The sequence below is a fragment of the Pseudoalteromonas sp. S2721 genome, assembly GCF_005887425.1.
GTDB lineage: Bacteria > Pseudomonadota > Gammaproteobacteria > Enterobacterales > Alteromonadaceae > Pseudoalteromonas > Pseudoalteromonas simplex.
On sequence record NZ_PNCZ01000009.1, the window covers coordinates 57672 to 115342 of the forward strand.

The 57671-nt window shown below is 40.4% G+C and carries 51 protein-coding genes (2 of these 51 cut by a window edge); 31 read left to right on the plus strand and 20 right to left on the minus strand.

Annotated elements, in window-relative coordinates:
- On the plus strand, nt 1-586 hold the 3' portion of the coding sequence (locus CWC02_RS03990; RefSeq protein WP_138616531.1) for a TlpA family protein disulfide reductase. It extends 281 nt beyond the left edge of the window; 586 of the gene's 867 nt are visible here — the last part of the coding sequence; the start codon falls outside the window, past its left edge; the stop codon is at nt 584-586.
- Nucleotides 587-664: 78 nt separating this feature from the next.
- Complete coding sequence (locus tag CWC02_RS03995; RefSeq protein ID WP_138616533.1) at nt 665-1945, plus strand: flavohemoglobin expression-modulating QEGLA motif protein; 1281 nt, start codon at nt 665-667, stop codon at nt 1943-1945.
- Nucleotides 1946-2035: 90 nt separating this feature from the next.
- On the opposite strand, the gene CWC02_RS04000 is transcribed toward CWC02_RS03995, so the two are convergent.
- The 6 genes from CWC02_RS04000 to CWC02_RS04025 all read right to left on the minus strand — a co-directional run bounded on the left by CWC02_RS04000 (nt 2036) and on the right by CWC02_RS04025 (nt 8979).
- Nucleotides 2036-3253, minus strand: a complete 1218-nt coding sequence (locus CWC02_RS04000) for a type III PLP-dependent enzyme (RefSeq protein ID WP_138616535.1) — start codon at nt 3251-3253, stop codon at nt 2036-2038.
- 259 nt (nt 3254-3512) lie between these two features.
- A complete protein-coding gene (locus CWC02_RS04005) occupies nt 3513-4340 on the minus strand; it encodes a hypothetical protein (protein ID WP_138616537.1) in 828 nt (275 codons plus the stop codon).
- Nucleotides 4341-4357: 17 nt separating this feature from the next.
- Complete coding sequence (locus CWC02_RS04010; protein WP_138616539.1) at nt 4358-5161, minus strand: DUF1338 domain-containing protein; 804 nt, start codon at nt 5159-5161, stop codon at nt 4358-4360.
- A gap of 40 nt (nt 5162-5201) precedes the next feature.
- On the minus strand, nt 5202-6674 hold the full coding sequence (gene astD, locus CWC02_RS04015; RefSeq protein ID WP_138616541.1) for a succinylglutamate-semialdehyde dehydrogenase: 1473 nt from the start codon (nt 6672-6674) through the stop codon (nt 5202-5204).
- A gap of 18 nt (nt 6675-6692) precedes the next feature.
- The gene (astA, locus tag CWC02_RS04020) at nt 6693-7727 is read right to left on the minus strand and encodes an arginine N-succinyltransferase (RefSeq protein WP_062565696.1); all 1035 of its coding nucleotides are present in this window, start codon (nt 7725-7727) and stop codon (nt 6693-6695) included.
- A gap of 46 nt (nt 7728-7773) precedes the next feature.
- Nucleotides 7774-8979: an aspartate aminotransferase family protein gene (locus CWC02_RS04025; RefSeq protein ID WP_138616543.1), complete on the minus strand. Its 1206-nt coding sequence runs from the start codon at nt 8977-8979 to the stop codon at nt 7774-7776.
- A 204-nt stretch (nt 8980-9183) separates the two neighbouring features.
- Between CWC02_RS04025 and CWC02_RS04030 the strand changes: the two genes are divergently transcribed.
- Nucleotides 9184-9612 (plus strand): Lrp/AsnC family transcriptional regulator, encoded by a 429-nt coding sequence (locus tag CWC02_RS04030; protein ID WP_054554593.1) that lies wholly within the window; start codon nt 9184-9186, stop codon nt 9610-9612.
- 28 nt (nt 9613-9640) lie between these two features.
- Here CWC02_RS04030 and CWC02_RS04035 read toward each other — a convergent pair whose 3' ends face one another.
- Nucleotides 9641-10567: a hypothetical protein gene (locus CWC02_RS04035; RefSeq protein WP_138616545.1), complete on the minus strand. Its 927-nt coding sequence runs from the start codon at nt 10565-10567 to the stop codon at nt 9641-9643.
- A 48-nt stretch (nt 10568-10615) separates the two neighbouring features.
- The gene (locus tag CWC02_RS04040; protein WP_138616547.1) at nt 10616-12529 is read right to left on the minus strand and encodes a putative bifunctional diguanylate cyclase/phosphodiesterase; all 1914 of its coding nucleotides are present in this window, start codon (nt 12527-12529) and stop codon (nt 10616-10618) included.
- A gap of 939 nt (nt 12530-13468) precedes the next feature.
- On the opposite strand from CWC02_RS04040, the gene CWC02_RS04045 reads away from it, so the two are divergent.
- The 11 genes from CWC02_RS04045 (at nt 13469) to rluF (ending at nt 30094) form a co-directional block, all read left to right on the plus strand.
- A complete protein-coding gene (locus tag CWC02_RS04045; protein ID WP_054551968.1) occupies nt 13469-13768 on the plus strand; it encodes an isoamylase early set domain-containing protein in 300 nt (99 codons plus the stop codon).
- Between the two features lie 8 nt (nt 13769-13776).
- On the plus strand, nt 13777-15753 hold the full coding sequence (gene malQ / locus CWC02_RS04050; RefSeq protein WP_138616549.1) for a 4-alpha-glucanotransferase: 1977 nt from the start codon (nt 13777-13779) through the stop codon (nt 15751-15753).
- Nucleotides 15753-17990, plus strand: coding sequence for a 1,4-alpha-glucan branching protein GlgB (gene glgB, locus CWC02_RS04055; RefSeq protein ID WP_138616551.1), 2238 nt, complete (start codon nt 15753-15755; stop codon nt 17988-17990). Before malQ ends, glgB begins: the two co-directional genes overlap by 1 nt.
- Nucleotides 17980-20037, plus strand: a complete 2058-nt coding sequence (gene glgX, locus CWC02_RS04060) for a glycogen debranching protein GlgX (RefSeq protein ID WP_138616553.1) — start codon at nt 17980-17982, stop codon at nt 20035-20037. Before glgB ends, glgX begins: the two co-directional genes overlap by 11 nt.
- Complete coding sequence (locus tag CWC02_RS04065) at nt 20030-22552, plus strand: glycogen/starch/alpha-glucan phosphorylase (RefSeq protein WP_138616555.1); 2523 nt, start codon at nt 20030-20032, stop codon at nt 22550-22552. Before glgX ends, CWC02_RS04065 begins: the two co-directional genes overlap by 8 nt.
- 18 nt (nt 22553-22570) lie before the next feature.
- Complete coding sequence (gene glgC / locus CWC02_RS04070) at nt 22571-23872, plus strand: glucose-1-phosphate adenylyltransferase (protein ID WP_138616557.1); 1302 nt, start codon at nt 22571-22573, stop codon at nt 23870-23872.
- 123 nt (nt 23873-23995) lie between these two features.
- Nucleotides 23996-25534 carry a glycogen synthase gene (locus CWC02_RS04075; protein WP_138616559.1) on the plus strand — a complete coding sequence of 513 codons (1539 nt, stop codon included), beginning with the start codon at nt 23996-23998 and terminating at the stop codon, nt 25532-25534.
- 91 nt (nt 25535-25625) lie between these two features.
- Complete coding sequence (locus tag CWC02_RS04080; protein ID WP_138616561.1) at nt 25626-26840, plus strand: EAL and HDOD domain-containing protein; 1215 nt, start codon at nt 25626-25628, stop codon at nt 26838-26840.
- 7 nt (nt 26841-26847) lie between these two features.
- Complete coding sequence (locus CWC02_RS04085) at nt 26848-27930, plus strand: DUF418 domain-containing protein (RefSeq protein ID WP_138616563.1); 1083 nt, start codon at nt 26848-26850, stop codon at nt 27928-27930.
- A gap of 38 nt (nt 27931-27968) precedes the next feature.
- A complete protein-coding gene (locus CWC02_RS04090; protein ID WP_138616565.1) occupies nt 27969-29060 on the plus strand; it encodes an ABC transporter substrate-binding protein in 1092 nt (363 codons plus the stop codon).
- Nucleotides 29061-29149: 89 nt separating this feature from the next.
- Complete coding sequence (gene rluF, locus CWC02_RS04095) at nt 29150-30094, plus strand: 23S rRNA pseudouridine(2604) synthase RluF (RefSeq protein ID WP_058584133.1); 945 nt, start codon at nt 29150-29152, stop codon at nt 30092-30094.
- A gap of 180 nt (nt 30095-30274) precedes the next feature.
- Here rluF and CWC02_RS04100 read toward each other — a convergent pair whose 3' ends face one another.
- The 3 genes from CWC02_RS04100 to CWC02_RS04110 all read right to left on the minus strand — a co-directional run bounded on the left by CWC02_RS04100 (nt 30275) and on the right by CWC02_RS04110 (nt 35525).
- Nucleotides 30275-30715, minus strand: coding sequence for a hypothetical protein (locus tag CWC02_RS04100; RefSeq protein WP_138616567.1), 441 nt, complete (start codon nt 30713-30715; stop codon nt 30275-30277).
- A 653-nt stretch (nt 30716-31368) separates the two neighbouring features.
- The gene (locus CWC02_RS04105; protein WP_138616569.1) at nt 31369-34440 is read right to left on the minus strand and encodes an efflux RND transporter permease subunit; all 3072 of its coding nucleotides are present in this window, start codon (nt 34438-34440) and stop codon (nt 31369-31371) included.
- The gene (locus tag CWC02_RS04110; protein WP_138616572.1) at nt 34440-35525 is read right to left on the minus strand and encodes an efflux RND transporter periplasmic adaptor subunit; all 1086 of its coding nucleotides are present in this window, start codon (nt 35523-35525) and stop codon (nt 34440-34442) included. The genes CWC02_RS04105 and CWC02_RS04110 overlap by 1 nt, the downstream gene beginning before the upstream one ends.
- Before the next feature lie 117 nt (nt 35526-35642).
- Between CWC02_RS04110 and CWC02_RS04115 the strand changes: the two genes are divergently transcribed.
- Together CWC02_RS04115 and CWC02_RS04120 are read left to right on the plus strand one after the other, a co-directional pair.
- Nucleotides 35643-36554 (plus strand): LysR family transcriptional regulator, encoded by a 912-nt coding sequence (locus CWC02_RS04115; RefSeq protein WP_138616574.1) that lies wholly within the window; start codon nt 35643-35645, stop codon nt 36552-36554.
- Nucleotides 36538-36846 (plus strand): MGMT family protein, encoded by a 309-nt coding sequence (locus tag CWC02_RS04120; protein WP_249364077.1) that lies wholly within the window; start codon nt 36538-36540, stop codon nt 36844-36846. The genes CWC02_RS04115 and CWC02_RS04120 overlap by 17 nt, the downstream gene beginning before the upstream one ends.
- On the opposite strand, the gene trhA is transcribed toward CWC02_RS04120, so the two are convergent.
- On the minus strand, nt 36843-37472 hold the full coding sequence (trhA, locus tag CWC02_RS04125) for a PAQR family membrane homeostasis protein TrhA (protein WP_138616578.1): 630 nt from the start codon (nt 37470-37472) through the stop codon (nt 36843-36845). The genes CWC02_RS04120 and trhA overlap by 4 nt on opposite strands.
- A gap of 258 nt (nt 37473-37730) precedes the next feature.
- Here trhA and CWC02_RS04130 point away from each other — a divergent pair, with 258 nt between their 5' ends.
- From CWC02_RS04130 to CWC02_RS04200, 15 genes are all read left to right on the plus strand, one after another.
- Nucleotides 37731-38009, plus strand: a complete 279-nt coding sequence (locus CWC02_RS04130; RefSeq protein ID WP_138616580.1) for a hypothetical protein — start codon at nt 37731-37733, stop codon at nt 38007-38009.
- Nucleotides 38010-38229: 220 nt separating this feature from the next.
- The gene (locus CWC02_RS04135) at nt 38230-38808 is read left to right on the plus strand and encodes an LON peptidase substrate-binding domain-containing protein (protein ID WP_138616582.1); all 579 of its coding nucleotides are present in this window, start codon (nt 38230-38232) and stop codon (nt 38806-38808) included.
- A 62-nt stretch (nt 38809-38870) separates the two neighbouring features.
- Nucleotides 38871-39494 carry a sigma-70 family RNA polymerase sigma factor gene (locus CWC02_RS04140; RefSeq protein ID WP_054551986.1) on the plus strand — a complete coding sequence of 208 codons (624 nt, stop codon included), beginning with the start codon at nt 38871-38873 and terminating at the stop codon, nt 39492-39494.
- The gene (locus tag CWC02_RS04145) at nt 39487-40137 is read left to right on the plus strand and encodes a ChrR family anti-sigma-E factor (RefSeq protein ID WP_138616584.1); all 651 of its coding nucleotides are present in this window, start codon (nt 39487-39489) and stop codon (nt 40135-40137) included. Before CWC02_RS04140 ends, CWC02_RS04145 begins: the two co-directional genes overlap by 8 nt.
- A gap of 10 nt (nt 40138-40147) precedes the next feature.
- Nucleotides 40148-41101, plus strand: coding sequence for a YbgA family protein (locus CWC02_RS04150; RefSeq protein ID WP_138616586.1), 954 nt, complete (start codon nt 40148-40150; stop codon nt 41099-41101).
- Nucleotides 41101-42492 (plus strand): deoxyribodipyrimidine photo-lyase, encoded by a 1392-nt coding sequence (gene phrB, locus CWC02_RS04155; protein WP_138616588.1) that lies wholly within the window; start codon nt 41101-41103, stop codon nt 42490-42492. The genes CWC02_RS04150 and phrB overlap by 1 nt, the downstream gene beginning before the upstream one ends.
- 1 nt (nt 42493) lies before the next feature.
- Nucleotides 42494-42940: a nuclear transport factor 2 family protein gene (locus CWC02_RS04160; RefSeq protein WP_138616590.1), complete on the plus strand. Its 447-nt coding sequence runs from the start codon at nt 42494-42496 to the stop codon at nt 42938-42940.
- Nucleotides 42940-43650 carry an SDR family NAD(P)-dependent oxidoreductase gene (locus CWC02_RS04165; RefSeq protein WP_138616592.1) on the plus strand — a complete coding sequence of 237 codons (711 nt, stop codon included), beginning with the start codon at nt 42940-42942 and terminating at the stop codon, nt 43648-43650. The genes CWC02_RS04160 and CWC02_RS04165 overlap by 1 nt, the downstream gene beginning before the upstream one ends.
- Nucleotides 43647-44903 carry an NAD(P)/FAD-dependent oxidoreductase gene (locus tag CWC02_RS04170; RefSeq protein ID WP_054551992.1) on the plus strand — a complete coding sequence of 419 codons (1257 nt, stop codon included), beginning with the start codon at nt 43647-43649 and terminating at the stop codon, nt 44901-44903. The genes CWC02_RS04165 and CWC02_RS04170 overlap by 4 nt, the downstream gene beginning before the upstream one ends.
- Nucleotides 44896-45627 carry a DUF1365 domain-containing protein gene (locus CWC02_RS04175; RefSeq protein ID WP_138616594.1) on the plus strand — a complete coding sequence of 244 codons (732 nt, stop codon included), beginning with the start codon at nt 44896-44898 and terminating at the stop codon, nt 45625-45627. The genes CWC02_RS04170 and CWC02_RS04175 overlap by 8 nt, the downstream gene beginning before the upstream one ends.
- 22 nt (nt 45628-45649) lie before the next feature.
- On the plus strand, nt 45650-46912 hold the full coding sequence (locus CWC02_RS04180; protein ID WP_138616596.1) for an SAM-dependent methyltransferase: 1263 nt from the start codon (nt 45650-45652) through the stop codon (nt 46910-46912).
- On the plus strand, nt 46890-47384 hold the full coding sequence (locus CWC02_RS04185; RefSeq protein WP_138599482.1) for a DUF2878 family protein: 495 nt from the start codon (nt 46890-46892) through the stop codon (nt 47382-47384). Before CWC02_RS04180 ends, CWC02_RS04185 begins: the two co-directional genes overlap by 23 nt.
- Before the next feature lie 55 nt (nt 47385-47439).
- Nucleotides 47440-47937, plus strand: coding sequence for a chalcone isomerase family protein (locus CWC02_RS04190; protein WP_138616598.1), 498 nt, complete (start codon nt 47440-47442; stop codon nt 47935-47937).
- The gene (locus CWC02_RS04195) at nt 47930-48463 is read left to right on the plus strand and encodes a DUF3833 domain-containing protein (RefSeq protein ID WP_054562353.1); all 534 of its coding nucleotides are present in this window, start codon (nt 47930-47932) and stop codon (nt 48461-48463) included. The genes CWC02_RS04190 and CWC02_RS04195 overlap by 8 nt, the downstream gene beginning before the upstream one ends.
- Before the next feature lie 204 nt (nt 48464-48667).
- Nucleotides 48668-48943, plus strand: a complete 276-nt coding sequence (locus tag CWC02_RS04200; protein ID WP_004586404.1) for an HU family DNA-binding protein — start codon at nt 48668-48670, stop codon at nt 48941-48943.
- A gap of 82 nt (nt 48944-49025) precedes the next feature.
- Here CWC02_RS04200 and ilvN read toward each other — a convergent pair whose 3' ends face one another.
- The 8 genes from ilvN to ppnN all read right to left on the minus strand — a co-directional run.
- Nucleotides 49026-49523 (minus strand): acetolactate synthase small subunit, encoded by a 498-nt coding sequence (gene ilvN / locus CWC02_RS04205; protein WP_054551998.1) that lies wholly within the window; start codon nt 49521-49523, stop codon nt 49026-49028.
- Nucleotides 49523-51247, minus strand: a complete 1725-nt coding sequence (locus tag CWC02_RS04210) for an acetolactate synthase 3 large subunit (RefSeq protein ID WP_138616600.1) — start codon at nt 51245-51247, stop codon at nt 49523-49525. Before CWC02_RS04210 ends, ilvN begins: the two co-directional genes overlap by 1 nt.
- 792 nt (nt 51248-52039) lie before the next feature.
- Complete coding sequence (locus CWC02_RS04215; protein WP_138616602.1) at nt 52040-53014, minus strand: transposase; 975 nt, start codon at nt 53012-53014, stop codon at nt 52040-52042.
- Between the two features lie 261 nt (nt 53015-53275).
- A complete protein-coding gene (locus CWC02_RS04220; protein ID WP_054552001.1) occupies nt 53276-54283 on the minus strand; it encodes an isocitrate dehydrogenase in 1008 nt (335 codons plus the stop codon).
- Between the two features lie 215 nt (nt 54284-54498).
- Entirely contained in the window at nt 54499-56196 is a 1698-nt protein-coding gene (locus tag CWC02_RS04225; RefSeq protein WP_138616604.1) for a hypothetical protein, read from the minus strand.
- A gap of 6 nt (nt 56197-56202) precedes the next feature.
- Nucleotides 56203-56586 (minus strand): DUF3192 domain-containing protein, encoded by a 384-nt coding sequence (locus tag CWC02_RS04230; protein ID WP_054552003.1) that lies wholly within the window; start codon nt 56584-56586, stop codon nt 56203-56205.
- A 71-nt stretch (nt 56587-56657) separates the two neighbouring features.
- The gene (xni, locus tag CWC02_RS04235; RefSeq protein WP_138616606.1) at nt 56658-57431 is read right to left on the minus strand and encodes a flap endonuclease Xni; all 774 of its coding nucleotides are present in this window, start codon (nt 57429-57431) and stop codon (nt 56658-56660) included.
- Nucleotides 57432-57442: 11 nt separating this feature from the next.
- On the minus strand, nt 57443-57671 hold the 3' portion of the coding sequence (gene ppnN / locus CWC02_RS04240; protein WP_138616608.1) for a nucleotide 5'-monophosphate nucleosidase PpnN. It continues 1115 nt past the right edge of the window; 229 of the gene's 1344 nt are visible here — the last part of the coding sequence; the start codon falls outside the window, past its right edge; the stop codon is at nt 57443-57445.

Consider the following 57671-nt stretch of genomic DNA (forward strand, 5'->3'; position numbering starts at 1 on the left):
TGTTGCTAAGGTTAAAGAGCGTTTTTCACTTACTATGCCAATTTTTACTGATCACACAGGGCAAGTTGCTAAACATTATGAATTTATGGGCACCCCTTTTCATGTATTGATTGATAGTGATAAAAAGGTGATTTTTCAAGGCCACGAAGCTGATAAACCGCTTGATAACACATTACGTTTGTTATCACACAATGGCAAAGTTGATGAAGCGCGCTTATTAAACGAAAAGCAAGGCCAAGCCACTCCTTTGGTTATTCCGAAACAAGGCAAAAAAGCCGTGCTATTCACCGCAACATGGTGCGACTGGTACTTAGCCGACACTCGCCCTGCAATGGCAAAGCAGTGTGTATTAGCGCAGCAACATGCTAATAAACTTGCAGAGCAAGGAGTTGATGTCGAGGTTAAAGTGAGTCAGTTATGGACTGACCAAAGCGCAGTGCAAGAGTATGTTGATAAATTCTCTGCAACCATGCCAGTTTCAATCGATTATGGTAATGATTTATTTATTGAAAATGGCATTAATTCGGTACCCAGTTTACTTCTCTACAACGACGGAAAATTAGTCTCTAAAAAAGCTAAATTTTAATTAAAACAGCGTAATTTTGCTTTGAAATTATGCAAATTTAGCCTATGCTCAAGGCTCATTACACAGTGAGCCTAGAGCATGATAGATAAGGCATTATTAGCAAAAACCCGCGAGTTATCTGACCGATTAATCGCATTGCAAACACCCATTCGTATTCTTGATGCGATCAACTGGGATAAACAAATCAAAGAAGAGTTTTTTAAGAATAAGTGCCAAAAGAACCCAACGGTTGATCAAGCCTATTACCAACAGCGTGATCTTGGTTTTGTACCAAGCGAGTTGCGCCGCGCGTTTTCTGATTTAAATCGCGATATCATCAGCCAGTTAGGGCAATTAAACCCAATTGCGCAATATATGAGCAAAATGTGTACTGAATATAAAACCGTACTTAGTATGATTGAATATCGTGGTACTCCTGAATTTCATGATTTGTCTGTTGAGTTGTTTGGTCATCCAAAAGATTTATTCCATGCTGGAGAGCCTTCACTTTCTGAACTTGCAACCATGCTTGAGCAGCCGCTAAAAAGCATGCTTGATGCTGATATCTTGCCTGATGATCCAAAAAACATTGATGCAGAAGATGCAGTAAAAATTTTAGCATCACAAGTAGCTCAAACGATGCCGGGCATCGACGTTGAGGTTATTCTGAGTGATGGTATTGTGAGTGATGCTGCGGCAGGTGCAAATAATATTAAACTTAATCAAGATGTTAAATTCTCTCAAAGAGAGCTAGATATTCTTGAGGTGCATGAAGGCTGGATCCATGTTGGGACCACGCAAAATGGTCTTGCACAGCCATATTTAACTTGCTTAAGTAAAGGCACTCCGAGCTCTACGGTCACCCAAGAAGGTCTTGCTGTCTTGACCGAAATTATTACCTTAAAGTCAACGCCACGACGTTTAGCAAAATTAGTGAACCGTATTCAAGGTATTACTAAAGTCATTGATGGCGCAGAATTTGTTGATATTTATCGTGATTATGTAGCGCAAGGGTTGAGTAAAGACGAAAGCTATACACTTACTCAACGCGTGTTTAGAGGCAGCACAGCAACAGGCTTACCTTTTACCAAAGATATCGCCTACATCAAAGGTTTCGTGTTGGTGTATAACCTTATTCGGGTTGCCATTCAATTAGGCCGAATTGATCAATTGCACTTATTATTAGTCGGTAAAATCTCAATTGATGATTTCAGGCTGATATCGCAATTACATGATTTAGGTGTGATTGAAGACCCTAAATTTATACCACCACACTTTAAAGACTTACGAGGCCTAGCAACGTGGCTAAGCTTTGGCCGTTTTATTGGTAACTTGTCGTTTGAACAATTAGAAAACGATTATAAACCACTCTTTCTTTAAACAAAGAAATAAAAAAATGCAGCTGGAATGAGCAGCTGCATTTTAAGAGTTAAAGCATGTTGCCTTACATGCTTTAAGTCGAGGAAACGATTAACCGGTGAGTGCGTCAACCTGCACTACATCATTCAGTACGATAACTTCTGCACGTTTGAAGAAGTTAAAATCTGTTGCAGTTGCTAATGTGTAAGCACCCATCATACGGCTGATGATTAAATCGCCATTGTTTAATTTTGGTAGCATGATTGATTCACTTACTACGTCGATGCTATCGCAAGTCGGGCCTGCTAACACGGACTCAACACGTTCGTTTGATTGTTTGAACGAGTCGATAGGGTATGAGGCTTCATCAAACAATAAACCACTGAATGATCCGTAAATACCATCATCTAAATAGTACCAAGGCTTACCATCACGCACTGCTTGACCCATGACCGATGCAACACTGGTAACCGCACTGGCTACAATAAAGCGACCTGGTTCAGCAATTACGCGAACTGTCTCTGGTAACTGTGCTAAGGCATCATTGATCGGCGCACAAAATTCCTCAATTGGCAGCACGTCTTTGTGGTAAGGCACAGGGAAGCCACCGCCAATATCAAGTGTACTAAGCGCAGGTAATCCTAATGCGGCTACGTCGTTAATCACTTGATTACATGCAGCAATGGCAGTGACATATTTAGCTGGGCTTGCTGTTTGCGAGCCAACATGGAACGACAACCCTTTAATACGAATACCTAATTGTTGCGCGTAGCTAATGATTTCAATAGCCATTGCTGGGCTACAACCAAATTTTTTCGATAAATCAGCGAATGCTTCCGCATTACGAAAACTTAAGCGAACAAGTAACTCAACCTGGTCTTTGTATGCAATGAACTTTTCTAATTCGTTGATGTTATCAACCACAAACACATTACAACCGTATTCAAGTGCATCACGAATATCACGATCACGTTTGATTGGGTGCGTGTGAATAGTACGATCACTTGGTACGCCTTGGCTAGCGACTAAGTCAACTTCACCGCTGGTTGCTAAATCAAAGCTGGAGCCTTCTTCTAAAAGCGTACGAACAACCGCAGGATGAGGAAGTGGCTTTAATGCAAAGTGTAATACAACGCCAGGCAAAGCACGGCTTAATGCACGGTATTGATGACGAATAGATTCACAATCAAGCACCATTAATGGCGCGCCATGTTGCTCAACGAGCTGCTCAATAAATTGGTTTGAAGGTTGTGCTACTGGTTCGTTTGCAGCAACCGACGCTGCAGGTACTTTGATTGTTAAGTCTTGTGTAAGTGTTGAAATAGCCATTTTACTCTCCGGCAATTAAGCAACTGCTCGGAAAAAATGGAAGTCCGAGTCAGTTGAGTGTTATTAAGCGCACAGTTTGTTCTGTGCAATCAAATACACTCTTGGATAGTTGCTCTATCGCCTTGCTACAAACAGGGTTTGTAATGTACTCGGATTGGCTATCATCAAGAAGCGGCGAGATAATAGATCTGCGTTTTTATTTGCGCAAGTGTTTTTTGATAATATTTTGAGTTATTTTTATGCAAAAGTTAGAGGCTGCTTAGTCGTTTTGAAAGAGTATTCCATATTCGTTTGTGTAAATTTTAAGCATTGCTTCTGCGTCGCTAGGATCGTTCATTTGCTGGTGGAGTTCTTTGATATAAGCAGCCATTTCTACCTTTTGCATATAATCATTTATAAGCGACATAGCTCGATAACTTTCTGTGTTTTTACTACATGTAAAAAAGCCATTTATAAATTCTGGGTATTCAGCAATACGTCTTGATGTGAGTTGGTTTAATTCATGAGCTGGAATGTGTACATCAAGTGTTTGTTTGTATGCAACGATGTAATCAATACGTTTGCTGAAAAGTAGGCGGCTTAATTGCAAAAAAGCATTTTCACCGTAAATCGTTGCGACATTGAATTTTTTATCAGCGAAAATGCTATCAAGTTCGCGGTAACTAGTTGAGCCAACAATCCCAAAGCTAGCTTTGCTTTTTAGTAGCTCTGTAACAGAAACAGGCTCCGAACCTGACTTTAAGGTACTTTTAAGGGCGTATAAACGACGCTGTACATGCATGTACGTGGGTATCGTCGAAAATATCATAGCTTTCGATCGATTTTGGGTTTTGATGGCATTGTAAGTGCAACTAGCTTCGTTACCAGATAAGCGTTTTAATAACCGAGCATGATTTGTTATTTCGACATCTATATCGAATTCATCTGCAAGGGCTGGTTTGATTACAGCATTTAGGTGACGGTTGACACTATTTTTGTCAAATTCATTAGCAAAATATGCATGAGACAGAATTGTTAGCTTAGGCTTTTCTGTTGCCGTAGCAGTGTTTAGAGTAAATAAAATTACGATAAACCCAATTAGCCTCATACATAAACTCTTTTTAGTTATCGAGCATTGGTGCTCTCAAATATTTTGTCAGCTGATGCTGCAACAAAGCCAGTGTATAGCTCACCATCTGGTTTTGCGTAGCGCAAAGCAAACTCATAAAAACAACTTGGTACGGCAACAACACCATCGCTAAATTCAACTTCGCTGTCATCAGCAAGGGTTGAAGATTGCTCGAGTAATACCTCTGGTGAACCTTTGATTTCGCCGCCAGATGTATTTAGCGCAAAACCCGCATCTTTAAGTGCTTGGTTTACACTTTCGATATCATCGAATTTAGCCAACTCATTGATGCTCACCGTAAAGTGATTAGCACGGTAACCCCATGCTGACATCCATGCTGCATATTCACTTTCTGCGAGCAGTTTTTTGTAAGTGTCTGAACTTACTTGCCAGTGCGTACCAGAATACAGGAAATTATCGGCTGTAACAGCGTTTTCGTCAATCTGTGCAACCATGTCGTTGACAATCGTTTGCAGCTCTTCTGAACATTGCTCAACAAGTAATTCAGAAATGAAAACTTTAGGTTGCTTAGGATCTGAGTGTTCGAAGTGCTTTGCGTATAGTTTTTTCGCTTCGAAATGGTACTCGCCGCATTCTTTGTAGCCAACTGCTAAAAAGTGCGCAGCTAGTTTTTCTAACCCGATTTTTTCATGGTTAAAAGTACGTAAAGCAATGTGATCGTTAATCACGTCATCTTTTTGGGTTGAGCCAAGTAACTCATGTACTTTTACCGCCGATGGCGTAACTGATAAATAGTTGTCCCATAGGTTTTCAAATAGGGCGTTTACATCTGTGTGCATGTTTAATTCCTTCAATTAAGGCGGCGAGGCCGCCAAACAATTATTCAATAATTAAGCCCGGCGCAAGGGTCTGTGGTAAGTTAACTTTTTCGGCTTCAACAGAAGCAACAGGGTATGCACAGTAGTCAGCAGCGTAATAAGCGCTCGCTCTGTGGTTACCACTGGCACCAATACCACCAAATGGTGCAGCGCTAGATGCGCCTGTAATTGGTCGGTTCCAGTTAACAATACCGGCACGAATACGTTTTAAGAAATGCTGGTAGTCATCGCTATCATCACTTAATAAACCAGCAGATAAACCAAATGAGGTGTTATTTGCTTCATTAATCGCGCTATCGAAATCTGTGTAGCGATAAACTTTGATAAGAGGACCAAAGTGCTCTTCATCAGGCATATCTTTAACAGCCGTTACATCAATAATACCAGGGCTTACAAAACCAGTGCCCGGCTCAAGATGCTTAAGTTCGACAAGAGAGGTTGCTCCCATATCAAGCAACTGCTGCTGAGCTGCAACCATACCTAGTGCTGCTTTTTCGCTGATCATTGCACCCATAAATGGTTGATCTTCGCTAAAGCTGTCGGCGACTTTAATTTGTTTTGTTGCAGCAATTAATTTTTCTAAAATTGCATCACCATTTGCCGAGTTCTCGATAAATAAACGACGAGAACAGGTACAACGTTGGCCAGAGGTAATGAAACCAGACTGAATAATGTCGTGAACAGCCGCACTTACATCTGCGACATCTTTTACGATCAGTGGGTTATTACCACCCATTTCAAGCGCTAAAATTTTACCTGGGTGACCTGCAAATTGCTTATGTAATAGGTGACCTGTATTTGAGCTACCCGTAAAGAATAAGCCATCAATATCTTGGTGAGAAGCAAGAGCAATACCTGTGTCTACTTCACCTTGCACAAGGTTGATGACACCGGCTGGTAAGCCAGCTTTTAGCCAAAGTTTTAAAGTGAACTCAGCAACATGAGGCGTTAGTTCTGACGGCTTAAATACAACGGTATTACCCGCTAAAATAGCTGGCACAATATGGCCATTTGGTAAGTGGCCCGGGAAGTTATAAGGACCAAACACTGCAACAACACCATGTGGCTTATGACGAATAAATGCTTTAGCGCCAGGCATTGGGTTTTCTGTGGTACCCGTACGTTCGTTATAGGCTCTGATTGAAATGGCGATTTTACCCGTCATTGCACCTACTTCAGTACGTGTTTCCCAAAGCGGTTTACCTGTTTCGCGGGCAATGATCGTTGCAAATTCTTCGCTATGCTCTTTAAGCTCTGCTGCAAAGTTTTCAAGAATAACGATACGCTCTTCAAGAGTCATATCAGCCCAGCCTAACTGCGCACTACGAGCTGCTTTGATTGCATCAGCGACTTGTTCAGCTGTGGCTGTTTTACCTTGCCAAACAACCTCGCCATTACTTGGGTTGATTGAACTAAAATCATGACCAAGGCCTGCTTGCCATTGGTTATCGATAAGTTGAGTTGTGACACTCATTTTAAACTCCTTAAGTGGTTACAAACGGAAAAACCGTGCTGCATCCCCTTGTTTTAATTTAAGTGCATCTGCCACTTCTTGGCTGACGATTAATGTGTGCTTAGCGTGGTTATAATGAGCATGCTTGGTGAATGTGGCTCTAAAATCATTTACGCCTTGGTTGCAAATAGCTAATGTATCTGAGCTTTGCTCATTGATATGCGCAAGCTCACCAATGCTGATAGGGCACACTTGTGACTCACGGACACTGCGAATATTGCCAAGCTTTGCTTCTACCGTTGGCCCTGCATCGAATAAGTCAACATAACCACGGTGCTCAAACCCTTCTTTTTCCAAAAGTTTAAGCGCAGGCTTGGTTTTTTCATGAACCTTACCAATCACAGCTTGTGCTTTTTTGCTCAGTAAGTTGGCATAAATAGGGTACTTCGGCATTAACTCGCTGATGAAAACTTTATCGCCTAAACCGACTAAATGGTCAGCCTGTGGGAACTCAATGCTAAAAAAGTGTTCTTGTAACCACTGCCAAAAAGGTGAATGGCCATCTTCATCACTTACACCACGCATTTCTGCGATAATGGTATCAGCAAAACGCTCGCTATGCTGGGCCATAAATAAAAAGCGAGAACGCGATAAAAAGCGACCTGTTAAACCTTTGCGGTTTTGCTCTCGTAAGAACAAGGTACAAATTTCAGAGCAACCAGTGTAGTCATTACACATACTCAGAATATCAACCGTGTTATATACATTGAGAGTAGGTGAATGGTGAACAGTTTTACCTTGGTGGTAATGATACAAAGGAACCGACATTCCTACAGCAGCTTCGATAGCCGTTGTGCCGATAACGTCACCCGTTTCACTGTCTTCTAATACAAATAAATAGGTTTCGTCTTGTGGTTTATTAATATCTTTTGCAAAACTGCGTTCAGCGCGTTCAATTTTTTCTTGTAGTAAATTGTCGTCAACTGGTAACGAGGTAAAACCATGACCAGATTCAACAGCAATTTGTTTTAACGCAGCAAAATCATTTGCTGTTATAGGACGTAATACTTGCATTAAGTGCACTCCAATGGCGCATGCTTTAAGCATGCGCCAACTAGGATTAACCGTTTACAACGTCTGCAACCGCTTTTTCAAAGCGAGCTAACCCTTCTTTGATATCCTCTAATGGAATAACTAAAGATGGCGTAAAGCGCACAACGTTTGTACCAGCAACAAGGCTCATTAAACCGTGCTTAGTGCTTGCTACTAGGAAATCACGTGCACGGCCTTCAAATTTGCTGTTAAGTACTGCACCTAATAATAGACCTTTACCACGTACTTCACTAAATACGTCGTATTTTTCGTTGATTGCAGCAAAGCCATCGCGTAACAGCTGTTCGCGCTCTTTAACACCGGCTAGTACTTCTGCTGTGTTAACAGTATCAAAAGCAGCTTCAGCTACCGCACATGCAAGTGGGTTACCGCCGTAAGTAGAACCATGTGTACCTACTTTTAAATGCGCTGCAATGCTTGCTGTTGTGATCATCGCACCAATTGGGAAACCACCGCCTAACGCTTTTGCTGTTGTTAGGATATCTGGTGTTACATCTAAGCCTTGGTATGCGTATAAATCACCTGTACGGCCAACACCTGTTTGTACTTCATCAAAAATAAGTAAAGCATTGTGTTTATCACATAATGCGCGAACACCTTTGATAAAATCGCTCGTTGGCGAAATGATACCGCCTTCACCTTGTAGTGGTTCCATCATTACGGCACATGTGTTGTCACTGATAAGCGCTTCAAAAGCAGCTAAATCGTTATAATCACAGTGATCAACAGCAGCAGGCTTAGGGCCGAAACCATCTGAGTAAGCAGCTTGACCACCTACGGTAACAGTGAAGAATGTACGTCCGTGGAAACCTTTGTTAAACGCGATGATTTGGTTCTTTTGCTCGCCGTGTACATCTAATGCCCAACGACGCGCTAATTTTAATGCCGCTTCGTTAGCTTCTGCACCTGAGTTTGCAAAATATACTTTATCTGCAAATGTAGCGTCAGTTAACTTTTTAGCTAGGCGAAGTGCAGGCTCATTTGTCATTACGTTTGATAAGTGCCAAATTTTTTCGCCTTGCTCTTTCAGTGCATTGACAAGCGCTGGGTGACAATGGCCTAAACAGTTAACGGCAATACCACCAGCAAAGTCGATAAATTCTTTACCGTTTTGATCCCAAACACGTGATCCTTCACCGCGAACAGGAATAACCTCTGATGGGTTGTAGTTTGGTACCATTACGTCGTTAAAAAGTTCTCTTGTTACTTGCATTTGTTGCACCTAAATCTGGCTTAGTATGAAAAAAGTTAAATTGCAAAAAATAGGTCAGTTAAGCCGTTCCTGCCTAATTAAGCACGATGAGATTATTTTTCTTATCTATTTTTCTTATTATCTGGGTTAGGGACTTAAATTTGCAGTGCTATTTTGTGAAAAATGACTAAAATAAAAAGCAAATTAACGAAAAGAGTAGTCAAAGTGATAACTTCACAAGATGAAAAACTATTAGCTATCTTAAGAACCAACGCGCGTGCGAGTATTTCAGACCTAGCGAGGGCGCTTAACTTATCGCGCTCAACAGTTCAAAGCCGAATGTTAAAATTAGAAGAAACAGGGGTGATCAAAGGCTACAGCGTAGACTATGGAGATGCCTATTTGAGCCAAATGGTATCAGCCCACGTTTCGATTAAAGTGAAACAAAAATTGACCACTAAAACGAACCTTGAACTAAAGCAGATTGATGCTATTTCACAGCTCTATGCAATTAGCGGTGAATTTGATTTGATCGCCGTTGTGCAAGCTCAAAACCTTGAAAAGTTAAGCCACTTGTTAGATGACATTGGTAACCTAGATGGTGTTGAGCGAACAACGTCGTCGGTGATTTTAGAAACGAAGTTTAAGCGTTAACCTTTGATTTAGTTTTTGCCTATAGAACTTAATTTGTATCAGCTTGAGGCGCTTTGCGGATGACCTTCTTTTCGACTTCATCAAGCTTTATAACATAGGCATTACCACCAATGCCTTTAAACTCTTCGTCTGTAAAAACAATCGTGTTGTCATCGTAAAAAGTGATGGCTTCTTTTTGCGTAACAATACCTAAGTCAATACGTGATACATCACCAGAAAAAAACTTATCACCCCGAAAGTTCTCAAATAACCAAATACTGGTGGAATCAAGTAGAACCAACTTAGTTCTATCTGGGCTAAGCGCCGCGGAAGTGATCCAACACAGCTTTTCCATGGTTGTGCAAGTTTTGAACGAATCAATTAACTGTGCATCAAAATTAGCTGCATGATCGCCTACTTTGTAAACTTTAGTAATGCCATCAAATGGCTCAGTACGATTTTTGGTAAATAGATATAAATGTCGCCCTAAGGCTACAAAGGCTTCTAAATCAAAATTTCGCTGATCAGGTTGGATGGGGCGGCCATCCATTTCGGGGTATGTAAACTTGATAATCTCTGCTTCAGTGGTGTCACCTTTAATATCGATTGGATTTTCGATTTTATAAATGGTTAACCATTTTCGGTCGTTTTTGTTATTGCCAAAATCACCCAAAAAGAAATGACCAAATTTATTTTGCGTCATATCTTCCCAATCAATGTTTTTAGCATTGGTTACCAAGATTTCTTTTGCAATAGACCCATCTTGATTAAGGCGGTACAACTTGGGTTGATCGCCACTGTCGTTTATGGCCCAAAGTCGATTAAATTTATCAAATTCAATCCCTGAGATTTCTTTGACTTTGGGGTCTACAGACAATCTTTTCTTACTATAGAGAGTGTAAATAGATGAACCAATGAGTAGGCTAGTGATCGCGAAGGAAACTAAAAAAATGGTTAATAGGCTTTTTTTTAACATCAACAGGGTAAAAGTACAGATTAATAGCTGGGATTATAGCGGTTTATGCTATTTTTGTATATTCCAAACACCACGGCCGGTGGCTGATATAAAGTTTAAGTTATCTTGCAAAACTTTGTGCCCTACATTTAAAGATGACTCTGGGTGACTTATCAAATAACCTTGAATACTGTTGATACCCATAGATTTTACCAATTCAAATTGTTTTACATCTTCAACACCTTCAGCCACGACTTTTAAACCGAGCTTAGCACCTAGCTCGCTCACAGAGTGCATTATTTTATGGTATTTAGCGTTATCTTTAGCTTGCGATACGAATAGACGATCTAATTTAATAACATCAATTGGAAGATCTGCAAGCGTACTTAACGAGCTAAAGCCAGTCCCAAAGTCATCAATTGCGATAGTAATACCTTCTGCACGCAATTGTTCGAGTGTTTGAATAATCTTATTGCTTGCTTCAATAAAAGTAGATTCAGTGATTTCAAGCATTAATGCGTGGGCAGGGAGGCCTGTTTTTGATAGTTTATCCATAACCCAATCATAGATATTGCAATGCTTTAACTGTACTCCAGAGATATTTACAGATATTTTAACTTTTCTCATACCAGCGTTGTACCATGCCGACATTTGCCTACATGATTCGAGCATTATCCAGTCTCCAAGTTCTAGAATAATATTCGACTCTTCTGCGATCGGAATAAACTCCTCAGGAGAAATAAGTCCTTCTTTTGGGTGCTCCCACCTAACAAGCGCTTCAAAATAATCAATGGCGCAGTCATCAACATCAACAATAGGTTGAAACGATAAATGAAAATTTTCGCTTGCAATTGCAAGACGCATTTCGTCAAGTAAATAATGATATCGCCTAATTTTCTTGCCCATATCAGGTGAATAGACTTTAAAAATGCCCCGACCATCGGTTTTTGCTCTATACATAGCAACATCAGCCATCTGTAACAGTGATTGTGGTGTGGCTGCACTATCTGGGTAAACCGCAATGCCTATACTTGCACTAATTTTTATTAGTTTATTACCTAAAACGAAGTCACGTTCTATTTCGTGTAAAACATTTTGCGCTACATCTAAGGCTCTATTTTTACATTCTTTAAGGTCAATAAATATCGAAAATTCATCACCACCTAGTCGGGCTAAGTTTTGATCTAGTTGGCTCGTCGGAGATAAGTTAGATAACTTATGGTGTCGCATTATGCTACTTAAGCGTGATGCGACTTGTATTAGAATTTCATCCCCAAAACTATGACCAAAAGAATCATTTACTTGTTTAAAACCATCTAAGTCAATAAAAAGTAATGCGCAACGATATTTTTGTCGCTCTGCGATTCTAAGTTGTTTGGCTAAATGCTCTATGTATGCGTGGCGGTCAAGCAGGTGAGTGAGCTTATCTTGAAATATACTTATTTCAGACTCTTTAGTGTAGTTAGTGATATGCGTGCTAAGAGCGTCATAGTTGACGCGGAGTTGCTCAATATGTGGTTGTTTAGCTGTAGAGCTGGTAGCTAAGTTGAGACTTTTAAGTAAATCAGATGCTTGAGTATTAAGCAATTTGAGAGTGTAACTCTCATTTCGAGTTTGTACTCTTATATTAACTATCCAGCTTACTGCCATTATCAATAATAATAGTATAATTATATTTATTGGAGCTAACAGTGTAGATAATATTATATCTGATGAAAGTGCCGCGACAGTCAGCCCTTGCTCAGAATTTATTACTATATAGGTTTCATTCTCTTTTCTTATTATGTTTTGCCCACTTAATAAAATATTATACCAAGCCGTTTTTGTTATCTGCGATTCTACACCAGTTAAATAGTACAGCTCTATTCCGCTATCAATATAATTTAAATCATTAATTTTTTTTGTTAATAAGATACTCATCCCATAAGCGAAAGCAATTATAGTAATAATAATCGTGAATGAAGTTCGTATTGCATTTGTCATCTAGAGTACCATTTTGGTGCATTTTTATAAGTTGTGCTCACCTTTATAATGTCAGTAATTATATTGTTACAGATAAGTTAGCAAAAGCGTTTTATTGATAATGGTGTTTAGATTGGTACAAAATGTGAAAATTCACATTGTTTAGAGTATAAGCTCTATTTGTGGGGTGGTAGTGAGCTAATAATATTCGCTTAGCGTTTACGATGTAAAATAAATTTACTTCACTGGAAAAACGTCCGCTTTTAAATTTTAAAAAGGTTTTTATTTTTATTTTAAAGCTGGGTCTGATGTTGGTTTGATAACTAGTTTTAAATTTTAAATTTACGATTTTGTACTTATTGTTTTTGTCTTTCTGCTTGGGTAGTTTTTAAATAAGTTAATTGGGTAGTAAAAATTAACGGTTGGTTTTGCTTTGTTTTGTAGGTTTTTTCTGGAAGGAATAACGATTTATATATGTCTCATATAGATTTATATAATTTACCTTACAGAAACAATGTAATTTATTTTTGTAAATTATATGCTTATATTTTTTACGAAATAAAATAGTGTTTTTTAGTGTTTTTGCTCTAATTGTTCACTTCAATTTAATTCACTTTACCCAACCCAATTTGTTATCTACTTTTTATAAGTCATTACGAGAGTAGATAAAACATACTGAAATTAAAGTGTATTTTATCATCAACTTGGTTCAGTTATTGCTCGTAATAATACAGCAATATGATTGTTGTAATTTTTGTTTGATTTACGCACTATCTTGGTGCGAAAAATAAACAGCTGCACTGTCATAATGCGTAAATATAGGTTTGATTTACTTAATGAACTTGATGATTTGGTAATCAAGTTTATGAAACCTGGAACGCACAGCCTCCGCTTATAGAGTCGTTGAATGCGGTACTGTGGCAAGGATTAATTTACCAATTGGTTGAATTGGAGCCCACTATGCTAAGCAAACGTTTTTTTAAAACTAAAGACGAAACCGAAGTTACTTTTGAATTTAAGCATCCTGATGCTGAAGATGTGCAATTAGTTGCGGAGTTTACAGATTGGCAGCCTGTGCCAATGAAGTTCAATAAAAAAGAGCAAGTTTTCAAATGCAAGCAGCGTTTACCACTTGATCAAGAGTTTCACTTCCGTTATCTAATCAATGGCGAGACATGGGACAACGACCACCAAGCTGATGGTTATATTCCTAACGGTTTTGGTACTGATAACAGCATTGTTAATACCCAGCGCGCTTAGGTGTTTTGATGCACTCACTATCTCAGTTATATTACCTGCATGGCATAGGCTATGAATATACTAAATACACTGGTGAGCATGTTATTTTCGATGAAAGTACACGCAAGCAGGCGCTTAGTTGTTGCGGTATAGATACCCAAGATTCTGATGTAATAAACCAACTTAATTTTGCATTAGATGCAGGTACTTGGCTGAACTTGTTGCCTCATACAAGCATTATTGAGGCACACCATCCAATTTTGAAAGTACGCGTTGATGAGCGTTTATTAACACGCTCATGTACTCTAAGCGTGCCTTCGCTTGATATTCATTTTACTTGTGAAAACTTGCAAGGTTTAGCTGTACTAGGTGATTACGGCCTAAACGGCATTCGTTATCTTGAGCTTGCATTGCCAGTTCCTGAAATGCCAATCGGTTACCATGATGCACTCATTACAGTGGCATATCAGCAAGCTCACAGTCAGCTATGGATCACACCTAAAGAAAGCTTTTCTATTGATGATAAAAAGCGTTTGGGCTTATCCATTCAGCTTTATAGCTTATGCAATGAAGAGGGGTTAGGAATTGGTGATTTCGCTGATTTAACAAAACTTATTAAAGCAGCCGCGACTAACAATATGGATTATGTGTTGCTTAATCCGCTGCATTTATTGTTTGAACACAGTCCTGAGAGGGCGAGTCCTTATAGTCCAAATAGCCGAGCGTTATTGAACCCGCTGTATATTGCTGTGTCATTATGCGAAGACGCCAAAAATAATAATGCACTTGATAAATTATTGGCAAATAAACCGCAAACCGATGCGACTTACATTGATTATACATCGGTTAGTGATTTTAAATATCAAGTGTTTAGCTGTTTATATCAACAATTTTGTGAGTTTGCTTCAGAAGAGCGAAAACAGCAGTTCGCTCGTTTTTGTGAAACCCATAAACGCAGCCTGTCGACCATGTTGGTTGGCGACCGTGATTATGCTAGCTATTTACAATGGCAAGCTCACCTTCAATTAAATATCTGCCAGCAAGCTGCCCGTGATAGCGGTATGGCAATTGGCCTTATTAATGACTTAGCCGTTGGCTGTGCAGGTGATGGCAGTGAGTTCAAAAGCCAAAATGAGCTATTTGCCGAAAATGCTCATGTTGGAGCTCCGCCAGATCCTTGGGCTGAACATGGTCAGAATTGGGGTTTGCCAGCACTGAATCCACAAAAGTTAAGTAAAGACAACTTTGCTTTTTATCGCTCTCTTATCCGGGCCAATATGGAAGATGTGGGTGGTCTTAGAATTGACCATGTAATGGCAATTCGCCGTCTTTGGTGGTGTTTTGAGAATAATTCCCAGCAAGATGGTTGTTATGTTTATTATCCGTTTGAACAGTTATTAGCAGTGCTTAAAATTGAATCTCATCTTAATCAATGCGTCGTAATTGGTGAAGATTTAGGTGTGGTACCTAATGAAGTGCGTGAAGCATTAAAAGCAAGTGCAATCTATTCAAATGGGTTGTTCTACTTTGAAAAAGATTATCAAGGCGAGTTTTTAGCGGCTGAGCATTTTGCGCCTCATAGCCTTTTAATGATAGCCAACCATGATGTACCACCATTCAAAGGCTGGTGGATTGGCCACGATATTACGATTAAACAACAATATGGTTTGCTTGATGATGAGCAAACTCGGGCTCAATTCGATGCGAGAAACATTGAAAAGCATCGTATGCTTAATTTTATCGCACGAGAGTCACACCAGCATTTATCGTTAGAAACAGATGCCTTTACGGTTTATGAAGCGTTGGCATCCTCATTAGCGGCAGCACCAGCAAAGCTATTTACTATTCAAATAGATGACTTAGATCAGCAAATACTGCCTGTAAATATCCCCGGTACTGATAAAGAGTACCCAAATTGGCGGCGTTTATTGTCGCGTCCAGCTGCGCAGATTATCGAAGCGCAACAGTCATTCTTAGCCAATTTAATTTCGATAAGGAATCAATAATGCGAAGTCGTGTTCGTCAAGAGCAAAGTGCACAATCTGTTATTTATCAAAAACAAATCGATGCATTAGCCAGTGGTTGTTTTAGAGATCCTTTCAGCTTTCTTGGGGCGCATAAAAGTGGCCCTACGAGCTATGAAATTCGTTGCTTTTTGCCTGGCGCAAGCAGTGTTTCGATTCTGCTTGGCACAGAAAAAATCGTTGCGCAGCAACAATGTGATAGTCATTTATTTGTCGCAAATATCAAATCAAAAACGAAACCTGACTACCAGCTGGATGTTAGCTATAGCAATGAATTTACTCATCAACAATATGATGAGTACAGCTTTGAAAGCAGCTTAGATGAACAGGCGATGTATCTGTTTAATGAAGGCAGTTTAGAGTATGCGTATCAACATTTTGGTGCACATTTTGTGACTCAACAAGGGGTTGATGGTGTTCGCTTTACAGTGTGGGCACCGAATGCCAGTAGTGTATCTATTATTGGTGAATTCAACTATTGGCAGCGTAATCGTCATTTTATGCGTTTTCATCCTGCCAGTGGGGTATGGGAGTTGTTTATTCCTGGGCTTAAAGAGCATCAATGCTATAAATTTGCTATCACCACTGTGACCGGAGAAGTGCTTGATAAAGCTGATCCATTTGCGTTTAAGATGCAACAAGCACCGGGTACAGCGTCAGTGCTACAAAAGCTAAAAACAGGTATTCAGCTTTCTGAAAGGGCGTTAGCAAATCGTGCAAAAAGAAACAGTGTTGATGCGCCTGTTAGTATTTATGAAGTGCATGCGGGTTCTTGGCAAAGACGAGATGACGGCAAGCGCTATCTCACATGGCGTGAACTTGCTGAAAATCTTATTCCTTACACTAAAGAGCTTGGCTTTACGCATCTACAATTAATGCCAATCAGCGAGTACCCATTTGATGGTTCTTGGGGTTATCAACCCGTTGGATTATTTGCCCCGACCAGTCGCTATGGCAGCTTTGAAGATTTTGTTTACTTCGTCGAGCAATGTCACGAAGCCGATATTGGCCTTATTCTTGACTGGGTACCTGGTCATTTCCCAAGTGATCCTCATGGTTTACATCGTTTTGATGGCACCCATCTATACGAACACGCTGATGTGAGACAAGGTTTTCACCCTGATTGGAATACCTATATCTACAATTATGACCGCGCAGAGGTTCGTAGCTTTCTGATTGCGAATGCAATGTACTGGCTACATGAATTTGGTATTGATGGCTTACGTGTGGATGCGGTTGCCTCAATGCTTTATTTAGACTACAGCCGTGAAGAAGGGCAATGGGTTGCAAATCAATACGGCGGCAGAGAAAACTTAGGCGCTATTGAGTGCTTAAAACAAGTCAATATGCGCTGCTATGCAAAAAATCCGGGCATTATGATGGTGGCTGAAGAGTCAACTGCGTGGCCGGGTGTTACGCGCCAAGTTGACCATGATGGTTTAGGTTTTGGTTATAAGTGGAATATGGGGTGGATGAATGACAGTTTGCATTATATGCAGCGCGATTCCCTTTACCGTTCGCATCACCACCACGAAATGACTTTTTCGATGGTTTACGCCTACAGCGAGAACTATATTTTACCGCTTAGCCATGATGAAGTGGTGCATGGTAAAGGCTCATTAATTGAAAAAATGCCAGGGGACGACTGGCAAAAGTTTGCAAACTTACGTGCATATTATGCCTTTATGTGGGCGCATCCAGGTAAAAAATTATTGTTTATGGGTGCTGAAATCGCCCAGCGTAAAGAGTGGAATCACGACCAATCGCTTGATTGGCATTTACTTGAGCATATTAGCCACAGTGGCATGCAGCAAACGATTAAAGATTTAAATGCTGTTTACACTAGTACGCCAGCTTTATACGAGCAAGATACCAGCCCAGCGGGCTTCGCGTGGCTCGATAGCAATAATGCTGAGCAAAGTATGTTTAGCTTTATTCGCTATGCAAAGAAAGCAGAAGATTTTGTGGTTGTGATATGTAATTTAACGCCACAGGTGTATCACGACTACGTGATAGGTGTGCCAAAAGCTGGTACTTATCAAGTTATTTTGAACACAGATAAAGCGGACTATTTTGGTTCTGGCGTTGATGCAACTAGTCACGCAGAGCAAATCATCGTAAGCCAAGCGATTGAAAGCCATGGCTTTAATCAAAGCATCAGTGTGTCTTTGCCTGGTCTTGCGACAATTTACCTTAAGAAGGTGAGCGATGAGTCATAGTGTTGAACTCGAAGTTGGGGTGAGCTCGCCTTTAGGGGCATCTGTTGTTGGTGAGGGCGTAAACTTTGCTGTGTACGCACCACAAGCACAACATATGTCTTTATGCTTATTTGATAGCAGTGGTCATTCAGAAATTCTCACCCTAGCGATGCATATGAACGAAGGCGGTATCTGGACACTAAAAGTGAGTCCTCTGAAAAGTGGCGCCTTGTATGGCTTTCGCGCTGATGGTGAGTACGCACCCGAAAAAGGACTATTTTTTAATAATCACAAATTGCTGTTAGACCCTTATGCGCGTGATTTATATGGCGAGTTTACGTGGAGTGAACGTCACTATGGGCAAATGCCTGTAGGAAAGTTAAGCCAGGTTAACAATGCTATTGATATTCCAAAATCTCGAGTTCGTGAGTTGGCACCTTACACAGGTAAAAAGCCGAATCACAGCTGGGGTAAAACGGTTATTTACGAATGTCATGTAGTTGGTGCAACCTGTCGTCATCCTGAGATCCCAAAATCGTTACAAGGTAAGTTTTTAGGTTTAAGCCATCCTAGCTTTATTGAGCATTTACGCACTATTGGGGTGACTTGCCTAGAATTATTACCTATTCATGCATTTATCAGCGAGCAGTTTCTTACCGCTAAAGGTTTACAAAATTACTGGGGCTACAACACGCTTAACTTCTTTACGCCGCATAAAGAGTATCTCGTTAATGATGATATTAGTGAGTTTCAAGAAATGGTGGCAGCGCTTCACAAAGCGGACATAGAAGTAATACTCGACGTGGTTTATAACCACACAGCTGAGGCGGGCACAGATGGGCCTATTTTATCACTACGTGGCTTAGACAATTTAGGTTATTACCGCACTGTTGCTGATAAACCGCAGCATTATATTAATGATACCGGCTGTGGTAACACGGTAAATATTGATTCGCCTCGTTCTTTACAGCTGGTACTTGATAGCTTGCGTTATTGGGTTGAAGTGATGGGGGTCGATGGCTTTCGTTTTGACTTAGCAACCATTTTAGCGCGTAACCCAAATGGCTTTAATCAGGCACATGCGTTTTTCCAAGCGATTAATCAAGACCCCTTACTCAGCCAAGTTAAACTCATTGCAGAGCCTTGGGATATAGGCCCAGGAGGTTACCAATTAGGGGCTTTTCCGGCACCGTGGCGTGAATGGAATGATAAATATCGCGATACGATAAGACGCTTTTGGAAACAAGAACAGGGCGTAATTGGTGAGCTTGCAAAACGTTTACATGGCTCGTTTGACTTGTTTGAGCATAACCTACGTGGGCCACTTAACAGTATCAATTTTATCACTAGTCATGATGGTTTTACGCTTGCAGATTTAGTTAGTTACGAGAATAAACATAACGAAGCCAATGGCGAGCAAAATCGTGATGGACACAGTGACAATCACTCATTCAATTGTGGCGTTGAAGGGTTTACCAATGACCCACAAGTGAGCAAATTACGCTTACAGCAACAAAAAAATATGCTGTTAACTTTGTTGCTTTCTAAAGGCGTGCCTATGCTTTCATTAGGAAGCGAAATGGCACACTCACAAGGTGGTAACAACAACGCCTATTGTCAAAACAATCGCACAAGTTGGCTTGCATGGAAAGACTCACAATTTAGTCATCCTCTTACACGTTTTATTGACGATGTTTTGCGCATTCGTAAGCAGTTCAGCATTTTTAAACACCGCTTTTTTGTTCACGACAATGACCCGCGTTATGACGTCGCGTGGTTCACTGAATCAGGCACCAATATGCAACAAGACGATTGGCATCAAGGCGATCGCCAGGTGCTGATATACAGCCTGACTGACAAGCACACAAATCAAGCTTTATTGATCATATTAAATGCAGGATCAGAGCCTGTAACTTGCCAACTTCCTAACTTAGATAAAGGAAAATGGCAGTTAGCGCTGACCAGCATTCATCCAATGTCAACTCAGTTTGTTGACAAGGAACACGAGATTGCTGCAATGAGCAGCTGGGTTTTTACCGCCAATTCAGAGGATCTTAATCATGGCTAAAAATGCCGATCAAGTATGTGTTGTTAAGGGCTGGCAGGATGCGCCTACAGTTGATGAAAGTACCTTAGACGATGATTTATCACGCCATTTTTATTACACCCTTGGACGTGACAAAGTAGGTAAATCACAACTGTATTTATACCATGCATTAGCATTAACTATTCGTGACCGATTAGTTGCTCGTTGCCGAATAACAAAACAGCAAATTCATGAACAAAAACGCCGTAAAACAGCTTACTTGTCACTTGAATTTTTAATGGGCCGCGCCCTTGGCAATGCGATTTTAAACTTAGATTTAGATGAGCAAGTAGCTAAGGCGTTGCAAGAATACTGCACCGAACTTGAGCAAGTTGCGGAGGCTGAGCATGATGCAGGTCTAGGTAATGGTGGCTTAGGGCGCTTAGCTGCATGTTTTTTAGATAGCTGTGCAAGTCTTGCATTACCAGTGGTTGGCTATGGTATTCGTTATGAATATGGCATGTTTAATCAAGCTATTGAAAATGGTCATCAAATTGAACAACCAGATAATTGGTTACGCGAAGGGCACCCGTGGGAGCTGAGTGCACCTGAGCAATCAAAACGCGTAAAATTCTTCGGTCATGTTGAAAGCTATACTGATAAACAGGGTCGTGAACACCGTCAATGGCTAGATTCTCATGATGTGTTAGCTGTTCCTTATGATGTGCCGATTCCGGGTTACAAGAACGATATTGTAAACACCCTACGTTTATGGAAATCAGAAGCCACTGACGAATTTGATTTAAGCGAGTTCAATGCGGGTAGTTACTCAGAAGCTGTAGCGCGTAAAAACTTAGCTGAACAAATCACAATGGTACTTTACCCAAATGATAGTAGCGAGAACGGTAAAGAGCTGCGTTTACGTCAGCAATACTTCTTATCATCGGCGAGTCTACAAGACATCATTGATACCTGGGTTAGCAAACATGGCGAAGACTTCTCTGACTTTGCTGATTACCATGTTTTTCAATTAAACGATACGCACCCAAGTATTGCTGTTGCTGAGCTTATGCGTATTTTGGTTGATGAGTATGAGCTAGATTGGCAAGAAGCGTGGTCTATCACGACTAAGACCATGGCTTATACAAACCACACTTTACTTCCTGAAGCATTAGAAAAGTGGTCAGTATCTTTATTTGCACGATTACTACCGCGTATCTTAGAAATTATTTATGAAATCAATGCGCGTTTCTTAGCCGAAGTTGCGTTAGCTTGGCCTGGTGATGTTGAAAAACAGCGTGCGCTATCGCTTATCGAAGAAGGCCCTGAGCCGCAAATTCGCATGGCATATTTAGCGATTGTAGGTAGTTATTCGGTTAATGGTGTGGCTGCACTTCACACTGAGCTGCTTAAAGCTGGCTTATTTAACGAGTTTTATCAGCTATGGCCAGATAAATTCAATAATAAAACCAATGGTGTAACACCGCGTCGTTGGTTAGCACATTGTAACCCTGAATTAGCAAAACTACTTAATCAACACATTGGTGATGAATGGGTTGCTGACTTTAGCAAAATTAGCCAGTTACGCCGTCTATATGACGACCCTAAATTCCATAAACAATGGCAAGCTGTAAAGCATACTAATAAGCAACGCCTTGTTGAATTAGTAAAAAACCGCTGTGGTGTACAGTTTGACGCAGAAATGATGTTTGACGTGCAAGTTAAACGTATTCACGAATATAAGCGTCAGCTATTAAACGTACTGCACGTTATTCACCTTTACGATCGTATTCGCCAAGGCGATACAGCAAACATTGTTCCTCGTTGCGTGCTACTGGGCGGTAAAGCTGCACCAGGTTACTACATGGCGAAGAAAATTATTAAATTAATTAATAACGTAGCAGAAGTGATCAATAAAGATCCGCTTGCTAAACCGTATTTAAGAGTTGCTTTTTTACCTAACTACAACGTAACAGCCATGGAAACTATTTGCCCAGCAACTGATTTATCTGAGCAAATTTCTACAGCAGGTAAAGAAGCATCTGGCACAGGTAACATGAAGTTCATGATGAACGGTGCTTTGACTATAGGTACGTTAGATGGCGCTAACATTGAAATTCGTGATGCAGTGGGTGCTGATAACTTCTTCTTATTTGGTGCACGTGCAGAGCAAATTGACGATATCAAAGCACACTATAATCCTGAGCAGATTATTCACCAAACTGACAGCCTCTATAAAGTAATGCAATTACTTGAGAGCGGACATTTTAACCTGTTTGAGCCTAATTTATTTGACGACATTATTGCGGCGATTAAGAGCCCGCACGATCCATGGTTAGTCGCTCATGATTTTGCCAGCTTTGTAGAAGCGCAAGAGCAAGTTGAACAAGCCTACTTAGATACTGCTCACTGGACAAAAATGAGTATTTTGAATACTGCAGCCAGTGGCATGTTTTCGAGCGATAGAACCATTAGTCAATACAGTGATGACATCTGGCATTTGGAGCCATTAATGGATACTAGTGCACAGCAAAACACACAGAAGAAAAGCAGCTAGCTTAAGACGGAGAGAGTTATGCCAAGTTATGCAAACCGATATATAAGTAGTTTAACAAGAGAAACGTATGCCCTCATCCTAGCAGGAGGGCGAGGTTCACGTTTACATGAATTAACAGACTGGCGTGCTAAACCAGCAGTCTATTTTGGTGGCAAACACCGAATCATCGACTTTCCACTGTCGAACTGTATAAATTCAGGTATTCGTCGAGTTGGTATTGCTACTCAATATAAGTCGCACTCGTTAATTCGTCACGTAAATCGTGCATGGGGCCATTTCAAAAAAGAATTGGGGGAATCAGTTGAAATACTTCCTGCCTCTCAGCGAAATGGAGATGACTGGTATTGTGGTACAGCTGATGCGGTATTCCAAAATATGGATATTATCCGCCATGAGCTGCCTAAGTATGTGATGATCCTCTCGGGTGACCACGTTTATTGTATGGACTACGGTGGTTTGTTGGCTAAACACGTTGAGACAGGTGCTGATATGACGGTATGTTGTATTGAGGTACCTTGCGAAGAAGCGGCAGATACATTTGGTGTAATGACAGTTGATGAAAGTAATCGTGTTCGTCGTTTTGATGAAAAACCCGCTGAGCCTACTTCTGTGCCTGGTAAGCCAGGGACCTGTTTAGCATCAATGGGTAACTATATTTTCAATACTGAGTTCTTATTTGAACAATTGAAAAAAGACGCAGAAACTGAAGGTTCTGGCCGAGATTTCGGTCACGATATTATCCCTGCTATCATCGAAGAGCATAACGTGTTTGCCTATCCGTTTAGAGATTCTAACACCGATGGTCAGCCGTATTGGCGCGATGTGGGTACACTTGACTCATTCTGGGAAGCCAACATGGAGCTGGTAATGCCACAGCCACAGCTTGACCTTTATGATCCAAAATGGCCAATTTGGACTTATCAAGAGCAGTTACCACCTGCTAAATTCATTTTTGACGATGATGACAGACGTGGTATGGCTGTTGATTCAACAGTATCAGGTGGCTGTATTATTTCTGGTTCTAAAGTTAAGAAGTCACTACTTTTCTCGAATGTATATGTTCATTCATTCTGTGAAATCGAAGAATCAGTGATATTACCAGGTGTTAAGATCAACCGAAATTGTAAGATTAGGCGTGCTATTATTGACCGTAACTGTGAGATCCCCGAAGGACTTGAAATCGGTTACGATAACAAAGTCGACAAAGAAAATGGCTTTAGAGTCTCGAAAAAAGGGATTGTGCTGGTCACTCGTGATATGTTGAATGAGCTTGCAAAGAAGTTAGAGCAACAAGAGCAAGATAATAAACGCCTTGCTTAAGCAATCGCGCTAAGACAAAAAGGGAGGGCATGTCCCTCCTTTATTTATATTTGAATAATACCAGTTTGCTTAATTAAGTATTATTGCCAATTGGTATAAAAGTTTTATGGAGTACTGCAAAGCATGCATGTATTGATGGTAGCTGCAGAGAATGATGCATTACCGAATGCAAAAGTCGGTGGTGTAGCAGATGTTGTTAGAGATTGCCCTAAAGCGTTAGTAGAAAAAGGCCTTAGTGTTGATGTGGTGATCCCAGATTATGGCTTTGAGTATTTAGAGCGGCATCACATAGGTGTAGTGCACGTGCCCTTTGCAGGTCAAATGCAAAAACTGGATGTGTGGAAGCTTGCTAAAAGTGAAGAAGGTATAACGCAACTGCTTATTTCTCATTGGGAATTTAGCCGCCATAACGGCGCTGTTTATTGTAATGATGAACCGGGCCGTCCGTTTGCAACCGATGCAAGTAAGTTTGCTCTTTTTAACGCTGCTGTTTGCGAAGCCTTATTACAAGGGCTTATTCGCACGCCGGATGTTGTGCATTTACATGATTGGCACAGTGCTTGTGTTGCTCTATTACTTAAATCAGATAGCCGCTATAGAAAACTAGCGCACTTATTTTTAGCTTACACAGTACATAACCTTGCATTGCAAGGGATACGTCCTTTCAAAGGTGATAGCTCAAGCCTAGAAGCCTGGTTCCCAAGTTTAGGTTATAACGGCGAAAGGTTATGCGATCCGCGCTATTTTGATTGCTTTAACCCAATGCGTACTGCTATTAACCTGGTTGATAAAGTACACCTTGTTTCGCCAACTTATTGCCAAGAAGTACTGCGTCCAAGTGATGCTGAAAAGGGCTTTTTTGGTGGTGAGGGACTTGAAGCTGACTTGCAGGCTGCCTATGAACAAGGGCGTGTAGTGGGCATTCTTAATGGTTGCGAGTACCCAGGAATGAAGCTTGAAGACATCAGCTTAGCGAGTCTTTATCAACATGCCGAAAATGCGTTATTTCAATGGATGGCAAAAAGCCCAGTATTAGATTCAAGCTATTACATAGCGCATCAACGATTACTTCAATTTAAAACACGGCCGTTTTCTGGGCCATTAGTAACCAGTGTGGGTCGTTTAACGGACCAAAAAGCACTGTTACTTCGTCAGCCTTATGATAAAGGGCTTGTGTTAGATGAGTTATGTCAGCGTTTAAAACAACATAACGGCTACATGATTATTTTAGGCTCAGGGGATACTGAACTTGAGCACATCATGACATCAGTTATGGCACGTCAAGATAACCTGCTATTTTTAAAAGGTTATGCGCATTATGTTGGTGAATACATGTACCACTTAGGCGATTTATTTTTAATGCCAAGTTCATTTGAGCCGTGCGGTATTAGCCAGATGTTAGCAATGCGAGCAGGACAGCCGTGCTTAGTACATGGTGTAGGTGGTTTACGTGATACAGTAGAACATCATGTGAGTGGTTTTAGTTTCCAAGGCGAGAGTTTGGCATCACAAAGCTACGAACTTGTTACTAGTTTTAGTGATGCGCTTGAGCTTAAAAAATCGCAACCAGAAAAATGGTGCTCAATATGTGAACAGGCTCGAAATGCCCGTTTTACGTGGCAATCCGTTGCAGAAGGCTATTTATCTGGCTTATATCAATAAAAAGTAAGTGATTCATGGTAATTAGGTGACTTTTTTACCAATTTCAGCTATTAATTACTTAGTGTGATATAAAATAAGAAAAGTAGGTAAAGTGGCTGTATTTGTTGCTAGGCAAGCGGTCTTTAATCGTCGTCAACAAGTTGTCGCCTATGAGCTACTATTTAGAGATAGTTTACAAAATAGTTTTCCTGATGTGTCAGAGAGCACGGCAACGGCTCGCCTAATTATGGAAAACCAGCTCAATTTAGGTACTCGTCATATAACGTCGGGTAAAAAAGCATTGATTAATATTGGTCCAGAGTCTTTGAAGCTGGACCTTTGCGCGTTTTTGCCAACAAATGATGTCGTGATTGAGTTACTTGAAACCATTGAGCCAACGGACGAAAATTACGAGTATTGCCGTGAGTTATTTCATAACAACTATAAATTAGCGTTGGATGATTTTGTTTACCAACCCGAATGGGACCGTTTTTTAAAACTTATTCGTTTAATAAAGTTTGATGTTCAGCAAACCCCTTTTGAAGAATTGGCCCCGATTGTTCATAAATTAAAAAAGTATCAAAAGATAAAGCTATTAGCTGAAAAACTCGAAACAGCTGATGATTACGAAAAAGCGCATAAAATGGGCTTTGATTTTTTTCAGGGTTATTTTTTTGCTAAACCGAAGATGATTCAGCATCGTGATATTGATTACAATTATGCGCTGGTATTATCGATTTATGCACAAGTCATGCGCCCAGATCCAGATATCAGTGAAATCGCTGGTTTGTTTTCTTTAGATACTGCACTTGCTTATAAACTGTTACGTTTAATAAATAGCGGTGTTTTTCCTATAAAGAGTAAAATTGGCTCATTAAAACAAGCGCTTGTTTATTTAGGTCATGAACGACTTAAAAAGTTTGTTAGCCTAATTATTACTGCCCACAGTGCCCAGTCAAAACCAGCCGAGTTGACTCGGCTTTGTGTTGTAAGAGCCCGTTTTTGTGAATTAATCGCTCAGCGTGTTGCTAAACAGCACACTGGTGAGGCATTTTTAACAGGGCTATTTTCATTACTTGATGCCATATTAGATCAACCTATGGAAAAGTTATTGGATAGATTGCCGTTTCCTGACGAAATTCATGCTGCTCTCATGCAAGAAAAAAATATCCTCTATTACATACTTGAAACGGTTAAAGCGTACGAAACTGGTAGTTGGTGGGCGCTTGAACAGGCTGTTGCCTATCTAAGCATTGAAAGCGCAGATCTTCCCAAGATATACGAAAATGCAGTAAATTGGAGTGATAGCTGCAGGCAAAACCTATAAGGGATTTATGCGCAATATAAATATGGATGTGTTACGGGGTATTGCGGTACTCGGCTTGATGTTTATGAACATCTACACCTTTGCTGTGTTTGAGTATGACTATACCCCAAGTGCTACGCCACCCTTTTCAGACTCGCTAATTTTCACTATTAATACCGTGTTTATTGATGGGCGTTTTAGAAGCCTTTTTTGCTTGTTATTCGGAGCATCTTTAGTTATTCAATGGCAGCTTTGGCAAAATGTTGAAAAACAACATAAACGGCTAAAAGTTTTGGCATTTATAGGCCTTGCCCATGGTTTTTTATTATGGGCTGGTGATATTTTGTTTATTTATGCTTGTGCTGGCTGGTTAACGCTTAAATTTAGTCAGCAAGATGAAGAAAAAAACTTGCGTATGGGTATGTTGTTTTTACTTCTCGGCGCCTTTATTTCATTCTTACTTGCCTTTGTAGAGCCAGAGTTTAGCCCTGTAACGAGAAGCTCTGAGAGCTTTTTAATGGCGTATGACGCGGCTTATTCTTCTTATTTTGCAGGATTCGTCAGTAACTTTTTGATTTTTATAATAATGCTTATTGCTGTGCCGCTTATCACTTTGTGGATGGCTGCAGGGTTAATGCTGATGGGCGTTTATTTATATAAACAAAGGGTATTTGTTAAAGGTTTAACACACTCTCAGCTTAAGTTGATTACTGCTGTAGCGATAAGTTTTACGGCTCTAAGGTTGATGATAGAGCCTGACCAAAGTGTATTCATGTACGCGATAGCAGAACCTATTAATTGGCTTGCTGCTTTAGCTATGGCCATTTGTTATTGCCACATCATTGTGAAAATAGTTAAAAATTCCCCCAGTAACTGGTTACTGCTACAGCAAGCTGGACGCATGTCATTAACGCTGTATCTAATGCAAACAGTGATTTTTATCCTGTTTTTTAAAGTCGTATACCCAAGCGCAGCACTTAATTTTGATCGCATAGATTATTGGTTGGTTATTGCTGTTGCGCTTGTTTTTCAATTGTTTTTTTGTAAAGTATATCGTATGTATTTTAAACAAGGTCCGTGCGAGTTAATTTGGCGAAAATTATCTAATTAATTCCTCGTATACAATAATTATAATAGAGTGAGGCGGTAATGCGGATTTACTTTTTTGTTCTAACCTTGCTTAGCTATTCACCGCTATATGCTGGCGAGCAATTCTCTGTGCTGTTAGTTAACCCCTCAGTTAAAAGTGATTTATTTTGGCAAAGAGTGACTAATGTGATGCAGGTTGCTGCCAAGCAAAATAATGTCGCTCTTACAACAATTTATGGCGGTGGAAATCGCCACATTCAATTAGCTGAGCTGAAACAATACCTTCAATATAACGCTAAACCCGACTACGCAATTTTAATTAATTACCCAGGTGGTGCAGAGCAGTCAATGACCTTGCTTGAGCAGCACAAAATTAAATTTATCACCCTTGAAGAAACGATTGTTGGCGTAGAACGAGACGAAGTCGGTAAACCCCGTCAGCGCTTTAAGTATTGGTTAGGTGAAGTATTTCACGATAACTTCAAAGCCGGTGAGCAACTTGGCAAAGCCTTACTTGATGAGGCAATAAATACAAAGCAAACGCCTCATTTTGTTGCTATTAATGGCCATTATGGTACTGAATCTGACACCCGCAGTGATGGCCTCGTTCATTATTTACGTAAACAAGGTGTTGAGCTTGAGCAAGTTGTCTATGCAAATTGGAGTAAGCAGGAGGCTGCGAATAAAGTAAGCCGATTATTGCAACGACACCCTGATAGCAATGTGATTTGGTGTGCGTCTGATTTAATGGCGCAAGGCGCCCTAGAAGCTGTGAAAGGTAAAACAGATAAAGCCTATTTCATAGGTGGCATAGACTGGCTTGATGATAATTTAGACTTAATTGAACAACAAAAACTCACTGCCAGTGTTGGCGGGCATTTTATGATGGGAGCGTGGGCACTAATTAGCGTGGTCGATCATCATAATGGCAACCCTTATTGGCAGAATCACGATGCGATTAAGTTTAAGCTTGGTGTGATCACAAAGCACAATATTCAAAGTTACCGCTGGCTAAGAAACATCAAAGATTGGTCGGTTATCCCTTTTGAAGCCTTCTTACTGCAAAACAGTAAAAGCACTGAGTACGCCTTCGATTTTGATACGCTACATAGTTTATTGAGCGAAAAGCCCAAAAACGCAGCGCAACACTAAAAGTGTAGTCAAAGAGCCTAGATTCTACCTAGCTTGGTAAAGGCTTCTGGTATAAACTAGCGGCTTTAAAATCCAGACAGAAGTGTGCCATGACAGAGTTAAAGCGATTAAATAAATTTATCAGTGAAACAGGTTTTTGTTCACGCCGTGAGGCAGATAAATATATTGAAGAAGGTCGTGTTACTGTTAATGGCAACTTGCCTGAAATGGGCGTAAAAGTCAGTGATGCCGATGATGTACTCATTGATGGCAAGCCTTTAAAAGCAAAGCCTAAGCTGGTTTATATTGCCTATAACAAACCAGTTGGTATTACTTGTACGACTGAGCGAAAAATCCAAAGCAATATTGTTAAAGCAGTTAATTACCCCGAGCGTATTTTCCCAATTGGACGCTTAGATAGACCTTCAGAAGGCTTAATTTTCTTAACTAACGAAGGCGACATCGTTAATAAAATTCTTCGCGCTGGTAATAATCATGAAAAAGAATACGTAGTAACGGTTGATAAACCACTTAATCGCCAGTTCGTTAATAAGATGGCAAATGGTATTCCTATCCTCGATACCGTTACTAAAAAGTGTAAGGTTAAACAAACGGGCCCGCAGCAATTTACCATTGTGCTAACACAAGGCTTAAACCGCCAAATACGCCGTATGTGTGAATATTTAGGCTATGAAGTGGTGACTTTAAAGCGCACACGAATTATGAACGTGACCCTAAAGGGTTTAAAAGTAGGGCAGTGGCGTCACTTAACCGAACAAGAAATGGCTGAGATCAATAACTCAATTGCAGATTCAGGTAAAACGGAAGAGCGTTCAATTGATGAAAACAAACAGCCAACGCAAGCTCGTGCTAAGCAAAAGCCACGCAATGAAGAAGAAAAAAAGCGCGACTTTTCTAAATACGTGAAAAAAGCACGCAGTGATGCCAAGCAAGGTCAATCAAGAGCAAAGGCTGGCAATTCTCACTCATCAAAACCAAATCAAACGAAGCGAAGCAGTACTAAACGCACCGGCACATTAAGTCTGAAAAAGTAAGCTTCAGCGCATTAGAGCCCTGACTAGTCTTTACAGGTTCCCTTCAGGGTTCTAAATGATACTGATTTCAACCCTAGCCTTTATTAGGGGCAATGGCATCAGCTTCAAGACGGTCTCTTTTCTGTTTAAATTCTTTTTTAGTGAGTTTTTTCGCGATAATATCGATAAGTTGATGTTTTCTTACAAAGAATAGCTCTTTTGTATGGTCATCTTCAAATAGTAATGTAATAGCGCTACTTTATTGTTTTTAACACTTGCTTCAATCAATTTGAGTCCATTCACAATCAAGTTAGGTCTAAAATACAGAGCAATTTGACTGTGTTGTGGAAAGTCGTAATGAGATTCAACAGCACGGTTTGAAACAGAATCACACCCGAACTCAAAATCGGCTGATTGTTGCCCTTCACAAATATCTGCGACTGGTGTGCCTATTTCCCCAAAAATCCATCTTGAGTTAAATATCAATCCATTTTGTCCTTCAATTGCTAAAACAGCATCGGATAAACTTTCAACGGCAACGTGAAAAGCCACATTAGACTCATGCTGATAGTATGCTTTTTCATTGGCACTTAAAGTTCCACTGAGTATTGCAATCAGTAAGTAAAAACCACTTCTAAACATCTTAATTCTTCAAGTACTAAATCAGCAGAAATAGGTTAGCACACAAGCTGATAAGTTAATCATTAAACAGACACCCACTTTATTTAGAGCCATAACCAGATCATCAAAATGGACAGCCACGTTAAATAAATTTCACGAAAGCTAGTGCGCTTCCCCAAAAATGGACACCCACTTTAAATGGAAATCCACTTTAAAAGTAACTAGACACCCATCTTAAATAACGTTAACTAGACACCCACCTTAACCCACCTTAAATAACAAAAATTTATGCTAGACACAGGCGAGCTCTCGGCACCCGACTTTACCGAGAATAAATAAGTTAATGATTGATAGCTGACCAATTTTGCATGACTAATAAACTGGGTTATCAATGGGTACTTTTCAGAATGCATTTATCTTTATTGCATCCCTATTGTTTGTTGGTTATGGGGTGTTGGGATTACTTACGAATAACATTCGTTTAGGTAGCTGAAGCTATATAGGAAGTATCACTACCATTTATAAGCACCAAGAACCAGTGCGTTTTTATTTTTGGTGTTGCTTATTTTTATTTGCTGGCTGTGGCGGATTTTATTACCTTTTAAAATAATAGGTAATAAAGAAAAAGCCCTAACAGTTTGCTGAAAGGGCTTTTGGTTGAGAGTCAATCTGTATTAATTAGCGTGACGCTGCTTTGGTACTTTGATCTTAAACAGCATGGTATAAAGCACAGGCACAACAATCAGTGTCAGTACTGTCGCAAAACCAAGACCAAACATAATGGTTACCGCCATTGACTGGAAGAACACGTCAAACAGCAGTGGGATCATGCCTAAAATGGTAGTAATTGCAGCCATCGCTACAGGGCGAACACGGCTTACACCAGAGTCGAATACTGCTTTGTAAGGGTCTTTACCACTATCAAGTTCAAGGTTAATTTGATCAACTAATACAATGCCGTTTTTAATGAGCATACCGCTTAAGCTCAGTAAGCCAAGAAGGGCCATAAAGCTAAATGCTGCATTCATGAGTAATAAACCAGCTGATACACCCACAATGGCGAGTGGCACTGTTGCCCAAATCACTAAAGGCTTTTTAACTGAATTGAACAGCAATACAGTTATAGCGAACATAGCTAAGTAACCAAGAGGTAATGACCCAAAAATCGCTTTTTGCGCATCTGTTGATGACTCATACTCGCCGCCCCATTGCAATTCATAGCCACGAGGTAGTTCAATAGCTTCTATGTCTTTACGAACACGTGCAAAGAGCTTCGCTGGAGTCTCATCGCCAATAACATCGTGGTCAGCCATTACAGTGATGGTACGCTTACGGTCACGTCGCATGATCAAGCTGTCTTCCCACTCAACAACAAAATCATCAACCACTTGTGTCACCGGAACAAACACTCCTAACACTGGGCTGTAAATTTGTAAGTCGCGCAAGCTTTCAACGTTTAAGCGCTCTTCAGCAGGTGAGCGAGCAATAATAGGCAGCATTTGCGTGCCGTCTTTATATACGCCCACTTGTTTACCCGATAAGCTAGTTAACAGCAGCTGATCAAGGTCTGATTTAGCAATCCCTAAACGACGGGCTTTTTGCTCGTTAAATTGTGGACGAATTAACTTCGAGCGAGCACGCCAATCGTCACGAATATTAAATGCCCCCGCATCTTGATGCAGAATGTCTTTCGCCTCTTTTGCTAATTGGCGAAGTACCACAGGATCAGCACCAGAAAAACGCGCTTCAATTTTTGCATCTGTTGATGGGCCAATTTCCATACGTTTTACTTTGAGCTGAGCATCAAGTACATGCTCGTGTTGGTAATCGCGTACTTTTTTGATCATGGTTGTAACAGCTTCGCGGTCTTTTACTCGAATAATCAATTGCCCATAAGCTGGGTATGATTTTTCAGGTGCGTAAGTCAGCATGAAACGCGGTGCACCTTGTCCAACTGTTGTGGTAATTTCTTCAACCAGTGGGTCGTCTTGTAAGAATTTTTCGAGCTTTGCAACACCATCCATAGTGGTATGAATATCAGCGCCTTGTGTATGCCAATAATCGACATAGAACATCGGTGTATTCGATGCTGGGAAGAACGACTGCTTGATAAATTTAAAGCCATAAACTGAGCTAACCAGCAGGATCACCATTAGCAGTAGCGTGGTTTTACGGTACCGCATTGCAGTATGTAACACGCCTTTATAAACATTAAAAATAACACCTTGATAAGGGTCTTCATCGTGATGCGGCTGTTTTTCTTCTGCTTGTTTAAACATTAAATCAGCGAAAAAAGGCGTTAAGGTAATGGCGGTGATCCAGCTTAGTAACAAGGAAATAAACAACACCCAGAACAAGCTGCCAGCAAATTCACCACTGGCATCTGAACTCAAGCCAATTGGCGCAAAGGCAGTAATGGCAATAACCGTAGCACCGAGTAATGGCCACTTGGTTTGATTAACGATGTTAGTCGCCGCTTGCAGTTTTGTTTGACCGCGTTTGAGGTTTATTAATATACCTTCGGTTACTACAATGGCATTATCTACTAGCATCCCTAAAGCTATAATCAAGGCACCAAGCGAAATCCGCTGTAAATCAATGGCAAACAACTTCATGAAAATGAAGGTACCTAATACGGTCAGTAGCAGTATTACACCAATCAGTACGCCGCTCTTAAAGCCCATAAATATTAAAAGTACAATAATAACGATGGCAACAGCTTCAAGTAGGCTGATAATAAAGCCACTAACTGACTTCTCAACCTCTTCTGGTTGGTTATAAACGCTGTTTATTTCCATACCATGTGGTCGTTGATATTCTAGTGACGCTAAATGGGCATCAATATTTGCGCCTACATCAACAACGTTAACGCCTGTGCTAAACGACACACCTACCAGTAATGCTTGCTGTTGGTTATAGCGAATAATATTGTTAGGGACTTCGGCGTACTCACGAAAAACGGTAGCAACATCACCTAAGTAAATAAGCTCATTTTCACCTGGCTTAGAAATAAGTAAGTTTTCGAGCTCTTTTACGTCTTTAAATTCACCGGTTGGGTGTAAGCGAATTGATTCATCGCCAACGCGGACTTTACCTGCGTTCGACACACTATTTTGAGTTTGTAAAAGCTGATAAATACGATTAGGCGAAATACCTAACTGAGCAAGCTTGCGGGTTGAAATCTCAACCATAACTTGTGCTTGTTGCTCACCACCCACTGTTACTTTACTAACGCCATCAACCAAAACAAGCTCACGTTTTAAATAATCAACGTAATCTTTTAGCTCATCGTAAGAGTAACCATCGCCAGTGACTGCATACATCACCCCGTATACATCACCAAAGTCATCCATAATCTTGCTTGGATAAACACCTGAGGGCATCGACGATGCCTGATCATTGATTTTACGACGCAGTTCGTCCCATATTTGGCGTAAGTCTTGTTTACGATAATTGCTTTTCATCTCGACGGTAATTTGCGATTTACCCGGTGATGAAATACTGGTTACGTAATCAACATACGGCAGCTGTTGAATTGCATTTTCAATAGGGAAGGTGACTTCTTCTTCAACCTGCTGTGGTGACGCGCCCGGATAAAGGGTGATCACCATGGCTTTTTTTAGGGTGAATTCAGGGTCTTCAAGTTGTCCTAAGCCAAAGTAAGCGACGGTTCCACCAATAAGTAGAAACAGCGCGAACATCCAGCTAATGACTTTTCTTTCAATAGCGAGTGCAGCAAAGCTCATTATAAGCCTCGCTCTTTTTGCCATGGACGCACTTTCATGCCTTCTTCTAAAAAGTGCACACCAGCAGCCACAACGATTTGGCCTTCTTTAATACCTGATAGTACTTCAATGCCATCACGATGTAATTGGCCAACTTCAACAGCTTGTTTGTGCACTAAACCGGTATTTTCGTCGTAAAGCCACACATAGCTGTTGTCGTTTTCAGACTCAGTAGGCTCTGAGAATACCGCCTCAACAGGCAGTAATGTATAAGGTGATTGTGAACTGGTGATTTTGCTTAAGTCTATATCAACGCGGCCAGTCATACCGGCAAGTAGATTAAAATCTTCTGGCACAGGTAATGAAAACACAACTTTATACGTTAAAGTAATTGGGTCGGCTTGGGTATCAAACTCTTTAATGGTTAATTGATATGACTTGTTTGGATAACCATCAAATACAACATCAGGTTGATAGTGAACGTCTTTATCGATGCGTGCAATGAGTTTTTCAGGCACTTGAATAACCACATCCATTAGGTCGCGGGTTTCAAGGCGTAGGATGTTTTGTTTTGCTTGAATGTTTTCAAAGTTTTTCACAAATACCTTTGCCACAGTACCCGCGAACGGCGCGCGTAATTCGCTATTATCTAGGTTGGTTTTGGCAATTTTAAGCGCTGACTCAGCAACTTGTTTATTAGCAAGGGCTTGGTCTAACTCAGATTGGCTGGCAATTGAGCGGTTAAATAGCTTTTGCACACGCTCAAGTTGAGACGCTGCAAGTTCATAACGTGCTTTGCGCTCATCATATTGCAGTTGAAAATCTTCAGGATCCAGTTTGGCTAAAAGCTGGTCTTTCTCAACGTGTTGGCCCGCAAGAGCAGGGAACTCAAGTAACTCACCATTTACTCGAAAGGCAAGGTAAGATCCTTGGTTAGCAACCACTTCAGCAGGAAAGCTACGAATGCTCTGCTCCGAATTATTACCAATATCAAACAGTTTTACAGGGCGAACTACCGGCTCTGCTTCACCTTGTTGTGCTTGCTCTGAACATGCCGCAAGTAACAGAAACATACTGCTCATTAACACGGCGGGTGCCAATCTCATTGTCTTCTCCATAGATAAGAAAGCATAAATTTGCTGCAGGATACGCTGCAAAGATATAAAATAAAAATTATTAAATTTTAGAAACAGCATAAGTTTTATTTATATAGTTTGCCATTAATGAATTTAAATCAATTAATCATTCTAGATGCTATTGTGCAAAGCTCTAGTTTGAGCCAAGCCGCACTTAAATTGCATAAGACTCAACCCGCGCTCACGTTAGCAATTAAAAAGCTGGAGTCAGAGCTTGGGTTTGAGCTGCTAGACCGTAGTCAGTATCGGTTACACCTAACAGAAAAAGGCCGTATTTTTTATCGAGAAGCCCGACAATTGCTTAATGCAAACAGTGAGTTAAGCTCACTCGCTAAAGAGCTTGCATTAGGTAATGAGGCCAATTACAAAATATGCTACGAGCAACTTTGTCATCAAAACAGCTATAACCAAGTGATCAGTCGTACATTTAAACGTTTTGCCAGTACAGAGTTTAGTATTTCTTCAGGTAAACGTTTTGTATCTCTTGAGCAAGTTAATAGCCATGAGGCTGATTTAGGAATTGGCCCTTGGTTTGATTTGTTTCATGCAACAGGGGATCTCGAAAGTTTGCCAATTGGTAAATTTGATATAGGTATTGTCAGCGCGCCTGATGTGGTGCCAAGTTCAATCACCTTTTCAGAAATTCAAAATTACCCGTGTTTAGCCATGTTTGAAAGCGACTTGAGCTTTGATAGCGACAGGCTTTCTTATACCTTAGGCTCTGCATTAATGAAAATTGACGATATAACCAGTGTTAAGTCGTTTTTACTCTCTGGTGCTGGCTGGGCAATGATCAGTTTGCAACATTGCCAAGCCGAAATCGACGCTGGTTTATTACAACAAATTAAAATAATCGATCGTGAACACCAGTTTGGTGCAGAAATTCGTGTATTTAGACAGCACTCGGTTCATCATGGCCCTATTGCAAGAGCTATTTGGCAAGATTTTAGCGAAGTCAGTAAACATTATTTGGAGTCGAGTCGTGCAGCAGGCAACTAAAGAAGATTTAATTTATACCATTATTTGTGCCATTCCTGAGGGGAAAGTTGCCAGTTATGGGCAAGTAGCAAAACTTGCGGGATACCCTAATAACTCAAGGTTAGTGGGGCGGTTATTAAAAGTAATGCCCGAAGGCTCAAGCATTCCATGGCATCGGGTGGTTAATAGTCAGGGTAAAATATCGTTTCCTGAAGGCAGCAATAAACACCTCGAGCAACGACAAAAACTACTCAGTGAAGGTATTACCTTTAATAAAGCTAAAATTAATATGCGCCTGCACCAGTGGGACTAATAAACATATAAACTAATTGATAGGTAATGACAAACACAGCCAACTAACACGAATACATGCCAAATAGCATGGCTGTAATGGCGGGTTTTAGCGCTGTAAAACACAGTGCCTAAACTGTAGGCAATCCCGCCAGCTAGCAGCCACCATAAAGCGCTTAAATCAAGGTTCAAATAAAGTGGGTAAACAAGTGCTAATGCAAACCAGCCCATCAATAAATAGGTAGCGAGAGAGACTTTTTTATTCGTGTTTTTGACCAGTAATTTATACGCAACCCCACTCAGCGCTAAAGACCAAATAAATACCAAAGCGGCAATTGCCCAAGCCCCAGATAACGAAATAACTAAATAAGGCGTGTAGGTACCGGCAATAAGCAAGTAAATCGCACAGTGGTCACATTTTTTATAAATGGCTCGTATGCGCTCGCTGGTACTGGCGTGATATAAGGTCGAGGCTAAAAATAATACCAGTAGACTTGAGCCATACACGATGGCGCTCACCGTAGCTGACACAACTTTAGATTGTGAAATTAAGTCCCACAGTACATATACCGAAAACAGGACTCCCATGCCGTGAGTAAGCACATTAAGTTGTTCTTCTTGGTGTGAATAAGGGAGTTGTTCTGTCATATCTATCTACTAAAAATGAGTGAATAAAACAGTTTCAGTGTACAAGTGTGCGCTGAAGTTGGCAATGCTTATTTTTTCACTAAATGTTGGTCAAAAAATTTAAATTTGTTGGTTATATTAACCAGTCCTGAATGAGGTTGAAAAATAAAGTTATATTTAAATTCTTATAAATCAATTAATTAAAAAATATTTTCAGTGTGGCACAACCTTTGATTAAGTAATTACGACTAATTACTTAAAGAGACAAGGAATACCACTATGAATAACTCACTTAAATTAACTACTGCTGCGTTACTTGTATTAGGGTCAACTCAAGCAAGCGCTACTGACTTTGAATTAGATATCAGCAACACAATTACACAATCTGTTAAAAGCTATGTTCAACAAGCGAGTAACGAGCTGAAGGAAAGTGTAATGAACAGCATTGAGTTTGATGCTCAAAAGTTACTAGATACTTACATGAGTGAAGATGCAATTGCTTCGAAAGAAGACGAAGTAAAAATTGCTCAAGCTCCTAAAGCAACAAACAAGCAGTAAGGAAACAAGACAATGAGTAGTGAAATCAGCTTATTTTTACTTATGGTTGCACCGGTTTTGAGTTTACTCAGTGCGTATGCATCAATCGAATTATTTCGTAACGTTGCGCAATGGTTCAACTTCTAGAGTACTAAGTAGATATTAAGATTTCATGAAATATTGATCGGCGGATTAAAAACGCACGTAATTAAAGGCATGTGGTTTTAGAATAGTAGACTTTATGAAGCGTGCGATTTTTCCTTTACCGGTTTTTATTTTACCTGAAGGGTTCACCAAGCTAAGAATTTTTGAGCAGCGTTACTTAACGATGGTCAAAGAAGCTGTACAAGATAATACAGGTTTTGTGCTGTGCACTTACCAACACGACACAGATCTTAACTTGCCAGAAATGGGTTGTTTAGTGCAAATAACCGACTTCAATCAAGATGATAGTGGCCAATTATTAATTGATGTTTATGCTGAACGTGCAGTGTCTATGCATAACGCATATCAAGATAAGCAGCAACTACGCCATGCCGACATCGAACTAATTACGTCGCCTTCATGGTATGTAAACACACCAATCAATGACGAAAACACCTTACTAAGCGACACGCTTCGTGCTGTGTTTGCAAATCAGCCTGATTTAGCAGGTCTATATAAAACCCCACAATTTGACAATCTTGCTTGGGTTGTTGCCCGCTGGCTTGAAATTTTACCTATTTCATTAGTTAAAAAACAACAACTTGCCTTTAAATCTAATTTTGAAAACTTGCTAAGTTTCCTCCATACTCTAATTAACAACGAATTTACTGATTAATGTGATCTCACATCAACTTTTTGGCGTATAAGTTTTTACGACAATAATTGGATGACACAAAGATGGTAAGTCAACAACTTCAAACCGGTTGTAAACCTAACACAGGTCAATATTCTGCCATGCCAGATACACCAAGCAAAGAGCTTGCTGATGCCTTATTTGCTGTAGCAACGCACCGTGATAAGCGTGCTTTTGCTGTGCTGTTCCAATATTTTTCGCCGAAAATAAAACGTTTTGGGATCAAACAATTTGGCTCTGAAGCGCAAGCGATGGAATTAGTTCAAGAAACCCTTACCTCTGTATGGCGCAAAGCGCATCTTTACCACAAAGAGAAAGGTGCGGCGACAACTTGGGTGTATACCGTGATGCGTAATGCTTCTTTCGATATGCTTAGAAAAATGAAGAGCAGTAAAGAAGAGTGCATCAGTGAAGATATCTGGCCATTGATTGATGAAGCCGAGCCAGGCCAGCATGAATTTAGTGACCATTTAGAAGATAAACAGATCAAACAATACCTTGATAAGTTACCCCTTGCGCAACGTGAAGTTGTGCGCGGTGTATATTTCCAAGATATGTCGCAAGAACAGCTTGCTGAACATTTAAATATTCCCGTAGGCACAGTGAAGTCACGTCTTCGCTTAGCCTTGCAGAAGTTACGCAATGAAATGGGAGATCACCATGATTAAGCACCATCCTAGCAACGAATTACTTGCCAAGTTCAGTGAAGGTAATTTACCTGCCACTTTGAGTGTTGCAGTCGCTATTCATGTTGAAATGTGTCCTGTGTGTCAAAAAGAGCTCGCTGCGCTTGAAGCGAAAAATGCAGATAATGTATTTACTGAATCAGCTCTTGATATGGATGACATGTTCGATTCTAGTTTGTTTGATGCGATCACCGCTGATGAATCAATTGATGAAGTGTACGAGCAAGCGCAGGTATCGGTTAATGTTAAAGACAAAACCTACACCTTACCCAGAGCGCTCACGCGTATTGGCCACAGCAAGTTTATGCAAATTGGTAAGCTTGCCCGCTCTCGTATTGATTTAGATGATGGCGCGTTACGAGCAAGCTTGCTTCATATTGATGCGGGTGGTGAAATTCCAGATCACACACATACAGGTTTTGAGCTCACTTTATTATTAGATGGGGAGTTTAGTGATGAAGACGGACACTATGTTCCAGGTGACTTTATGATGTTAGATGGCCGGCACAATCACACACCAAAAACGATTGAAGGGTGCTTGTGCTTTACAGTTGTAAGTAGTGCCCTACACTTCAATAAAGGTATTAGTAAATTACTGAACCCAATTGGTAATCTTATCTATTAGTAGAGTTTATATGCAGCAATCGACAATTAAAATTGGTTTAAGCGCCTGCTTAGCAGGCGACAAGGTTCGTTTTGACAGCGGGCACAAAAAATCTAATTTTTGCATGGATGAGTTGGCTAACCATGTTGAATATAAAAAGTTTTGTCCTGAAGTAGCGGTAGGGTTGCCAATCCCTCGACCAACTATTCGTCAAGTGCGTGTTGGCGATACTATTAAAGTGTGCCGCCCTGATGGCACTGGCGATGTTGGCCCTAAGTTAACAGAATACGGTAAACGCGTTGCGACAGAACAAACGGCAGAATTAAGTGGCTTTGTTTTTTGCGCGAAAAGTCCTAGTTGCGGTATGGAACGAATTAAAATCTACAATGAAGCGGGTACAGGTAACACCTCGGAAGGCGTTGGCTTTTTTGCAGAGCAAATAATGGCACATAACCCATTGTTACCATGCGAAGAAAACGGTCGTTTAAATGATATGCATCTTCGCGAAAACTTTGTAATGCGTGTTTATACTTACAAGCATTGGCAAACATTAAGCGAGCAACCCCTCACAGTTCATCGATTGACTCAGTTTCATGCCCAATATAAATACTTATTGATGGCTCATAACTACGAAGCTTACCGTAGTCTCGGGAATTTGCTTGGCACTTTTGATGGCGAAAATATCCAAACTTTGGCTGATGAATACATTTTAGGGTTAATGACAGCCCTTAAAAAGCCAGCTTCACGTAAAAATAACGCCAATACATTAATGCATTTACAAGGTTACTTTAAAAAATCGCTTTCTAAGATTGAAAAGCAAGAACTACGTGATGCCATCGATGAATATCGCCAAGGCTTAGTGCCACTATACGTACCACTTACGCTAATTAAGCATCATTTAAAAGTGCATCCAAACGAGTATCTTGCTAAGCAAGTGTATCTTGACCCCTATCCGAACGAATTAAAACTACGCTACGGAATTTAATGAATACATTATTTTGGTTTAGGCGCGATCTGCGCCTTTTTAATAACGACGCTTTGTATCAGGCAATCGAAAATGGTTGCAGAAATGCGGTATTTTTTATTACTGAAAAGCAATGGCAAAAGCATGATGTGGCTGCTATCCAGCTAGATTTATTAAAGCGTAGGCTTAGCTTCTTGGGGGAGCTTTTAGCTAGCAAAGGTATTGAATTACACATTATTGATGCAGCAGATTACGCTGGTTGTGTTGAAAAATTAGCGTCATTTTGCGAGCAACATCAAGTAAAAAATGTCTACGCTAACAACGAATATGAGCTTAACGAAGTAAACCGAGATAAAGCCTTTTTACAGCACGCTGACAGCAATGGGATTGCTTTTTATGCATACGACGGCGATGTGATTGCGCCGCCGGGAAGCATTAAAAATCAAAGCGGCGAAATGTTTAAAGTATTCACGCCATTTAAAAATGCATGGCTAAAAGTTTATCAAGACACCCACTTTTATTTTGCTGAGCCGCCACAGATGTTCGAGCCAATTGAGTGGCAGCCAAGTGAGTTATTAGCCTCAGACGGCAGCTCAGAAAAATGGCCTTTTGATGATGAAACGCTCAGCCACGTTTGCGCGCGCTTTATAGAAGAAAAACTCGCAACATATCAAGACCAGCGAGATATCCCAAGCATTAAAGGCACCTCTGGTTTAAGCCCATATTTAGCCCTTGGCATTATCAGCGTTCATCAATTATTGGCACTGATCCAACAGCACCACCCAGATGTACTACGTAGCAGTAAAAGTAACTTGTTTTGTTGGGTTAACGAATTGATTTGGCGTGAGTTTTACCGTCACCTTATCGCGATTTATCCAAACCTAAATAAGTACGAAAATTTTAACGATAAATACAACGCTGTGAAATGGCGTGATGATGACAGCGACTTTAAAGCATGGTGCGAAGGTAAAACAGGCTACCCGTTAGTTGATGCTGCAATGAGGCAGCTTCTGCAAACTGGCTGGATGCATAACCGATTACGCATGGTGGTTGCGAGCTTTTTAACCAAGCATTTATTAATTGATTGGCGTAAAGGCGAGCGTTTTTTTATGCACCACCTAATAGACGGCGACCTTGCATCTAATAACGGTGGCTGGCAATGGGCTGCAAGTACGGGGTGTGATGCTCAGCCATATTTCCGAATTTTTAACCCTATCACCCAAAGCGAGCGGTTTGATCCAGATGGTGAATTTATCCGTAAATATTTACCAGAGCTGGAAAAAATACCTGCTAAGCAAATCCATTTTCCGCATGATTACCTAGCGAAACAGGGTAAGTCGAGCAGTTATTGGCCAGCAATTGTTGATCATAAAGCCGCACGAGAGCGAGCGCTTAACGCATTTAAGGTGTGACATGGACAAGGCGATCCTTGATAGGTTTATTGATGTTTATCAAACACTCAATAAAGACAATTTACAGTTACTGAATGAAATCTATCATACAGATATTCATTTCGCAGATCCCTTGCATGCGGTAAATGGTCTTGGGGAACTGCGTGAATACTTCAAAAACCTTTACGCCAATGTACTTTCTTGCAAATTTGTTATTGAAGACAGCTATGTTACTGAAAATACCGAGGGCAAAGACGACATCGCGTTTATCTATTGGACTATGCAATATCGACATCCAAAGCTTAACAAAGGCCAAGCAATCTCGGTTGCAGGCCATAGTCGTTTAAAGTTTGCTGGCGATAAAATAATTAATCATCGCGACTATTTTGACGTAGGCGCTATGCTTTACAGGCATATTCCCGTGCTTGGCTCGGCTGTGAAATACATCGATAAAAGAGCGAGTGCATAATGACGACATTAATTACAGGTGCAACTTCAGGTATTGGCGAGTCATTAGCAACGCTTTATGCAGACAATAATGAACAGGTCATTGCATGCGGTAGAAATTCAGAAAAGCTTGCTAAATTGAGCCAACATCAAAATATTGAGTCTTGCCAGTTTGATGCAACAGACCTTCAAGATATTCGTTCGAGCACAGTGGCTTATACGCAATTTGACCGGGTTGTTTTAAATGCTGGTAATTGTGAGTACATTGATGATGCTCGCAATTTTGACAGTAGATTGTTTGAACGGGTAGTCACGACAAATCTGCTCAGTATGGGCTATTGTCTTGAGGCGCTATTACCAAAAATAAAGCCCGGTGGTCAGCTGGTGCTCGTAAGCTCTAGTGTGACTTATTTACCCTTACCGCGCAGCCAAGCATATGGTGCGTCTAAAGCTGGTGTAAGTTATTTAGCTAATAGCTTAGCGGTTGATTTAAAAGATATCGATGTCACTTTAGTTCACCCTGGTTTTGTTAAAACGCCGCTGACTGATAAAAACGACTTTCCTATGCCTATGGCGGTGAGTGCAGAAAAAGCGGCAAATTATATTTATAAAGGGGTCGCGAAAAGGCGCAAAGAAGTGCACTTTCCGCACCGTTTTACCTTCATTTTAAAATTTTTAAGAATGCTTCCTACGCCACTTTGGCTGAAGCTTGCAAAAGGATTATCACGTTGAAAAAAGTGGCTGTTATTGGATCTGGCATAGCGGGTTTAAGCTGTGCGCACCTATTGCATAAACACTACGATGTAACCGTATTTGAAAAAAACGACTACATAGGTGGCCATACTGCAACCATAGACGTAAAAGTTGATGGCGTTGAGTACGCTGTTGATACAGGCTTTATTGTCTTTAACGACCGAACTTACCCATATTTTGAAAAACTACTTAAGCGCTTGGGCGTTGAGCGTCAGAAAACCCAAATGAGCTTTAGTGTGCATAACGAACAAACAGGCTTTGAATATAACGGTCATACTTTTTGGAGCTTGTTCGCACAAAAACGCAATATCTTTCGCCCTAAATTCTGGAAACTTTTAAAAGACATTGTGCGCTTTAATGATGTGTGTAAATCATTACATGCTGAAAAAAATTACAAAGCAAATCAAACTCTAGGTGAGTTTTTAGACGAGCATGATTTTAACGAGTTCTTCCGTTTTCATTATATCTTGCCGATGGGCGCTGCTATTTGGTCAACAAGCATTAAAGAGATGGCGCAAGTTGGCGTAGAGTTTTTTGTTAAGTTCTTTTATAACCATGGTTTGTTGGACATCACTAATCGCCCGCAGTGGTATGTTATTCCGGGTGGCTCTCGCGAATACATTAAACCTATGATCCAAGGTTTTGCTGATAAAATTCGTTTAAATAGTAATATCAGCTCGGTATCTCGAAAAGATGACAATGTGCATGTTCATTTTGATGATGGCCACAGTGAATCATTCGATAAAGTTGTGTTTGCTTGCCACTCAGATCAAGCTTTAAAGCTGTTATTAGACCCAAGCGAAGACGAAAAAAGTGTTCTCTCAGCGATACCTTATACGGCTAATTCAGTGGTACTACACACTGATACTACACTGCTACCAAAACGCAAAGCAGCATGGGCGAGTTGGAATTATCTGTTAAATAACAACACAGACAAAGCTGCTGTTGTAACTTATCAGATGAATATTTTGCAAGGGATTCAAAGCGACACGCAATTTTGTGTCACGCTTAACCACCTTGATGGCATTAAAAAAGATAAAATTTTACGCGAGTTTACCTATCATCACCCGGTATTTAATAAGCAGTCGATTGCCGCTCAGCAGCAAAAGTCTCTTATTGACGGTAAAAATAACAGCTATTTTTGCGGAGCGTACTGGTACAACGGCTTCCACGAAGATGGTGTAAGAAGCGCTGTAAATGTGGCAAAGCAACTCGGAGTCGAGTTTGAATAGCGCCATATATGTAGGTGATGTTCGCCATAGGCGCTTTGCCGTAAAAGAGCATCACTTTAAATACCCGCTTTATATGATGTGGGTCGATTTAGCTAAGCCTGATGAGCTTAATGGAGTTCATCCTTGGCTTGGCTTAAGTGGTTTCAAGGCGCTTAAATTTAATCAGAGCGACTATTTTAATTATCAAACCGATATGCAGTTGCCACTCAAGCAGCGTGCACTTAACAAAATTAAAGAGCTTGGCATTGACGATGAATTTACCCATGTTTTTATGCTCGGACAGGTGCGCTGTTTAGGAATTTATTTTAGCCCGGTTAACTTTTTCTTCTTCCAAACTAGTCATGGCGAGTTCACTCACATGCTTGCTGAAGTCAGCAACACGCCCTGGAATGAACGTCATTATTATGTCGTACCCCTTGAAAAAAAAGTGAACTTTAAAAAGGTTTTCTCCGTATCACCTTTCATGAACTTAGATATGAACTATCATTGGCATATTAGAATGAATTCTGATAACACCATGATTCATATTGAAAATAAAAAAGACGACACTCTTTTGTTTGATGCAACCCTGCGTTTGCAAAAGCAGCCTCTCACGAAAGAGCAGGTTAGTGCCGTGCTTAAACAGTTTCCGGCTATGACGTTAAGTATTTTTAAAGGTATTTACCTTCATGCTTTGAAGTTGTTTTGCAAACGTGTGCCATTTATTGGCCACTCGGGCAAATAAGAGAATTCAACTAGGTGATGTGATGGAAAAAGTATCAAATTTAACACAAGCCCAAACGACCGGCTGGATGACAAAGCTTTATAAAAAACTGGTAATAGGTGCATTCAACAGTATCAACATCGGTTGCATTACTCTTAAAGAGGGTAACCAAACAGAGCAATTCGGTGACATTACAAGTGATTTACATGCAACGGTTACGGTAAATGATGCAGCAATGTATAAGTCATTTGCGTTATCTGGCAGTGTGGGTGCTGGAGAGGCTTATATTCTCGGCTATTGGGATTGTGACAACCTCACTAAACTTATCGAAATATTTGCCCTTAATCAAGATCAGCTAGATGCATTCGAGAAAAAATTCGCCTTCTTAAGTGGCATTGCGCACCGAGTTAATCACATTAAAAATAAAAACTCAGCAAGCGGTTCAAAAAAGAACATTGCGGCGCACTATGATTTAGGCAACGATTTATACAGTGCATTTTTAAGTGACGAAATGTTGTATTCATGTGCTGTTTACCCGTCAAAACAAGCTAGCCTTGAAAAGGCCCAAGCGCACAAACTAGCATTGATTTGTGAGCAGGTTGATTTACAACCTGGTGATTCGGTGATTGAGATTGGCACAGGGTGGGGCGCATTTGCGATTTATGCAGCAACACATTTTGATTGCCATGTAACAACGACCACCATTTCTGATGAGCAACATGCCTATGTTGAACAAAAGGTTAAAGAGCTTAACCTTGAGCATAAAATAACGTTATTAAAGCAGGATTACCGCCTCTTAGAGGGCAAGTACGATAAGCTTGTATCAATTGAAATGATTGAAGCTGTTGGGCATGAGTATTTGCCAGGCTTTTTTGCCAAATGTCAGTCTTTATTAAAAGACAGTGGTGCAATGCTTATTCAAGCAATCACCATAGCTGATCAGCGTTACAGTCATTACCTTAAAAATTCCGATTTTATTCAGCAGTACATCTTCCCAGGTGGCTGTTTACCTTGTTTAGACGAAATGAACAAGCAAATAAAGCAGCAAACAGACATGGTTGTGCACAGTGTAAAAGATATTGGTGTTCACTATGCAAGAACTTTGGCTGATTGGCGTGAGCGTTTTGTGGCTAGCTGGCCTGAAATAGATAAAGTGAAATTTGACCAGCGATTCTATCGCTTATGGTTATTTTATTTAGCTTACTGTGAAGGTGCGTTTAGAACCCGTGCTATCAGTACCGTTCATTTAGTTGCCCGTAAACCTCGTTTTGGCCATTCTGGCGATGATATCGCGCTCGATTATTAATTTTGCTTTGTTTCAAGGGGTATGGTTTATGGCCTTACTCCTTGAGCACAACTCTCTGATACCCGCTTTAGCTGTTGTCGCTTTGATGATTTATCTATCAAAGCAACGCCAGCAAGATAGTTGGCTACTCTTATGTGGTTTGCCTCTCGCACTGGGCTATGAATGGCTTGCCAGCAGCTTAAATTTACTTGCCTTTAAAGTAAGCCCTTTTCCTCTATGGCTTGCTGTACTTTGGGCTGCACTACTTTTAACCATTAATACTTCGATGCACTTTCTACAAAAGCTGCCTTGGTATATTGCTTGGGGTGTTTGCGCGCTATTTGCTCCTGCTAGTTACTATGCTGGAATGCGCTTTGAAGTGCTTAATACTGAGCTCGTTCTTTGGCAGTTTTGGCTCGTTTATGGTTTGGGTTGGGCAAGTATGTTTATGGCTATTATCGCTATTAATAAGCGATTTTTAGCGGCTAAATGATCAGTTTTAGGTGGTTTTTCGTAGTGTTTTACAACACAACTTTAAGGATTATTCGATGAAACAGTCACTTAATTTAAGTTTATTTGCTGCGTTATTGTTCTCTGCGGGCGTATATGCAAATGGCTTTAAAAAGGTGGGCCAAGCGAAAATGGAGTATCTGTTTTGGGATGTTTATAACGCTAAATTAGAGACCCCATCGGGTTCGTATCAGTTTGGCCAACACCCCAGCAAACTTACACTGACTTATTTGCGGGATTTCGATGCGAAAGACATCGTCAAAGCAACCAACGAGCAATGGCAACATTTAAAGCTCAATGACATGGTTGGTGCTTACGATAAACAATTATTAGCCCTTTGGCCTGATATCAAAAAAAACGATTCGTTGTCGTTTCAAACCAACGAGCAAGGAATTGGTACTTTCTACTTTAATGATAAAAAGCTAGGTCAGATCGATGATAATAGATTCGCTGACAACTTCTTAGCAATTTGGTTAAGCGCCGATACGTCTGAACCATCACTTCGTAAACAGCTTATTGGAGGGAAACATGATTAAGCTCAAAGCACTCTTTATTTTTGCTATGGTACTGTTAATTACCAGCTGCTCTGCGCCTGATGTTGATTATTATCAAGGAACAGAGCCTAAGTTTGACTTTAAGCAGTTTTTTAGTGGTGAGCTCAAAGCCTACGGCGTTGTGCAAGACCACAAGGGCGAGTTAACTCGTAAGCTGGTAGTTGACATGCAAGCATCTTGGAACGGCAATCAGGGAGTGATTGACGAGCAATTTGTTTATGATGATGGCGAAACGCAAACCCGTGTTTGGTACATTACCATTAATGATGATGGCAGTATCACAGGGACAGCATCAGATGTGATTGGCGAAGCAAAGGGTGAGAGCAATGGAAGCGTGTTCCATTGGACATATTCTGTCGAGCTTCCATATGATGGTAGTACTTTAGTGGTAAATTTCGATGATTGGATGTACTTGGTAACACAATCACGCTTGATAAACCGTACCGCTATTGATAAGTTTGGCTTTGAGGTCGGGGAAGTTACCTTGGTTATCGAGAAAATTGAATGATGGTTTGGCTATCATAAAATTTTGTGATGGAAGTTAAATTAAGTCTTTATTAATACTGATGTCACTAACCTTGTGATTGATAGTTAAATAGTAGTCATTTTTGAATAAATTACGTAAAAATAGCAATTTGCTGTTGCTAACTTCTCAAAAATGCATAAAGATAGGTTTTGCGAAGGCAAAATAATAACGAATAGGAATCTAACAATGAATAAAGCTCAATTAGTTGAAAAAATTGCTACTGATGCAGAAATCTCAAAAGCGGCAGCAACTCGTGCACTAGATGCATTCACTGGCGCAGTTACTAGCTCTCTTAAAGAAGGTAACTCAGTAGCATTAGTTGGTTTCGGTACTTTCTCAGTAAAAGAGCGCGCAGCGCGTACTGGCCGTAACCCACAAACTGGTGCAGAAATCCAAATCGCAGCAGCAACTATCCCAAGCTTTAAAGCGGGTAAAGGTCTTAAAGACCAAGTTAATCCTTAATAGGGTAACTTACTAATTATTGAAAAAAGGGCTTATAGCCCTTTTTTTGTATCTGGAGTTTTGTCGCGCTAGCGAAAAAGGCTTATGCCTTTAACGCTTTATCACCACGACCAATACCAACCGCACCTGAACGTACCACTTCAATAATGTCTGATTCATGACGCAAAGTATCAAGGAAAGATTCAATTTTTTCTGTGCTCGCTACGAGTTGTAGTGTGTAGCTGTGGCGCCCCATATCTAAAATAGCACCTTGGAATACATCAGCAACACGCGTTACTGCTGCTCGAGTGGTTTCATCTTGGGCAAAAACTTTCACTAATAATAGCTCACGCTCGATGTGCGCCATTTCGGTTAAGTCAATAATCTTAAGAACATCTACAAGCTTGTTCACTTGTTTAGTGATTTGCTCAACGATACGATCATCACCCATGGTTGTAATGGTAATACGCGAAAGAGAATGATCGTCAGTCGTGCCAACAGTCAGGCTATCGATGTTGTAAGCGCGCTGTGAAAATAAGCCTACAATGCGCGATAACGAGCCAGGTTCGTTTTCTAATAAGATTGATAAAATACGGCGCATTATGCTTTTACTCCTTTACGTAACCACATATCATCGACTGCCCCTAGCTTGATTTGCATAGGGTAAACATGTTCTTTTTCATCTACACAGATGTCTAAAAATACCAGTCTGTCGTTAATAGACATGGCTTTTTCAATAGCAGGCTGAAGCTCATCAATATGATCAACGCGAATACCTACGTGGCCATAGCTTTCTACTAATTTCACGAAATCGGGAAGTGATTCCATGTAAGAAGATGAGTGACGACCTGAATACATCATATCTTGCCACTGACGTACCATGCCCAGTGAACGGTTATTCAACGACACAACTTTCACAGCTAAATTGTATTGTAAGCAAGTTGATAGCTCTTGAATGTTCATCTGAATTGAACCATCACCCGTCACACAGATAGACTCTTTATCAGGGAAGGCAAGCTTAACGCCCATTGCCGCAGGTAAACCAAAGCCCATGGTGCCTAAGCCACCAGAGTTAATCCATTGGCGAGGGTGTTTAAACGGATAATACTGAGCTGCAAACATTTGATGCTGACCTACATCAGAGCTGATGTAAGCATCACCATTGGTTGCTTTGTAAATTGCCTCGATAACCGCTTGTGGTTTGATTTTATCGCCATCAGTGCTGTAGCTTAGGCATTTTTGTTCACGCCAGCTAATGATTTGACGCCACCAGTCTTCTTGTGCAGAACGATCAATTGAAATAGGGCTTTTATCAATCGCCGTTTGTAACTGTTCAAGCACTGTTTGTAAGCAGCCAACAACCGGGATGTGCGCTTTAATTGTTTTAGAAATTGAGGTTGGGTCAACATCAACATGAACGATAGTGGCATTAGGGCAGAACTTTTTAACGTTATTCGTTACCCGATCATCGAATCGAGCACCTAAAGCTAAAATAACATCAGCGTTTGCCATGGCTTTATTTGCCTCAAGGCTACCATGCATACCTAACATACCAATAAAGTTAGGGTGAGTACCGCTGATACCACCTAGACCCATTAAGGTGTTAGTGATAGGCGCGTTTAATGATTCAACCAAGTGAGTCAGTTGCTCAGAGGTATTTGATAGAATAATGCCGCCACCTGAGTAAATAACCAGTTTTTTAGCTTCTAAAATTGCGCTAACTGCTTTGCGAATTTGTTTTGAGTGGCCTTTAGTGTTCGGGTTATAAGTTCGAAGCTCAGTTGTTTTTGGAAATTCGAATGGGAACTTTAACTCAGGGTTAAGCATATCTTTTGGTAATTCAACCACAACCGGGCCAGGGCGGCCTGTGCTGGCTAAGTAGAATGCTTTAGCTAAGATTGTTGGAATATCTTTTGCACTTCGACAGTTATAGCTGTGCTTTACGATAGGGCGAGAACAACCAACAATATCAGTTTCTTGGAATGCATCATCACCAATTAAACCAGTAGGAACTTGGCCAGATAACACCACCATTGGGATAGAATCCATGTACGCTGTCGCGATACCTGTTACACAGTTTGTCGCGCCAGGGCCTGACGTTGCTAGCACCACACCGACTTCACCGGTAGCACGAGCATAACCATCAGCCATATGAGTTGCTGCTTGTTCGTGACGTACTAAGATATGTTCAATATCTTCTTGTTGAAATAACGCGTCATATAAATCAAGAACAGAGCCACCTGGGTAGCCAAAAATATACTTAACATTCAATTCTTTAAGTGCCCGAACAACTAGTTCGGATCCATTGTATTCAGTTGTACTCATCCTCATTCCTCTGTGTGTGCAAGCATAAATGCATAAAAAAACCCCCGCATATGGCGGGGGTTTTTTAAAAAGCGTGCTTTCACCTTTTAATAGCCTCCCGCTGGGCTTGTAACTAAGACCAGTACGAGAACGTTGACGACTAAAAGGTGACGGCGAATATTCATTATTTTTTAATTTTCTTCTAAAAAATGCACAGCCGACTAGATGGCTGCTGTTTAAAAAATGTTAGGAGTATTTTTAAGCGTTTTGGAAACTGATGTCAACCGCAAATGAGGCTTTTTGCATTAATTTCTCTTTATTTTCATTTTTTGATATTTTTTCTGCACCCGTGTGTTTTATTGTCATTGTTTTGGGGTGTAACTATGCATTAAGTTGTTAGTGTGGAAAATTGGTAACTATACCAATAGTTAGTTCATTTCCATTTCTCCCACGAATAACTTAGCTACTATCAGAATAGGTTTCTTTTTTATAATTAGACACCCACTTTAACACCTCGCTACAATAAGGTTTGGATATTTTTAAATAGACACCCAACTTATATTTAATCAGTTTAATGAGACACCCAACTTATTTTTAAACAGATGTAGCTTAAGTAAGATGTGAATTATTGAGAACAAGCTGAATTGCTAGAAAGAATAGTGATTTTTCATTGTCATTTATTAAATTTCAGCCTTATGTGCTGAGTTAATCTTTAATTTTACACACTGGTCAGCGCTAGTTGCAAAAGTCGTTATGCCTCTAGAATTAAAAGGATTGGATTTGTAAGACTGATTTTTAGTGTCGAATGCGTACCTAAGTAAATAAGGCTAAGCTATTAGCTATAGAGCTTCTTCGTTTTCGTTTCATATGATTTGTATAAGCTGTGATAGCTTGTTCTTTACCTGCAGTATTTTTAAATGAGCGGGTAAAGGAAGTGGTGAGTGTAAGCCAGTTATCAATACAAATATTTAATCGTTCAAGAATTGGTAATGCATCTTCTGGGATTTTCCCTGGTTTATCTTCTCGTATTGAGCGGCCAGTCCAATCGACCAGTTGTAGGTATGTTTTGAGCTCAAAAGGTAGTCCGTTAGGCATATGTTTACGTGGTTTACCTGCAAAACGCATAAGTGATTTTGGTTGCTTATTGTTTTGAGCTGACTCAATGCGTGTTTTTATACTGGTGTAGTCAGATTGCTCAGGTAAATCAGCCGCTTTCGCTCTAACAGGATTTAAATCTACATAAGCAAGGCAAGCTGCAAGAGCTGCTTCATCAAGTAATGCTTGTGACTTAAAGCGACCTTCCCAAAAGCGTCCTTTACACTCATCTTCTTGATTTGCTTTTCGAGCAACACTCTCATTAAGAACGCGCATAAACCAACTGATGCTACTGAGCCTCTCTCGATATAAATTTACTCTGGTATTAACCGCAGTGACTTCTGCTTGTGTAAGTAAGTCACCATCTAAGAATCGTTGGCAAAGGAATGTACTTTTAAATAACTTGTGCCATCTAATCAGAATCGCTTTATTATTCAAACGATTTGCTTTTGCTATATCAATATGAAGTACTAGATGAGTATGGTTACTCATAACTGCGTAAGCACAAACATCAATACAAAATATACGACCAAGTTGAAGTAGTTTCTTTTCAACCCAATCGCGTCTGTGTTCAAATGAGCGACCAGTTAGTGGGTCTTGCCCGCACAAAAAAGCGCGACGAACGCAGCGTGAAATGCAGTGATAATAAGGCGTGTTTGAAACGCTAATTAAGTTTCTACGAGGGGTTGCCATGCTCTTCTCCTCCATGAGTTGAACAGTGTAAGTTTAGTCATAATTTTGAGAAGTGAGAAATATTAAATTGGATGTCTGGTTAGTATTTTGAAAGAATAAATGTGGGTGTCTAGTTTTATGTTTTTAAATCTTGTTAGATAAAGTGGATGTCTGGTTAAGTTGTGGGTGTCTAGTTAAGTGAGGTAATAAAAAAGCCAGTCGTAGACTGGCTTTTGCTAGGTGGTTAATGGCTAAGTTTATTAGCCCCAAACAAGTGTTCTATTATAGACGCTCAATTACAGCTTGAGTGAAGTCTGTAGTACCGTGGCTGCCACCTAGGTCACGAGTTGTACGGTCGCCTGACTTGATAACATCAGCAACTGCGCTGCGGATGCGCTCTGCAGTGTCGCCCATACCTAAGTGCTCTAACATTTGGATAGATGCTAAGATCACCGACGTTGGGTTTGCAAGGTTTTTACCTGCGATGTCTGGTGCGCTACCGTGTACAGCTTCGAAGATAGCAGCATCTTCACTGATGTTTGCGCCAGGAGCCATACCTAAACCACCAACAAGACCAGCACATAGGTCAGATAGGATGTCACCGAATAAGTTTGTAGTAACGATTACATCAAACTCATCAGGAGTCATAACTAGTTTCATACAAGTTGCATCAACAATCATTTCGGTTGATTCGATTTGTGGGTAACGCTCAGCTACTTCACGTGCCACTTTTAAGAATAAACCAGATGTAGATTTAAGGATATTCGCTTTGTGTACAGCAGTTACTTTTTTACGGCCTTCACGTACCGCTAGTTCGTATGCAAAAGTAACGATTTTTTCTGCACCTTCACGGGTGATTTTTGACATTGCTTCAGCTTCGTTACCATCTTCAGAAACAACTTGGCCAAGACCTGAGTACATACCTTGCGTGTTTTCACGAATAGTGATGATGTCGATGTCATCGTAACGAGCTTTTGTACCTGCAAATGACTTAACAGGACGAACGTTAGCGTAAAGGCCAAACTTTTTACGTAAAGTTACGTTGATCGAAGTGAAACCTTCACCAACTGGTGTTGTTAATGGACCTTTTAAAGTGATCTTGTTACGCGCGATTGTGTCGATTGTTTCTTGCGGAAGTAACTCACCAGTTTTTTCTAGGGCAGCAAGGCCAGCATCAACGAATTCATAATCAAAATCGCAACCTGCAGCTTTAAGGATCTCAAGTGCTGAATCAATAATGCTAGGACCAATGCCGTCGCCTTTGATCACTGTGATGGTTTGTTTAGCCATTTACTTTTCCTATTTATGAGTAGATAAACACGTAAACTTATCGCGAAATAGCATGCGATTTACTTGTTAGAGGGTTTACGTGGATGTGTTTGAAAATTTAAGCGGCTTTTATAGCAATTTATTCAGCTTTTTGCCAGTTTATCCTGTGAATACTGACTATAAATAGACTAAAGTTCATATTTATTTAACGTTTTCGCACTTTTTAACAACACAATCTAAAAATTGTCTGCAAATTCACAGTTTTTGAGATATGCATAAAAATCTGCTTTTGATTGCCATCCAGCGGCCGATAAACTATCGAAAATAATTTGTTCCTGCCAACTACTAAAAAGTGCTTTTGGCTGAAAAACATAATAAGTAAATAGCTTAATCGCGACCCAATGTTTTTCATTAATATCGAGAGTTTGTTTTTTATGTTGCTCACTACCAAGTAAATGCTGTGTCCAATTGTTATCGCCAATTAGTTGATTTAAATACGCCGTTAGTGGTTCTTGGTTTAACTGACTAACCCCAAACAAACAGCCAAGAGGAGGGCTAATCACTTGTTTTTCAGCTTGCTCAAATACCGTTTTACGGGAAATACTGGTTGCTTGATGTTCACAAAGATAAAGAACATAGGCATACAATGGCAAAGCAACCTGCTCAAATTGAATTGAATCGATGTGTTTAAATAACGCTTGGATAATACGTACCATGTTCTCAAGGCGCTTAGAGATATGCTGAAAAAGTGGGTGAGAGGTGGTTGCGACTAAGCGTTGAAATAATACTTTTTGAATAATCGCAGGGGCGTTATCGTATCCGACCATAGATAAACAATGGCGCAAGTCTTTAGCTCTTTGCTGCTCTTTATTATAGGGTTTAGCGGCAACAGTGAGCTGTGTTATTAATTCAGGGTAGGGGCTTAAAAGCTTATTTAAACCTTGATAGCTATATTCTTTTGATACTTTTAATGCACTAATTAACGTTAAATATTGTTGCCTACGTTGCTCATTTATTGGTTGTGGCTCAGCAAAACTTATGTTCTCACTAAACCATACTGTGTAGAGCAAGCGAGTATCTTTACAAGGCCTTTGCTTAGCGCAAGTCGTTAAGCTTGCCTTGATGCGATGCCAACGAATTTTTTCAGGACGACTCACATCGACTAAAATATGACGACCATGTTCATCTGTCGCTAAATAGATAAGTACTTGTTCGGCATATTTTACTTCACTGGCCGGAATGTAAGGGCCAATATGCGCAATCAGAGCTTTTATGGCATTTTGTGCAAATTCGTTCGGTGTACGCAAATATATATCAGCTAACGCTTTGTATACGCTTATGTGCCCACCTGACTCGCGATAAGTCGTATTCATCGCAATAATATTAGCTAGAGCAACTAAGGTTGTTGCACCATCGTAAATCATAATTTTCGGTGCACTTAGTAGTGCTTGTTTATACTTATTTAGACGCGCTAATAAATGCTGAATAGGCAGTGTATGCGAGCCTGACTCTTTTAGTAGTTTTGCCGCTAATTGATGACGGCATTGCCATAGTTTTTTATCTTGCGGGGTGAGTGCTTTACTTGCTGCCAATTTGTTACTTTGCGATTGCACGCACAGGTAATTAGCTAAGCAGCAACTAATAATTTGCTCACTAATAGCTTGGTTGTAATTAAGACTACGGCATAAAATGCAGGCTACAACACATTGGTTTACGACTAAATTTGTGGTGTAGCCGTGGTTCGCTACATACAAGCTTAATTGCGCTTGCATCCCTTTTGGGTAGGCTTGGTATAATAGGTAGTACCGCTCAGCAAGGTTACTTAATAAAGGGAAGATTTGAGACCATTTTTGCTTTTGATGGTAAAGTTTAAGTAATTGGTGCGTACTATCAAATAAGCGCGCTAGCTCCCGAGGGGTTACATTTTCCATCATAAGCGTTTAGGTTTCTTGTTGATAGCTTTCATAGGCACTTGGCCCCCATAACACCAACTGACCATTCTTAAAAAGTAGGCCCGTGCACTCGTCTATTGTCGTTATTCCATCGGATTTAACGTGCTGAGTGCGGTAAAAAATTATTTGCCAAACATTGTCTTCGGTGCGTTTTGCATAGGTTAGATCGGGGCTGCCTAAATAATCAAGCACCGCATTTAGATTTTCAGGTTTATCAACAGATAGCTTTGCAATATATCGCTTATTGAAGGCTTCACGGTCTTGCCAGATCATGGCTTGTGGATCATCTTTATAAAAAGTGATCACGAGGGTTGCTATCAGTGCATAAACACCTAACCCAAGTACCAGATATTGGAAAACCTTTTTAAACATGTGTAACTCTATAAAATTAACGCGAATTTTCAGTATACGCTCAGTTGGCCAACTGTGCTACGAGATTGCGACTAATTGAGCCTTAACTGCTTTAAACTAAAGCCTAAGTTAATATCAGTACGCAGCATGACGAGGTTTTTTGATATCACAAACATCTCCATTTCTGAGCTTAGCTTGCGTTTAAGAGTAGGGTTTAGCTCATCGTCGTTTATGGCCGCTTCTATCGACTCATAACCATTAATTAATTGCTGTGCCGACTTATTACCGATCCCTTTAACACCAGGAATATCATTGGTTTTATCGCCTGCCAAAGCCCAAAAATCAGCAAGTCGATGCTTTGGTACATTAAAGCGCTGTTTAATATCTTCAACTTCAATGTATTGCTTTTTAAAGTAGTCATAGATAGCTATTTGTTCAGATAAAAACGGTAAAAAGCCTTTATCAGTAGACACGATAGTCGAAGCTACTTTATTTGTAGCTGCTTTGTAAGCAAGGGTGGCAATGATATCGTCGGCTTCATCGTTATCAGGTGAAAACACCACAATGCCTGTGTCTTCAATTGCTTGTTTAAAGCGTGATAAGTTTTGCTTGAGGGTGTCAGGCATTGGTGAGCGAGTGCTTTTGTACGCCTCAAAGTAGTGATAACGCCAACTTCTTTCACCATCGAACACGGCAATGGCGTGAGTCGCATTCGTTTGCTGGCGTAACTTTTTGCAAGCATGTGCCACTCGGGCACAGCTTGCTTTTATCATATGCTCTTCACTGTGATGACTCTGATTACTATCAACAGCATAGATGCGCCTAATAAGATTTAGCGCATCTATTAAAAGTAATTGGGTTGTCACATAGTCTCCTGTTAAGCTTTGATCTCATAGCAAGGGATGTACTTACTGCCAGGCAACTTCATACGACCTTGATCTACAAATGCTGCCAGCAGCTTATCCATATCAGCCATTAACGAAGGCTCACCACTAAGTATAAAGCGGCCATGTTGTTTGATGGCTTGTAGACCTTCGTCTTTAACATTACCTGCAACAATGCCTGAGAATGCTCGGCGTAAGTTAGCTGCGAGTTGCTGAGTTGGT

Coding starts and splice junctions, on each gene's coding strand:
- CWC02_RS04190 (WP_138616598.1), top strand. CDS start 47,440: ATGAAACAGTCACTTAATTTAAGTTTATTTGCTGCGTTATTGTTCTCT.
- CWC02_RS04145 (WP_138616584.1), top strand. CDS start 39,487: ATGATTAAGCACCATCCTAGCAACGAATTACTTGCCAAGTTCAGTGAA.
- CWC02_RS04025 (WP_138616543.1), bottom strand. CDS start 8,979: ATGCAAGTAACAAGAGAACTTTTTAACGACGTAATGGTACCAAACTAC.
- CWC02_RS04065 (WP_138616555.1), top strand. CDS start 20,030: ATGGCTAAAAATGCCGATCAAGTATGTGTTGTTAAGGGCTGGCAGGAT.
- CWC02_RS04210 (WP_138616600.1), bottom strand. CDS start 51,247: ATGAGTACAACTGAATACAATGGATCCGAACTAGTTGTTCGGGCACTT.
- CWC02_RS04085 (WP_138616563.1), top strand. CDS start 26,848: ATGCGCAATATAAATATGGATGTGTTACGGGGTATTGCGGTACTCGGC.
- CWC02_RS04115 (WP_138616574.1), top strand. CDS start 35,643: ATGAATTTAAATCAATTAATCATTCTAGATGCTATTGTGCAAAGCTCT.
- CWC02_RS04040 (WP_138616547.1), bottom strand. CDS start 12,529: ATGACAAATGCAATACGAACTTCATTCACGATTATTATTACTATAATT.
- CWC02_RS04105 (WP_138616569.1), bottom strand. CDS start 34,440: ATGAGCTTTGCTGCACTCGCTATTGAAAGAAAAGTCATTAGCTGGATG.
- CWC02_RS04215 (WP_138616602.1), bottom strand. CDS start 53,014: ATGGCAACCCCTCGTAGAAACTTAATTAGCGTTTCAAACACGCCTTAT.
- CWC02_RS04045 (WP_054551968.1), top strand. CDS start 13,469: ATGCTAAGCAAACGTTTTTTTAAAACTAAAGACGAAACCGAAGTTACT.
- CWC02_RS04100 (WP_138616567.1), bottom strand. CDS start 30,715: ATGTTTAGAAGTGGTTTTTACTTACTGATTGCAATACTCAGTGGAACT.
- CWC02_RS04165 (WP_138616592.1), top strand. CDS start 42,940: ATGACGACATTAATTACAGGTGCAACTTCAGGTATTGGCGAGTCATTA.
- astD (WP_138616541.1), bottom strand. CDS start 6,674: ATGAGTGTCACAACTCAACTTATCGATAACCAATGGCAAGCAGGCCTT.
- CWC02_RS04130 (WP_138616580.1), top strand. CDS start 37,731: ATGAATAACTCACTTAAATTAACTACTGCTGCGTTACTTGTATTAGGG.
- ilvN (WP_054551998.1), bottom strand. CDS start 49,523: ATGCGCCGTATTTTATCAATCTTATTAGAAAACGAACCTGGCTCGTTA.
- CWC02_RS04150 (WP_138616586.1), top strand. CDS start 40,148: ATGCAGCAATCGACAATTAAAATTGGTTTAAGCGCCTGCTTAGCAGGC.
- CWC02_RS04000 (WP_138616535.1), bottom strand. CDS start 3,253: ATGGCTATTTCAACACTTACACAAGACTTAACAATCAAAGTACCTGCA.
- CWC02_RS04195 (WP_054562353.1), top strand. CDS start 47,930: ATGATTAAGCTCAAAGCACTCTTTATTTTTGCTATGGTACTGTTAATT.
- CWC02_RS04160 (WP_138616590.1), top strand. CDS start 42,494: ATGGACAAGGCGATCCTTGATAGGTTTATTGATGTTTATCAAACACTC.
- CWC02_RS04010 (WP_138616539.1), bottom strand. CDS start 5,161: ATGCACACAGATGTAAACGCCCTATTTGAAAACCTATGGGACAACTAT.
- CWC02_RS04180 (WP_138616596.1), top strand. CDS start 45,650: ATGGAAAAAGTATCAAATTTAACACAAGCCCAAACGACCGGCTGGATG.
- CWC02_RS04075 (WP_138616559.1), top strand. CDS start 23,996: ATGCATGTATTGATGGTAGCTGCAGAGAATGATGCATTACCGAATGCA.
- CWC02_RS04225 (WP_138616604.1), bottom strand. CDS start 56,196: ATGATGGAAAATGTAACCCCTCGGGAGCTAGCGCGCTTATTTGATAGT.
- glgX (WP_138616553.1), top strand. CDS start 17,980: ATGAGTCATAGTGTTGAACTCGAAGTTGGGGTGAGCTCGCCTTTAGGG.
- astA (WP_062565696.1), bottom strand. CDS start 7,727: ATGCAAGTATTACGTCCTATAACAGCAAATGATTTTGCTGCGTTAAAA.
- CWC02_RS04005 (WP_138616537.1), bottom strand. CDS start 4,340: ATGAGGCTAATTGGGTTTATCGTAATTTTATTTACTCTAAACACTGCT.
- CWC02_RS04140 (WP_054551986.1), top strand. CDS start 38,871: ATGGTAAGTCAACAACTTCAAACCGGTTGTAAACCTAACACAGGTCAA.
- malQ (WP_138616549.1), top strand. CDS start 13,777: ATGCACTCACTATCTCAGTTATATTACCTGCATGGCATAGGCTATGAA.
- CWC02_RS03995 (WP_138616533.1), top strand. CDS start 665: ATGATAGATAAGGCATTATTAGCAAAAACCCGCGAGTTATCTGACCGA.
- CWC02_RS04135 (WP_138616582.1), top strand. CDS start 38,230: ATGAAGCGTGCGATTTTTCCTTTACCGGTTTTTATTTTACCTGAAGGG.
- CWC02_RS04110 (WP_138616572.1), bottom strand. CDS start 35,525: ATGAGATTGGCACCCGCCGTGTTAATGAGCAGTATGTTTCTGTTACTT.
- phrB (WP_138616588.1), top strand. CDS start 41,101: ATGAATACATTATTTTGGTTTAGGCGCGATCTGCGCCTTTTTAATAAC.
- glgC (WP_138616557.1), top strand. CDS start 22,571: ATGCCAAGTTATGCAAACCGATATATAAGTAGTTTAACAAGAGAAACG.
- CWC02_RS04090 (WP_138616565.1), top strand. CDS start 27,969: ATGCGGATTTACTTTTTTGTTCTAACCTTGCTTAGCTATTCACCGCTA.
- glgB (WP_138616551.1), top strand. CDS start 15,753: ATGCGAAGTCGTGTTCGTCAAGAGCAAAGTGCACAATCTGTTATTTAT.
- rluF (WP_058584133.1), top strand. CDS start 29,150: ATGACAGAGTTAAAGCGATTAAATAAATTTATCAGTGAAACAGGTTTT.
- trhA (WP_138616578.1), bottom strand. CDS start 37,472: ATGACAGAACAACTCCCTTATTCACACCAAGAAGAACAACTTAATGTG.
- CWC02_RS04185 (WP_138599482.1), top strand. CDS start 46,890: ATGATATCGCGCTCGATTATTAATTTTGCTTTGTTTCAAGGGGTATGG.
- CWC02_RS04200 (WP_004586404.1), top strand. CDS start 48,668: ATGAATAAAGCTCAATTAGTTGAAAAAATTGCTACTGATGCAGAAATC.
- CWC02_RS04035 (WP_138616545.1), bottom strand. CDS start 10,567: ATGTTAAAAAAAAGCCTATTAACCATTTTTTTAGTTTCCTTCGCGATC.
- CWC02_RS04220 (WP_054552001.1), bottom strand. CDS start 54,283: ATGGCTAAACAAACCATCACAGTGATCAAAGGCGACGGCATTGGTCCT.
- CWC02_RS04230 (WP_054552003.1), bottom strand. CDS start 56,586: ATGTTTAAAAAGGTTTTCCAATATCTGGTACTTGGGTTAGGTGTTTAT.